The organism is Cryobacterium sp. TMT1-62 (assembly GCF_004403145.1).
GTDB classification, from domain to species: domain Bacteria; phylum Actinomycetota; class Actinomycetes; order Actinomycetales; family Microbacteriaceae; genus Cryobacterium; species Cryobacterium sandaracinum.
Genome location: NZ_SOGZ01000047.1, coordinates 1 through 56,963, shown reverse-complemented (window position 1 = coordinate 56,963; position 56,963 = coordinate 1). Strand labels below are relative to the sequence as shown.

Here is a 56,963-nt window from a genome sequence, read left to right as displayed (position 1 = left end):
GGACACCTCGTAGGCGGACTGGGAGATCCCGACGCTCAGCAGCAGCTGAGCGAGCACGATGGCAGCCACGCCGGTGACGGCCGAGAGTGCGTAGACGATCTTCGGACGCGCGTGACGCTGGCTGCGCGGCGAGACGATCTCGATGTGGCGAGGCTCCGGCACCGAAGCGGTGTCGGGGGTGCTCTCCCAGTTGGGTCGTGGTGCGCGTGCGAGGTTGTCACTCATGCGGCTCTCCTCAGTCGCTCGGCGGCGCGAAGGCGAACCGGCGTTGCGCGCGGGTTTCTCGCCTTTTCTTCGTCCGAGGCCAATTCGGCCCCTCGGATCACAAGCTTGAACAGTGGTTTGTGTTCGGGAAGTTCGATCGGCAATCCGGCAGGGGCGGTGGAGCCGGATGCCTTTGCCAGGGACTTCTTCACGATCCGGTCCTCGAGGGACTGGTAGGCCATGACGACGATGCGCCCACCGACCGCGACCGAATCGAGCGCTGAGGGAATGGCGCGCTCGAGCACGGCGAGTTCCTGGTTGACCTCGATGCGCAGCGCCTGGAAGACCCGCTTCGCGGGGTGTCCGGCGCGCTGAACAACAACCGGTGTGACGGCGGTGATCACGGAGACCAGCTGGGCCGACCGCACGAACGGGGTGGTCTCCCTGGCCTCGACGATGGCCTTGGCGTAGCGTGCCGCCAGCTTCTCCTCGCCGTACTCGTGGAAGATCCGGCGCAGCTCCTGCTCGCTGTACGTGGCCACGATGCGCTCGGCCGTCAGGTCGCTGGTGTTGTCCATGCGCATGTCCAGCGGCGCGTCCTTGGAGTAGGAGAAACCACGCTCGACCCGGTCGAGCTGGAGCGAGGACACGCCGAGGTCGAAGAGCACGCCGGACACCTCGCGGATGCCGAGGCCGGCCAGCGCGTCCTGAATACCGTCGTAGACGGTGTGCACGAGGTGAACCCGGTCGCGGAACGGCTTCAGCCGCTCCTCGGCGATCGCGAGGGCGTCGAGATCCCGGTCGAGTCCGACCAGGACGAGCCCGGGGAACCGCTGCAGGAACGCCTCGGCGTGCCCGCCCATGCCGAGAGTGGCGTCGACGAGCACGGCGCCGGGTCGTTCCAGTGCCGGTGCGAGCAGCTCGACGCAGCGGTCGAGCAGAACTGGGGTGTGGATATCGTTGATGGCCATAGTCCCGGGTGGTTCCTGATTCCTGATCCCCATCCATTCGTCTCTGCCACCGGGGAAGTGTGTCAGGCAGAACGGCTGGGAGTCAGGCGTCAGGAGCTAGATGAGTCCCGGAATCACCTCCTCCGTGATGTTCGCGAATGGTTCTTCCTGTTCGGAGAGGTACGCGTCCCAGGCGGCGGTGTCCCAGATCTCTACCCGGTTGCCGGCGCCGATCACGGTGAGGTCCCGGTCGAGCCCGGCCCAGGCGCGCAGGTTCGCGGGGATGGTCACCCGGTTCTGCTTGTCGGGCTGCTCTGCGCTCGCGCCGGAGAACATCATGCGACTGAAGGAGCGCCCGCTCTGGTCCGTGAGCGGCGCCTGGGAGATCTTCGCGTAGTACGCCTCGAACTCCCGGGTCGTGAACACGTAGAGGCAGTTCTCCTGGCCTCGGGTCATGACGATCCCGGGAGACAGCTCGTCCCGGAATTTTGCGGGAAGGATGATGCGGCCTTTTTCGTCGAGCTTGGGGGCGTACGTGCCAAAGAACATTCATCCCCCCTCTCATCCGGTCACGGTCCAGATCTTGCTCCACTTTACTCCACTTTGATCCACCAAACAGAATAAACGCGCAAATATTGGAGAAATTCACCCTACTGATCCGCATGAAAACGGAGGAAAGCGGAGTGGAGGGAAATTCAAGGCCGGGTTTCATTTCGCGCCGTTTTCGGGCACAAAAAAAGGGCCGATCGGATGATCGGCCCTGTCTGCGAGGTGCGGTGGAGCGGAAGTGCAGTCGAGCGGTGGTGAGAAGGTTACTGCTGGCCGTCCTGGCGACGATCCCAGCGTTCGTTCATGCGATCCATGAAACCGCGCTGAGACGACCGCTGCTGCTGGTTCGGACGGGAGCGCGGAGCGGATGCGGACATCCGCCGGGCGGACTTGCTGGGCGTGGTCGCGAACAACACCCCGGCGAACATGATGATGAAGCCGAGGACACCGAGCCAGAGCTGCTGGATGGCCACGCCGGCGATGAGAGCACCGATGCCGGCAACCGCGGCCAGAACCCCGATGGAAATCGAGCGGTAGTCGGGCCGGAGGCTGCTGCCTCCGACGGTCGCCACGAAATCGGCGTCATTGTGGTAGAGGCCGCGCTCCATTTCTTCGAGGAGTCGCTGCTCTTGTTCCGAAAGCGGCATCTCATTCCTCCTGTTTGGGATCGCGCTGTGCTTCACCGATTCTAACCCCGCCGTGATGGCTAGGCTAGGCAAGTGGCGCAAAGCAATCATCTGATCGATCTGGTTCATTCTCGCATCGACGAATTCCTCGAAACCCGTTTACCAATTGTGACTACCATCAGCTCCGATCTCACGCCGCTGGTGGAGTTCTCACGGCAGTTTCTCAGCGGTGGCAAACGCTTCCGGGCGCTGTTCTGCTACTGGGGCTGGCAGAGCGTCGGCACAGGCGGATCCACTGGTGCGAACGGGGATTCCGACCACGCCCTGACCGCGCTGGTGCCGGTCATCTCCGCGGCGGCGGCCCTGGAAATCTTCCATGCGGCAGCACTCGTCCACGACGACATCATCGATAATTCGGATACCCGACGCGGCGCGGCCTCCGCCCACAAACTCTTCGAGGGCATGCACGGCCAAAGCGGATGGGCAGGCAGCCAGGTCGCGTTCGGCCGGGCCGCCGGAATCCTTCTCGGCGACCTCTTGCTGGGCTGGAGCGATGAGCTGCTCGACGAGGGGCTCGCGGCAGCGGCCGACGCGTCGGCCGCGGCCCGGGCACGGATAGAATTCAACCGGATGCGCACCGAGGTCACTGTGGGCCAGTACCTCGACATCTTCGAAGAACGCGCCTGGTTCTCCCAGCCCGAAACAGAACTCTTCGACCGGGCGCTGCGGGTCATCGTCTTCAAGTCGGCCAAGTACAGCGTGCAGGCGCCGCTCGTGATCGGCGCAGCCCTGGCCGGCGCCGGCCCGGACCACCTCGACGCCCTGCGTGCCTTCGGACTGCCGCTAGGCATCGCATTCCAACTTCGGGACGACCTGCTCGGGGTGTTCGGCGACGCCTCTGTCACCGGCAAACCGAGCGGTGACGACCTCCGCGAGGGCAAACGCACTGTACTGGTCGCTCTGGCGCGCGAGAACCTGACGGACACGGCCCGCGAGAACCTGGACGCGCTCCTCGGCGACCCGCTGCTGACGGAAGCACAGATCGGGATGTTGCAGCGCGCCATCGTCGACAGCGGCGCCGTCGAGCGGATCGAGGCGCTCATCGACTCGAACGTCGCCGAGGCCCTCGCAGCTCTCAAGGGATCACCGATCAGCGGCGCGGTCACGACGCGGCTGATGGAGCTGGCCGAGACGGTGACCCGCCGGGCGTTCTAGGAGCGCGGAAAAGTCAGGCGAGCGCCTGGGCGACCCGGCGCACTTCGGCCTTACGGCCGGCAAGCAGCGCCTGGACCGGGGGAACGCCGAGGCTGCCGTCGACCTCAAGGAGCCAGCGCATCGCCTGCTCGTCACTGAAGCCGTCGTCGGAGAGCACGATCAGCGTGCCGCGCAGCTCGGGCAGCGGGGCGCCGTCCCTGATGAACGCGGCGGGAATCTGCAAGGGGCCGTTGTCACGGCGCATGGCGAGCAGCTGCTTGTCGTCGATCAGCTGACGCACGCGGCTCTGGCTGACGCCGAGCACCCGGACGAGGTCGGCGATGGACAGCCACTCTTGATCTGAGAACGATTCGGTCACTCATCAAGCCTCCCATGATTCGACGGGGCGGACAAACTCTCATGGCGCAAACGCGCGTGTTGATGCCCAGAATGGGGGCCAACCTGATTGACTGGGCAATGCTGTGCCAGCACCGCTGTCGCACGCAATCGACGGGAGCGGAATGTCGGCACCAGCCAGCAGGAACAGTCCAGCCAGCAGCACCAGCGACGCGAATTCTTCGACGCCCGGTGCGGGCCACCACCGGCACGCCACCGAACGACGGGGTCTGGGCATCCTGGTCACCGTCCCGCTCGTGGTGATCAGCACGATCGCGATCAGCCTGAACCTGGCGTCGCCGGCGGATGCCGCCACCATCGCGAAGAAGCCGCTCAAGAGCAAGAGCATCCTGCCGACCGCGGTGCCCGCCGGCGCAGGTCGGCAGAGTATCGCCGCCGTCGCGGCGCCGACCCAGTACCAGGTCGTCGAAGGCGACACCGTGAGCAGCGTGGCCGGACGATTCGGTCTCTCCACCGCATCCGTGCTCGCCCTCAACGGCCTTGGCTGGTCCGCGGTGATCTTCCCGGGCCAGATGCTGACCCTGGCCGGTCTGGCGCAGCCGTCCGCTCCGGCTCCGGCGCCCGTCGCCGCCGAGATCTCGCGGTACCTGATCCAGAGCGGGGACACGCTTTCCGGCGTTGCCGTCGCGCACGGGCTCTCCCTCGAGGCCCTGCTCCGCGTGAACGGGCTCGACGCGGGCAGCATCATCTTCCCCGGGCAGGCCGTCGTGCTGCCGCCGGGCGACGGTGCCGCGCCGGTCTCGGCCGCGCCGGCCGCAGCCTTCGCCCCGCTGAATGCTTCCGGCACGCACACGATCGCCGCCGGCGAGACCATCGGAGCCCTCGCGGCCGCGGCGGGCGTCTCGGTGCAATCCGTTCTCGACGCCAACGGCCTCGGCTGGTCCAGCATCATCTACCCCGGCCAGGTCCTGTCGATCCCGTCCGGCTCCGTTCCCGCGGCGCCGGCGATGGAATCGGCGATCCTCATCGAGGAGGCCGCCCCTGCGCCGTCTGCAGCGCCCGGCGAGGTCACGCCGCTCAGCGAGGACATGCGCCGGTACGCCGAAATCATTATCGCGAGCGGTCGCCGCGCGGGTGCCGGCGACTCCGCAATCGTGATCGCCCTGGCCGCCGCGGCCCAGGAATCCGGGCTGCGCAACGTGCAGTACGGCGACCGCGACTCCCTCGGCCTCTTCCAGCAACGCCCCAGTTTCGGCTGGGGAACCCCCGAGCAGGTGCTCGACCCGGAGCGGGCCAGCCTCGCCTTCTTCGGCGGCCCCGTGAACCCCAACCCCGGCATCACGCGCGGACTGCTCGACATCCCCGGCTGGGAGTCGATGACCGTGACCGAGGCCGCGCAGACCGTGCAGATCTCGGCTCACCCGAACCACTACGCGAAGTGGGAAACATCGGCCCGGGCCTGGCTGGCCGATCTCGGCTGACCTGCAGCTCGCATCCGCTCAGGCTTGAAAACCCTGACTTGCGAGTGTTCCGGCACAGGGAACGGCTTCGCAATCCCTAGACTCGACTAGTGAGCGATACCTCTGCCGATCCCATGGTCGGTCGTCTGATAGACGGCCGCTATCAGGTGCGCTCACGGATCGCCCGCGGTGGCATGGCCACCGTGTACCTCGCGACCGACCTGCGCCTCGAACGCCGGGTCGCCATCAAGATCATGCACGGGCACCTCGCCGACGACAACACGTTCAAGGCCCGGTTCGTGCAGGAGGCCCGCTCGGCCGCCCGGCTCGCGCACCCGAACGTGGTCAACGTCTACGACCAGGGCCAGGATGCCGATATGGCCTATCTGGTCATGGAATACCTGCCCGGCATCACTCTGCGCGACCTGCTCAAGGACTACGGCCGGCTCACCAGTGAGCAGACGATGGACATCCTCGAGGCGGTGCTCTCGGGCCTCGCCGCCGCGCACAAAGCAGGAATCGTGCATCGCGATCTCAAGCCGGAGAACGTTCTCCTGGCCGACGACGGCCGCATCAAGATCGGCGACTTCGGACTCGCCCGGGCCGTCAACAACAACACGGCCACCGGGCAGGCCCTGCTCGGCACGATCGCCTACCTCTCCCCCGAACTCGTCACGCGGGGCATCGCGGATGCCCGCAGCGACATCTACGCGCTCGGCATCATGACCTACGAGATGCTTACCGGCGAGCAGCCCTATGTCGGCGAAGCGCCCATGCAGATCGCCTACCAGCACGCGAACGACAACGTGCCCATGCCTAGCGCGCGGATACCCGCGATTCCGCACGAGCTCGACGAACTGGTGCTCTGGGCCACCGCCCGCGACCCGGAGCAGCGCCCCCGGGACGCACGTGTCATGCTCGATCAACTGCTCGACCTCGACAAGCTCGTGCGCCCGACCTCCCCGGCGACCGGACAATCCGCGACCATGGTGCTGCCCGGCGGCGTGACCGCAGCGGTGGCCGACGCGGACACCCAGATCCTCGGCGGTGCCCCGCTCGCCCCGGCGGTGGCCGGCGTGGCCACGGCGGCTTCTGCCTCGGCACCCGCCACCACCATTCTCCTGGCCGACAAGGCCCGCACACGCAAGTTCCGCGGCTTCTGGCTCTTCGCGCTGGTGCTCATGCTGGCAGCCCTTGCCGGCGGAACCGGCTGGTTCTTCGGCAACGGCCCCGGCTCAGAGGTCCCGATTCCCGCCCTCGTCTCGGTGTCCCCCGACGACGCGACCGCCCAGCTCACCGGGCTCGGGCTGGAGGCGGCGCTCGGCACCGAGTTCAGCGGCACCATCCCCGCCGGCCTCGTCTCCAGCACCAACCCGGATTCGGGCACCCGCGTGGCGAAGGGCAGCACGGTGACGCTGCGTGTATCCCAGGGCCCGCAGCCGATCGTTCTGCCCGTGCTGGCGGGATTGACGGCCGATGCTGCGACCTCCGCCGTCACGGAGCTGAAGGCAGGCATCGGGGCGACCGATTCCCTCTTCGACGACACCGTGGAATCGGGCCTGGTCATCTCCGCGAGCCGCGAATCCGACGCCGGGGACGTCTCCCAGGGTGGGGACTACTTCGTGGGCATGAAAGTCAATCTGGTTCTCTCACTCGGCCCCGTACCGGACGTGTCCGGCGAATCCGTCAAGGACGCCACCGCGATCCTGGCGGAGAAGGGGCTGCTCGTCACCCCCGGCGACGAGATCTACAGTGAGTCGATCGCCGAGGGAGACGTCGTGAGCGCGGCCCCCGTGAACGAAGGTCCCGTGCGCACCGGCGACACGTATGCACTCACTACTTCCCTCGGCCCGGCACCCGTCACGGTGCCCAACATCGTCGGCCTCCCGTGGAACGAGGGCAAGCAGGTGCTCACCGACCTGGGATTCAAGCTGAGCTACAATCTCGGCGCGGATGCCATCGCACCGCTCCTGAGCGTCGCATCGACGAATCCCGAAGCCGGCACCGCCGCGCCCAAGAACAGCACCATCACCCTCAAGCCGACGAACCCGTTCGGCTAGACAGCCACCCCGGCCGGGCCGGCCGTACCCGGCGGTTCCCATGCCGGAGCGGGCACCCGGGGCCGGGTTAGCGAGCGGCAAGCTCCTCGGCAACCAGGAAGGCGAGCTCGAGCGACTGCATGTGATTCAGGCGCGGGTCGCAGAGCGACTCATAGCGGGTCGCCAGCGCGGCCTCGTCGATGTGCTCGGAACCACCCAGGCACTCCGTGACGTCGTCGCCGGTAAGTTCGACGTGAACGCCGCCCGGGTGTGTGCCGACGCTGCGGTGCGCCTCGAAGAAGCCGCGCACCTCGTCGACGACGTCGTCGAAACGACGGGTCTTGTACCCGGTGGGCGTGGTCACACCGTTGCCGTGCATCGGGTCGGTGACCCAGAGCGGCTTGGCCTCACTGGCCTTGATCGCCTCCAGCAGCGGCGGCAGGGCGCTGCGCACCTTGCCCGCACCCATCCGGGTGATGAACGTGAGACGACCGGGTTCGCGGTTCGGGTCGAGCTTGTCGACCAGGCGCAGCATGTCGTCGGTTGACGTGCTCGGGCCGAGCTTGACCCCGATCGGGTTGCGCACCCGGGAGAGGAAGTCGACGTGCGCACCGTCAAGGTCACGGGTGCGCTCCCCGATCCAGATGAAGTGCGCGGAGGTGTTGTACGGCGTGCCCGTGCGGGAATCGATCCGGGTCATCGGACGCTCGTAGTCCATCAGCAGACCCTCGTGGCTGGTGTAGAACTCCGTCCGACGCATGGCTTCAAAGTCGGCGCCGCACGCGATCATGAACTTGATCGCGCGGTCGATCTCCTTGGCCACCTTCTCGTAGCGCTGGTTGGCCGGGTTGGCGGCGAAGCCCTGGTTCCAGCTGTGCACCTGGCGCAGGTCGGCGAAACCGCCCTGCGTGAAGGCACGGATCAGGTTGAGGGTGGAGGCGGCGGTGTGGTAGCCCTTGACCAGGCGGGCCGGGTCGGCCTCGCGCGATTCGGGTGTGAAATCGTAACCGTTGACGATATCGCCGCGGTAAGCCGGCAGGGTGACGCCACCCCGGGTCTCGAAATCGCTGGAGCGTGGCTTGGCGAACTGGCCGGCCATCCGGCCCATCTTGATCACGGGCATCGACGCGCCGTACGTCAACACGACGGCCATCTGCAGCACGGTCTTGACCCGGTTGCGGATCTGCTCCGCGGTGGCGCCGCTGAACGTCTCGGCGCAGTCCCCGCCCTGCAGCAGGAAGGCATGGCCGCCGGCGGCCTCGGCGAGCCGGTTCCGTAGGATGTCGACCTCGCCGGCGAAGACGAGCGGCGGCTGCGTGGAGAGTTCGGCAGATGCCGCGGCAACCGCATCCGCGTCGGGCCAGGTCGGCTGCTGCTTGATCGGGAGGGTGCGCCAATAGTCCAGGCCGGCAACCACAGATCGATCTGCGAGCACGACTGGTTCGGTGGGGTCTACCACGGGACTATTCCTTTTTTGTCTGGTCCGGCAAGAAAAATATTGCGGGCCGGGCTATCGGGTCGGGGTCTGTCGGCCCCTGGGCAACCGTCTGATTCTATCGGGTCAGGCTGGCCCGCTTTTCTTTCACGCTGGTCGCGTAGACGTCCACATACTCCTGCCGGCTGAGGGCTTGCAGCTCGTACATCAGCTCGTCGGTCACGGACCGGAGCACGAACCGGTCGCCCTCCATGCCGTCGAAGCGGCTGAAGTCGAGGGGTTCGCCGATCACGATGCCGATCCGGCGCACCTTCGGGATGCGGGTGCCCGTCGGCATGGCCTTCTCAGTGTCGATCATGGCCACAGGGATGACCGGGACCTCGGCCTCGAGCACCATCCGCGCCACGCCGGTGCGGCCCCGGTACATCTTCGCGTCGGGACTGCGGGTGCCCTCAGGGTAGATGCCGAGCACGCCGCCGGCACCCAGGACGCGCAGGCCGGTGTTGAGGGAATCCTCGGATGCCTTGCCACCCGACCGGTCGATCGGCAGCTGGCCGGTGGCCTTGAAGAACTGGCGTGTCGCCCAGCCCTTGAGCCCCTTGCCCGTGAAGTACTCACTCTTTGCGAGGAAGACGACGCGACGCGGAACGACCAGCGGCAGGAACACCGAGTCGATGAACGACAGGTGATTGCTCGCGAGGATCACACCGCCCTCTTTGGGGATGTTCTCGAGCCCGACCACCCAGGGCCGGAAGATAGCCAGCAGCAGAGGGCCGATGACAATGTTTTTCATGAGCCAGTAGAACATCGTTGCTCCCTCGGTAACCCGGAAAGCCTACTGCGCGAAAACGTGTTTCCGCGCCAGGTCGGCCGCACCGACGACACCGGCGTCGTTGACGAGCTGCGCGATGGCGAATTCGGCCTCCGGGTGGAAGCCCCTGGCCGGCAGATTTTCGAGGTACGCGGCGCGGATGGGCTCGAGCAGCAGTTCACCGGCAGCGGCGACGCCCCCGCCGAAGACGAAGATCTGCGGGTCAAGTACGGCCGCCAGGCTTGCGCAGGCCTGCCCGAGCGAGCCGCCCAACTGCCTCAGGGCGGCCAAGGCGCCGTTGTCACCGTCCTGGATCAGCCGGCCGACCTCTTTGCCGGTCAGCTTGCCCTTGCGCTCACGGGCGGCCGCGAGGCCGAGGCCGATTCCGCCGGCATCCGCCAGCTCGGTGGCAATTCGAAGCAGGGCGCGACCCGAACCGTACTGTTCGATGCAGCCGTGGGCGCCGCAGCCGCAGAGGCGACCGCCGGGCACCACGCGCAGATGCCCGAGCTCGGCGGCACAGCCGAAGCCACCGCGGAAGAGACGGTTGTCGGCGACGATAGCTCCGCCCACTCCGGTGCCGATGGTGAGGGTGACCATGTCGGTGTAGCCCCGGCCGGCGCCGAAGGTGAATTCCGCCCAGCCCGCGGCGTTCGCGTCGTTCTCGATCAGGATGGGCAGGTCGAGCCGCGCCTCGAGAGTGGCCCGAAGTGGCTCGTGGCGCCAGTTGACGTTGGGCCCGTAGTAAACGGTGGACTGGGCGGCGTCGATGAAGCCGGCCGCGGCGATCCCGGCGGCGACGACCTCCTCGCCCTCCGAGAGCTCCGTGATCATGTCGACGACGGCGTCTTCGATCCCGCGAGGATCGCTCGCGGTGGTCGGGCGTCGATCCGAGCGGATGATCGTTCCGGATTCGTCGACCAGGGCCGCGGCGATTTTGGTGCCGCCGATGTCGATACCAATGGCGTGCACAGAGGACTTCTTTCGTCGATGGATAAAGTGGGGCGCTCTGCGGGGCGAGACAACGAAGCCGGTGCGTCCCCCTAGAGTGTAGTGAACCAAGACACGGCCAGGCGAAACGGCTGCTTCCACGAAGTGACGTGGATAGAGTGAGGCAAATCGCCCGCCCGGTACCAGAGGAGCTACCGTGAAACAGTACGATCTGCCCGCCATCGTTCCCGCAGACCCACAAGCCAATGTCACCGATCTCCTGGTCGAACGCCTCAAGGCGACGCCCGACTCCGTGTTGTTCTCACTGCCGAGAAACGGAGCTTGGTCCCCCGTCACCACCACGGAGTTTCATGCCCAGGTCGTCGCGCTGGCCAAGGGGCTCGTCACGGCAGGAATCCAGCCCGGAGACAAAATCGGCTTGATGTGCAAGACCCGGTATGAGTGGACGCTGATCGACTTCGCCACCTGGTTCGCCGGTGCCGTGCTGGTCCCCGTTTACGAGACCAGCTCGCCCATCCAGATCCAGTGGATCCTGGGTGACTCCGACGCCGTGGCGGTGATCGTCGAGACCGCCGAGCACTTTTCCCGCTTCGACGAGGTGCACCCCGAGCTCGGCAGCGTGCAGAAGGTCTGGCAGATCGACCTCGGTGACCTCGACAAGCTCGCGGCCTCCGGGGTCGACGTGCCGGATGCCGAAATCGAGCGGCGTCGCTCGCTGGCCGTGGGTTCGGACATCGCCACCCTGATCTACACCTCGGGTTCCACCGGCCGTCCCAAGGGCTGCGTGCTCACCCACTCCAACTTCGTCGAGACGTCGCGCAACTCGGCGGTGGCGCTGAAAGAGGTGCTCACCGACGCGAACGGCGCTTCCACGCTGCTGTTCATCACCACCGCGCACGTTTTCGCCCGGTTCATCTCGGTTCTCTGCGTGCACGCCGGTGTGCGCGTCGGTCACCAGCCCGATACCCGGAAGCTGCTCGAATCGCTCGGCACCTTCAAACCCACTTTCCTGCTCGCAGTGCCGCGGGTGTTCGAGAAGGTCTACAACTCCGCCGAGCAGAAGGCGCTGGCCGCCGGCCGAGGCAAGATCTTCGAGACGGCCGCCCAGGTTGCCGTTGACCACTCGATGCTGGTCGATCAGGGCAAGAGCGTTCCGCTGATGCTCAAGCTCAAGTTCACGCTCTTCGACCGTCTGGTCTACAGCAAGCTGCGCGCGGCCATGGGTGGCAACGTGAAGTACGCCGTCTCCGGTTCGGCTCCACTCGGCATGCACCTGGGTCACTTCTACCACAGCCTCGGCATCAAGATCCTGGAGGGCTACGGCCTTACCGAGACAACCGCGCCGACCACCGTGGGTCTGGCCACCAAGTTCAAGATCGGCACCGTAGGCCCACCGCTTCCCGGCGTCTCGGTGCGCGTCCTGGACGACGGCGAAATCGAGGTCAAAGGCGTCAACGTCTTCACGGAGTACTGGAAGAATCCCGTGGCCACCGCGGCCACCTTCCACGACGGATGGCTCCGCACCGGTGACATCGGCGCCATGGACAGCGACGGCTTCCTCACCATCACCGGGCGCAAGAAGGAGATCATCGTCACGGCCGGCGGCAAGAACGTCGCCCCGGCGGCGCTGGAAGACCCGATCCGGTCCAACCCGCTGATCGGCCAGGTGGTCGTCGTCGGCGATCGCAAGCCGTTCATCGCCGCCCTGGTCACGCTCGACCCCGACATGCTCGCGGTCTGGTTGAACAACAACGGCGAGGACGCGGGAATGACGCTGGCCGAGGCATCCGTCAACGCGAAGGTTCTCGCCGAGGTGCAGCGCGCCATCGACCACGCCAACGACCACGTATCGCGGGCGGAGTCGATCCGCAAGTTCACGGTGCTGACGACCGAGCTGACCGAAGCCGCCGGGTACCTGACCCCGAAGCTGAGCATCAAACGGGACATCATCCTGCGGGACTACGCCGATCAGATCGAGGCGATGTACCTGGGCGCCCCGGTGACCGGGACGAACCCGGTCAGCAGCTAGCACTCCCCGCGACGACCAAAACAGGTCCCGTCGTCACAGTGGCGACGGGACCTGTTTCGCGTCGTCCGGCCGCCTGGGTCGGAACCAGTAGATAAGGGAGCCCCAGCGCCGTGCCCAGCGTCGAACCAATTCGACGGAGATTCTGCCGTAGAACTGCCGTTTCTGCACGTTGGGGGACGTTTCCGGCAAAATCTCCGTCGAATTCGTGGGGGGGGCGGAGGCCCTTTAGGGCCTCGGACCCGAACGACTGGGGTCAGAACCAGCTCGACGCGCGGACCTCTTTCATGGCGGCCCGCCGGTTCTCCTTGTCGAGGCGGTCCAGGTAGAGCAAACCGTCGAGGTGGTCGGTCTCGTGCTGCAGGGCCTGGGCCATGATCCCGGACCCGGAGAGTTCGACCGCCGTGCCGTCGACGTCGATGCCGGTCACCCGGGCGAACGGGTACCGTTTCGTGGGATACCAGAGGCCCGGCACCGACAGGCAGCCCTCGTCGACGAGCTCGGGCTCCCCCGAGACCTCCACGAGGACCGGGTTGAGGATGTACCCGATCTCGCCATCGACGTTAAAACTGAATGCGCGCAGATTCACGCCGATCTGGGAGGCCGCGACGCCGGCCCGGCCGGGCAGTCGCACACTGTCGACCAAGTCCTCGATCAGGCTCCGCACCCGGGCGTCGATCGTGCCGATCGGGTCGGAGACGGTTTTGAGGACGGGATCTCCGAAGAGACGGATCTGGCGCTCGGGCAAGGGTGACTCCAAGTCATGGATGCGGGGGTACAGGGGTACCGGATCGGTTTAGACGCCGCGGTCGGCCGGAAGACCCTCCACGACGACGGCCGCGAGGGTGCGGGCCGCGAGCCGGGTGATGGGCTTCAGATCGTCGAAGGAGATGATGCTGCCCGCGGCGAGCTGCGGGTCCCAGGGGATGCGCACGATCTCCCGCACCCGAGAGCGGAAATGCGATTCGATCTCTTCCAGCTTCACCAGATTCGTGCCCTGTGTCGCCGTGTTGAGCGCGACGACCGCGTTGCGAACCAGGTCGCCGTAGCCGTTGGCTTCCAACCAGGTCAACGTTTCGGACGCCAGCCGCGCCTCGTCGATGCTGCCCCCGGAGACGATGACGATCGAATCGGCCCGCTGCAGCGTGGCACGCATGACGGAGTGCACGATTCCGGTGCCGCAGTCCGTGAGCATGATCGAGTAGTACCGCGCCGCCAGGTCGGCGACGACGTTGTAGTCGTTCTCGTCGAAGGCCTCGGAGAGGAGCGGGTCGGTGTCGGATGCGAGGATGTCGAGTCGGGTCGCGTCGCGGGAGACCAGCGACGAGAAATCGGTATAGCCGCCGATGGACGCGGCCTTCGTGACCACGTCGCGCACGGTGGACCGGGTCTGTTTCGTGACCCGCTCGGAGAGGGTGCCCCGGTCGGGGTTCGCGTCGACGGCGATGATGCGGTCTTCGCGGGCATCGGCCAGGGCCATGCCGATCAGTGCGGTGACGGTCGTCTTGCCGACCCCGCCCTTGCGGGTGAGGATCGGCACGAAGCGGGTGCCGCCCTCGAAATCCTTGCGGATGCGCGCGTCGAGTTGTTTGGAGGCGCGCACCGTGGCCGAGTCGCCGAGGTTCACCAAATGCAGGGTCGCCGAGTAGACGAAACTGTTCCAGGCTCCGCGGGGCGGCGGTTTGGTGCGACGGTTGACGGCCAGCAGCCGATCGGGCGTGAGCATGGCGGCGGACTCGGGGGCCGGTCCGCCGGCGGGGCGCAGACTCTCCCGGCGGGTGTGCGGAACGGCGTCGCTCACGGCCGGACCGGAGAGGGCGCGGGCCGCCCCCGTGACGGCTGCGGACAACCGATCGGCGCGCGCCACGGCCGGGGTGCTGATCTCGATCGTGTGCGTAGCCGGGCGTTTCAGGTTCTCCGGCAGGGCCGCCGCCAGGTTCACGATCGTGTGCGGCGGTAGTTCGCTATGGTACTCGTCTCCCGGCTCGGCGAGAGGCTCGATGGAGGCGTCCGGACCGGACGCCTCGGCGCCTGTGCGCTTATCTGACAAAAAGATCAGTCCCTTCGTCGATAGATCGCACCAAGCCTAGCGTGGACGCACCACCACCAGCAGATCGCCCGCGTCGACCTGCTGGGTTCGCGGCACGGCCACCCGTTCGATGTTTCCCGCGATGGGCGAGGTGATCGCGGCCTCCATTTTCATGGCCTCGATCGAGGCGACGGCCTGCCCGGCCTCGACGGTGTCGCCCTCCTCGACCTGGAGGGTGACTACCCCGGAGAACGGCGCGGCGATCTGGCCCGGCCGGTTGGCATCCGCTTTTTCGGCGACCTTGATGCTGACCGTGATGTTGCGGTCCCGCACGAACACGGGTCGGAGCTGTCCGTTCAGCGTGGTCATGACGGTGCGCATGCCCTTGTCATCGGCCTCGCCGATGGCCTCAAGCCCGACGTAGAGGCGCACGCCCTTGTCGATCTCGACCGCGTGCTCAATGCCCTGCTGGAGACCGTTGAGGTAGTCCACCGTGTCGAGCACGGACAGGTCACCGAAGAGTTCCCGGATCTGCTCGAATTGGCGCGTGGGCGCCGGGAAGAGCAGCTGGTTCAGCATCATTCGGCAGGTGAGGCCGTCGCTGCCCAAGGCCTCGCGTTCCTCCTGGGTGAGCTCGGTGATTCCGACGCGGACGTTGCGCCCGGCGAGGACCTTGCTGCGGAAGGGCTCGGGCCAGCCGCCGGGCAGGTCGCCCAGCTCCCCCGCCATGAAGCCGATCACGGAGTCGGGCACGTCGTAATTGCCCGGGTTCTCAGCGAAGTCGGCCGGGTCGGCACGCACGGCGGCGAGGTAGAGGGCGAGGTCGCCGACCACCTTGGAGGACGGCGTCACCTTCGGTACCCGGCCGAGGATGTCGTTGGCCGCGGCGTACATGTCCTCGATCAGTTCGAAGTCGTCGGCGAGGCCGAGCGCGACCGCTTGCGTACGCAGGTTGGACAGCTGGCCGCCGGGGATCTCGTGCTTGTAGACGCGGCCGGTGGGCGCGCGTAGACCGGATTCGAAGGGATGGTAGACCCGGCGTACATCTTCCCAGTACGGCTCGAGGTCGCAGACGGCCTGTAAGGATATCCCGGTGTCGCGTTCGGTGTGGACGAGCGCGGCGACGAGGGACGACGCCGACGGCTGGCTGGTGGTGCCGGCCATCGGGGCGCTGGCCACGTCGACCGCGTCGGCGCCGGCGCGGCTGGCCGCGAGCAGCGTGGCGAGCTGGCCGCCCGGAGTGTCGTGCGTGTGCACGTGCACCGGGAGGTCGAAGCGCGACCGCAGGGCGGTGACGAGCTTCTCGGCCGCGGCGGGGCGCAGCAGGCCGGCCATGTCCTTGATCGCGAGGATGTGCGCGCCGGACTCCACGATCTGCTCCGCGAGCCGGAGGTAGTAGTCCAGGGTGTAAAGCTTCTCGGCCGGGTCGAGCAAATCGCCCGTGTAGCAGAGCGCGACCTCGGCGATGGAGGAGCCCGTCGCCAGCACGGCGTCGATGGCCGGGCGCATCTGCGAGACGTCGTTGAGGGCGTCGAAGATGCGGAAGATGTCGACGCCTGTTTTGGCGGCCTCGCGCACGAACGCATCGGTCACCTCGGTCGGGTACGGAGTGTAGCCGACCGTGTTGCGGCCGCGAAGCAGCATCTGCACGTTGATGTTCGGCAGGGCCTCTCGCAGCGACGCCAGTCGTTCCCAGGGGTCTTCGCCGAGGAAGCGCAGCGCCACGTCATAGGTGGCGCCGCCCCAGGCCTCGATCGACAGCAACTCCGGGGTCATCCGGGCCACATACGGGGCCACGGCGACGAGGTCGCGGGTGCGCACCCGGGTTGCCAACAGTGATTGGTGGGCGTCGCGGAAAGTGGTGTCCGTCACGGCCAGGGCGGTCTGCGCGCGCAGGTCCGCGGCGAAGCCGGCCGGGCCGAGCAGCTGGAGCCGTTGGCGGGAGCCGGCCGGAGCCGGTTCGGACAGATCGAGCTTCGGCAGCTTCTCGGCCGGGTTCAGCAGGGTCAGCGGCACCCCGTTGGGCTTGTTGACGGTCACGTCGGCGAGCCAATTCAAGATCTTCGTGCCGCGGTCCTTGGAGGCGCGGCCGCGCAGCAGCTCCGGGCGCTCATCGATGAAGGAGGTGCTCAGGTTGCCGGACGCGAAGTCCGGGTCCTCGAGCACGGCCTGCAGGAACGAGATGTTCGTGGACACGCCACGGATACGGAACTCGGCCAGGGCGCGCTTGGATCGGGTCACGGCGGACGGGAAGTCCCGGCCCCGGCAGGTGAGCTTGGCGAGCATCGAGTCGAAGTGCGGGCTGATCTGGGCACCGGGGTTGATTGTGCCGCCGTCGAGCCGGATGCCGGCGCCGCCGGGCGAGCGGTAGGTGGTGATCTTGCCCGTGTCCGGGCGGAATCCCATGGTCGGGTCCTCGGTGGTGATGCGGCACTGCAGGGCCGCCCCGCGCAACACGATCTTGTCCTGCGTGAGTTCGAGCTCACGGAGCGTCTGGCCCGCGGCGATGCGGATCTGGGACTGCACGAGGTCGACATCCGTCACCTCTTCGGTCACGGTGTGCTCGACCTGGATGCGCGGATTCATCTCGATGAACACGTGCTGGCCGGCGCGTTCGCCGACCGTGTCGAGCAGGAACTCGACCGTGCCCGCGTTCACGTAGCCGATCGAGCGGGCGAAGGCGACCGCATCGGCGTACAGACGCTGGCGGATCTCGTCAGAGAGGTTCGGCGCCGGAGCGATCTCGATGACTTTCTGATGGCGGCGCTGCACGGAGCAGTCGCGTTCGAACAGGTGCACGGTCTCGCCGGACGCATCGGCCAGGATCTGGACCTCGATGTGACGCGGCCGCAGTACGGCCTGCTCGAGGAACATGGTCGCGTCGCCGAACGCGCTGTTGGCCTCGCGCATGGCTTCCTCAAGGGAGCCGCGGAGATCGCTCAGCTGAGCCACCCGGCGCATGCCGCGGCCGCCGCCGCCGGCGACGGCCTTGGCGAAGATCGGGAACCCGATATCGTCGGCCGCGGCGATCAGCTCGTCGACGTCGCGTGAGGGCGCGCTGGACCCCAGCACCGGAACGCCCGCCGCGATGGCGTGCTCCTTCGCGGTGACCTTGTTGCCGGCCATCTCGAGCACGTGCTCGCCCGGGCCGATGAAGGTGATGCCGGCCTGGCGGGCCGCGAGGGCCAGCTCGGGGTTCTCCGAAAGGAAGCCGTAACCGGGGTAGATGGCATCGGCTCCGCTCTCCCTGGCCACCCGGATGATCTCGCTCACCGTGAGATAGGCGCGCACCGGGTGTCCCGGTTCGCCGATCTGGTACGCCTCGTCGGCCTTCAGGCGGTGCAGCGAATTGCGGTCCTCGAAAGGGAACACCGCCACGGTTTTGGCACCCAGCTCATAAGCCGCCCGAAAAGCCCGGATCGCGATTTCCCCGCGGTTGGCAACAAGAATTTTCGTAAACATGCAGACCTTTCAAGCGTGACGTCGCGCACAGCTGACGGTTAGGTTCTCCAAGACTAGTGAAGGTAACGTATCTACTTGTGCACGTACTAAGCGTTAGCTCCCTCAAGGGAGGAGTAGGCAAGACCACGGTAACCCTGGGTCTGGCGTCCGCTGCCTTCGCCCGCGGCGTGCGAACCCTGGTGGTGGACATTGATCCGCAGTCGGATGTGTCAACCGGAATGGACATCGAGGTCACCGGCCACCTCAACATCGCCGATGTGCTCGCCTCTCCCAAGGAGAAGATCGTTCGCGCCGCCATCGTTCCCAGCGGCTGGACGCGCGGCCGCCCCGGCACCATCGACGTGATGATCGGCAGCCCGTCGGCCATTAATTTCGACGGGCCGCACCCGAGCATCCGCGACATCTGGAAGCTCGAAGAGGCACTCTCCACGGTCGAAAAGGACTACGACCTGGTTCTGATCGACTGTGCTCCGTCGCTGAACGCCCTTACCCGCACCGCGTGGGCGGCCAGTGACCGCGTTGCCGTGGTCACCGAACCCGGCCTGTTCTCCGTGGCCGCGGCCGACCGGGCGCTGCGCGCGATCGAAGAGATCCGCCGCGGACTCAGCCCTCGTCTGCAGCCGCTCGGTATCATCGTCAACCGTGCCCGCGTGGCGTCTCTCGAGCACCAGTTCCGGATCAAGGAACTCCGCGACATGTTCGGCCCGCTCGTACTCAGCCCGCAACTGCCGGAACGCACCTCGCTTCAGCAGGCGCAGGGCGCAGCGAAGCCGCTGCACACCTGGCCCGGCGACAGCGCCCAGGAAATGGCGCGCTACTTCGATCAGTTGCTCGAACGCGTGCTGCGCACGGCCCGCATCGGCGAGTACGCGGAACAGCACTAGCCAGGGAGCGTCAGCCGGACAACGTTGACCGGATAGGTTGACCGGATAGTGTCAGCCGCACAGCGTCAGCCGATCGTGTCGACTGCGTGTGAACGCTCCGCTAAGAGACCTTGCGGCTGCCCCGGCGAAGGGACAGCTCGTCCGACGGGTCGATCGGAAGGGTCTCCAGTTCGACCAGGCTCGTTTCGACCTCGCGTAGCACCTTGCCCACGGCGATGCCGAACACGCCCTGACCGCGGCTGACGAGGTCGATGACCTCATCGTCGGAGGTGCACAGGTAGACGCTGGCGCCGTCGCTCATCAAGGTGGTCTGGGCGAGGTCGCTGACCCCCGACTCGCGCAGTTGGTTCACCGCGGTGCGGATCTGCTGCAGGGAGATGCCGGTGTCGAGGAGCCGCTTGACCAGTTTGAGAACCAGGATGTCCCGGAAGCCGTAGAGACGCTGGGAACCCGAGCCGGCAGCACCGCGCACGGTGGGCTGGACCAGGTCGGTGCGGGCCCAGTAGTCGAGCTGACGGTAGCTGATTCCGGCGGCCCGGGCCGCCACGGCGCCACGGTAGCCGAGGTTGTCGTCGAGCTCGGGCATTCCGTCGGTGAAGAGAAGGCCGAGTCCGTAGCGCGAGGCATCGTCACGCTGATTCAGCTCGCTCATACGATGGCCTCTCGGAGGTGGGTCTGCGATACGGATGATCGCTGCATCCACGCTACCGAGGCGGACCGTCCTGATCAACGACATCCGGTCGAGTAAATTGGCGTGTCGGGCTCGACTACTTGGTCAGGCGCCCCAGGGCAGAACGGATTAGACTGCCGCGGATCACTTCGAGCTGGCCGGCGATCTCGACCGCCATTTCGGCGGCCTTAGCCCGGCTCGATGCGTCTTTACGGCGGGAGAGCGGCACGAGGGCACTCTCGATCAGGCCGAGCTCGCGTTCGGCCGCGCCACGGAATCCGCGCAGGTGGCGGGGCTCGATTCCGCTGCGCTGCAGTTCGACCAGGGCCCGCAGCACGCTGAGCGCGTCGTCGCCGTAGAAGTCGGCCGGCAGGATGATCGATGCGGAAACGGCGTCGTGCAGCAGCATCGCGGAGGCCCCTGCTTCGCGCAGCAGTTCGTCGCGGTCCAGCCGGCGGGCGATCGACAGCATCGACGGTCCCGGCGTCACCCCGCCGGGCAGGGTCGGCGAGAGGCCCGCGTCAAGGTCGGCCAGGTAGCCCCGGATGACCTTGAGGGGGAGGTAGTGATCGCGCTGCATGGAGAGGACCAGGCGCAGCCGGTCCAGGTCACCGGCGCAGAATTTGCGGTAGCCAGACTCCGTGCGCGCCGGCGCGACCAGTCTCTGTTCCTCCAGAAACCGAAGTTTGGACGGGGTCAGTTCCGGAAATTCCGGCGTGAGCCGGGCAAGCACCTGTCCGATGCTGAGCAGTGACGTCGCGCCCGGCGCTCTGGCCTGGGCTGCGGACGCGGGCACTACTCGCTCGCCTGAAGCTTGAGGTCGTGCCGCGAGGCGTAGAACGTCAGCCGGAACTTACCGACCTGGACTTCGGCGCCGTCGTGCAACAGCGCGGTGTCGATGCGGACCCCGTCGAAATACGTGCCGTTGAGGGACACCAGGTCTTTCACCTCGAACTTGGATTCGTGGCGCAGGAACTCCGCGTGCTGACGAGATACCGTGACGTCGTCGAGGAAGATGTCCGCATTGGGGTGACGGCCCACAGTGGTCACGTCCGCATCCAACAGGAAACGAGCGCCGGCGTTCGGGCCGCGCCGGACAACGAGCAGCGCCGAGCCGGAGGGCAGAGCCGCGATGGCTTCCTGTTCTTCGGCCGTGACGTCACCGTCGAGTGATGCCAGCTGGGCCGCGAATTCCTGCCCGAACGTCATCGTCGTGTCGGTATTGGAATAGTTATCGGGCGCGGCCTTGCGCTGGGGTTCATTCGTCTTTTTGGAATCGTTCACCGTACACCTCCTGGTCCTCCAGCGTATCGGATGGAACGGGCTGAATTGCCCGCGGAATGCGAATCACCCGGACGGTCTCGACGGCGTAGATTATGCCTGCCCACCAGTAAAGAAACGCTCCCCAGATGCCAAAGGCCCAGCCCACCGGGAGCGACCACCAGGACACCGTGGGGAAGGCCTCTCCCAGCATGATCATCGGCAGGGCGTAGAAGAGGCAGAAGGTCGCGACCTTGCCGAGCTGGTGAACGGGCAGAGGCCCGAATCCGTAATTCGCGAGGATGACGCCGAGTCCGAGCAGGAACACGTCCCGTCCCACGATGACCAGGACGATCCACCAGGGCATCAGGTCGCGCCAGGCCAGTCCGAGGAGGGCGGCGAAGATGTACAGCCGGTCGGCGGCCGGGTCGAGCAGCTGGCCGAGCCGCGTAATCTGGCCGAACCTTCGGGCCAGGTAGCCGTCGAGGAAATCGGTGAGGCTGGCGACCATCAGCACCAGGAGCGCCCAGGCATCCTCTCCCCGCACCAACACGACCAGAAAGACCGGCACCAGCGCAAGGCGCAGCATGCTGAGCAGATTGGGCAGGGTGATCACCTTTGAGCTGACGCCGGTTCCCTCTGCCCCTGTCACAATCATCGAGTCTACCGACGCGGCGGCCGAACCGGAATGCGGCCTCGTCAGTTTCCCGACACCCGTTTATGCCCCTTGTCGGCGCGTTTCTCGGATTTATCCGACGCGCCCGGCTTCGCCTGGCCGCGGCTGCGCTCCACGCTGCGGCGGAGGGCCTCCATCAGGTCGAGCACCTCTCCCCCGCCTTCCTCGCCTTCCCGGGGTTCGCGGCCGAAGGTGAGCTCGGTGTCGAGGGCTTCGCCCGCGGCGAGCTTCGCCTCGAGCAGTTCGCGGAGCTGGTCCTGGTAGTCGTCCCGGAAATCCTGCGGCGAGAACTCGGCGGCGAAGGAGTCAACCAGTGCGGCCGAAAGCTCGAGCTCCTGGGCGGAGATGCGCACCGACTCCTGGAGCATCGGGAATTCAACGGCCCGCACCTCGTCGCCCCACAGCAGCGACTGCAGCAGCAGCACGTCCCCGCGCACCCGGAGGGCACCGAGTCGGGTCTTCTGCCGCAGCGCGAACCGCACGATCGCGGTGCGGTCGGTGGCGTCGAGCGCCGCGCAGTAGAACGTAGGCCTTGGGTGAGCCGGAGGGTTCGAGAAAATAGCTGCGCTCGAACATGATCGGGTCGAGCTGGTCGCTCGGCACGAACTCGACGACCTCGATCTCGCGGCTTCTCCCGGCCGGCAGCGTGCGCAGATCCTCGTCGGTGATGACAACCGTCTTGTCGCCGCTGTCCCAGGCCTTGTCGATGTGCGCATAGTCGACGACCCGTCCGCAGCGCTCGCACCGGCGCTGGTAACGGATGCGCCCGCCATCGGCGTCGTGCACCTGGTGCAGGGCGACGTCGTGGTCTTCGGTGGCGCTGTAGACCTTGACGGGCACATTGACCAGCCCGAAGGTGATCGCGCCCTTCCAGATCGATCTCATCACTTCAGTACACACCCGGTGCGCCGAGAGGGCTAGGCACGCTGTGGCCGCGAGAGCATGCTGGAGCTATGAACGAGCGGCCGCCCTCCCCTGACTCCCGCCAGGTCGTCACCGTCGGCGGACACCGGATCACACTCACGCATCTCGACAAGGTGCTCTACTCGGAGTCGGGGACCACGAAGGCCGACGTTCTCGGCTACTACGCGTTCATCGCCGACGTGATGATCCCGCACACCGCGAACCGCCCGGCGACCCGGAAGAGGTGGGTACACGGTGTGGGCACCCGGGACGCACCCGGACACGTGTTCTTCCAGAAGAACCTGGACCAGGCGACGCCGAGCTGGGTGAAACGCCGGCCGATCCAGCATTCGAACCACGTGAGCGAGTACCCGCTGGTCAACGACCTCGCGACGCTGACCTGGCTCGCCCAGATCTCGGCGCTGGAGATCCACGTTCCACAGTGGCAGTTCGGCCGGGGTGGACGCCCGCGCAACCCGGACCGACTGGTGATCGACCTGGACCCCGGCGACGGGGTCACCCTCGACGAGTGCGCGGAGGTCGCCCGTCTGGCCCGGGCCATCCTGCGGGACATGGGCCTGGACCCGCTGCCGGTCACCAGCGGGTCGAAGGGCATCCACCTCTACGCACCGCTGGACCTCACGCACACCTCGGACCAGGTCTCCCAGGTCGCACACGAGCTGGCCCGCGCGCTCGAAGCCGACCATCCGGACCTCATCGTCAGCGATATGAAGAAGGCTCATCGACCGGGGCGGGTGTTCGTGGACTGGAGCCAGAACAGCGCCCACAAGACGACCATCACCCCGTATTCGTTGCGCGGAACGCTGCATCCGATGGTGGCCATGCCGCGCACCTGGCGGGAACTGGCCTCCCCCGGGCTCGCACAGATCGACTACAAGCAGGCGATGCACCGGGTGCAGCGTAGCGGGGACCCGCTGGCCGCGCTGCTCGAGGCACATTCCGGCCGGGGCACCACGGATGCCGGTGGTGCCGGTGACGAGACCGGTAAAGGCGCCGGGGCGGGAGCCGGTGCGCTGGCCGTCTACCTCGGCAAACGAGACGCTTCCCGCACCTCGGAGCCGATGCCGACCGGTGCGCCGGACGCATCCGGGGGTCGGTCATTCGTCATTCAAGAGCACCACGCCCGCAACCTGCACTACGACTTTCGGCTCGAGCACGACGGGGTGCTGACGTCGTGGGTGTTGCCGCGCGGGGTGCCGACCGATCCGGCGAAGAATCGGCTCGCCGTGCGCACCGAGGACCATCCGCTCGAATACGCCACGTTCGAGGGTGATATCCCGGCCGGCGAATACGGGGCCGGCACCATGAGCATCTGGGACCACGGCAGCTACGAGCTGGAGAAGTGGCGGGATGACGAGGTGATCGCCGTGCTGCACGGCGAACCGGGCGGCAGGCTCGGTGGCACGCGGCGCTTTGCCCTGATCCGCACGAAGGGCACGGACGTGGCCGACCGGAACTGGCTGATCCACCTGATGAAGACACGGCCGGCCCGGCGGGCCGGGGACGTGGGCACCGAGGCGGGCGCGACGGCCAAAACGGGCGGCCGGTCCGCACGCCGCACACAATACGGGCCCATGCTTGCCACGCCCGGTTCCATCGCCGACCTGTCCGAAGACGACGAGTGGACCTACGAAATGAAGTGGGACGGCATCCGCGCGCTCGCCTATCTCGGAGCCGCCGGCCTAGGCCCGGACGTGCGCTTGTTCACCCGGAACGGCAGCGACATCACGCACGCGTATCCCGAGCTGGTGCGCGCGTTGCCGGGAGCGGTTTCGGCCGACTTTGCGGTGCTCGACGGGGAGATCGTCGCGATGGACGCGGGCGGGCGGCCGAACTTCGGGCTGCTGCAGACGCGGCTGGGCCTGACCGGTCGCCGACAGATCGAAGCGGCCGAGGCATCCACCCCGGTGCGGTTTCTGGCTTTCGACGTGCTCGAACGTGACGGGGAGCCGCTGCTCGACCTGACGTACACGGCCCGGCGCCGCGTGCTCGAGGAGATTGTCACCGGGTCCGGTGCGGTGCAGGTGCCGCCGGTCTTCACGGGCGACTCCACCCAGGCCGTGGCGACCAGCAGCGAGCTTGGCTTCGAGGGGATCGTCGCCAAGACCCGGGACGGGCGCTACGAGGCCGGTCGGCGGTCCCGATCGTGGATCAAGATCAAGCACCATCGCACCCAGGAGGCGGTGATCGGCGGGTGGCGACCGGGCAACGGGCGCCGAGCCGACACCGTGGGCTCCCTCCTCCTGGGGATTCCGAACGGAGACACGCTGACCTATATCGGCCGGGTCGGCACCGGGTTCCGGGACGCAGACCTCAAGGACCTGCGGGCGCGACTGGATGCCATCGCTGCGGTGGACAACCCCTTCACCGGCATCCCGCCCGCCGGCGCCCGCGATGCGCGGTGGGTGCGCCCGGTGTTGGTGGGCGAGGTGGAATTCTCCGAATGGACCAGCACGGGGCGAGCGCGCCACCCGGTCTGGCGCGGTTGGCGGCCGGACAAGTCACCGGGCGAGGTGGTGCGGGTTTAATGGCGGTGCGGGTTCAGAGGCGGGCGAGTAGGGCCGGCCAGCTGGTGGCGAAGCCCGGATGCAGCGGCAGCGCGTCGACCTCGTGGCGCGGTACCCAGCGCAACGCGATGCTCTCCTGGTCGCTGATCACGGGTTCGAAGCGCTTCGTGGCGCGCACCACGACCGTCGTGTACGACCAGAAACCGAGGTCGAGCACGGAGCTGAACTGCACGGAGACCAGCTCCGGGGGCACGCCGGCCTCTTCACGGGCCTCCCGCAGAGCCGCTTCGAGCGCACTCTCGTGTTCGTGGCGCGCCCCGCCGGGCAGCCCCCAGGTGTCACCCTGGTGGCTCCAAAGCGCGCGGTGCTGCAGCAGCACCCCCAGCTCCTCGTGGTGCACGAGCAGGCCGGCCGCCCCGAAAAGACCCCAAAACTTGCGGCCGTCGGGCCCGTACACCCACCCGTCACCGTTTGTGCTCATGGCTCAAGCATGCGCCACGGTCCCGTGAATACGCACCGTGTTGAGTTGCGTTCGACTCGCGGCGCAGGCTTTGGATGGTGGCGCACGGTAGGACGTGTGCCGGCTTTCGAAGGGTGCGCCACGACGAGCGAGCCGCGCCGGGTGGGTACCTGGGCGGGCTAGAGGGCGACGATGGCGTGCACAGGAGCGTCGCCGAGGCGCGTTCGGCCGACCAGTTCGGTCAGCTCCAGCACGACGCCGACGCCGGTCAGGCGGTAGCCGGCGCGCTCGATGAGCCGGGCGGTCGCGGCGATCGTGCCGCCGGTGGCCAGCACGTCGTCGACGACCAGCACGCGGGAACCCGGCGCGAGCTGGCCGATCTCGAGCTCGAGGCAGGCCGAGCCGTACTCGAGGTCGTACTCCTCGCTCAGCACCGATCCGGGGAGCTTGCCACCTTTGCGCACGACGAGCACGGCGACATCCGCCGCGTAGCCGATCGCCGCGGCCAGCAGGAAGCCGCGGGCCTCAATGCCGGCCACCGCGTCGAATTCACCCTGGAACCGGCCGGCGAGCTCGTCGATCAGCGCTCGAAAAGCGGCGGCGTCGGCGAACACCGGGTTGAGGTCGCGGAAGAGGATGCCCACTTGCGGAAAATCCTGGTACGAGGCGAGAAGGGCGTTGACATGGTCTGCAGCGGGGGTGGGCACCCCACGAGTTTAAGCGTGCGGCCGACGGATTCCGTGCGGGCCTCCCGACGCCCCTCAATGGACGGTTCGGACAGGGCCCCGTGCTAGCCTCGCATTTGGCTAATCAGATTAGGTATTTTCCGGTATCTTGACTGAATCACCCGAAGGGATGGCTAATGCGGCCGGTCGAAGTGCTCGAAGAACTCGTGGTCCTGCTGGACGAGTCCGGCCGCGAAATCGGCACGGCCCCGAAGCTCAGTGTGCACGACACAGACACCGCGCTCCACCTCGCTTTCTCCTGCCACGTGCTCAATCCGGCCGGCGAGGTTCTCGTCACCCGACGCGCCCTGTCGAAGAGGACCTGGCCGGGCGTCTGGACCAATTCCTTCTGCGGCCATCCGCTCCCGGGCGAGGAATTTCCCGCTGCCATCGAGCGGCGCGCGCTGTTCGAGCTCGGACTCTCGATTGCGAACCTGACGGTCACCCTGCCTGACTTCCGCTACCGCGCCGTCGACAGCAGCGGCATCGTCGAGAACGAGATCTGCCCCGTCTACCTGGCCCGCGCCACCGGCGAACCCGTACCCAACCCGGACGAGGTCATGGAATTTGCCTGGGTGGAGCCGGCCGCCCTGCAGCGCTCGGTGCGGGACGCCCCGTGGGCGTTCAGCCCCTGGTTGGGGCTGCAGCTCCAGGAATTGACCAGTTTCGATGCATGAAATTCAGGCGCTCGGGGTAGGGACGGAGTTGCAGCGTTTTTTCGCCGCCGCCCGCCTGCGTGCCAGCGACTACGGCGAACACTATGTCGCGCTCTGGGACTCTCTCGAGCAGGCCAGCAGCGGCGGCAAGCGTGTGCGCCCCGCACTGGTGCTGGCTGCGTTCACCGGCCTCGGCGGCACCGACCTCACCCTGGCCACTCCGGTCGCGGTCAGCTTCGAACTGTTGCACACGGCCTTCGTGATCCACGACGACGTGATCGACCACGACCTCGCCCGCCGCGGCGTGGCCAACATCGCCGGGCAGTTCACCGAGCGCGCCCTCGCCCACGGAGCCGGCGACCAGGCCGGGGCGTGGGCCGCGACGGCCGCGATCCTGGCCGGCGACCTGGCGCTGAGCGAGGCCCACCGCGCCCTCGCGATGCTGCCGGTCGAGCTCGAACTGCGCGGCCGCCTGCTCGACCTGCTCGATCGAGCGGTGTTCGTCTCCGCTGCCGGGGAACTGGCGGACGTCACCAACGCCGCGTCGAAGCATCCGCTCACGGTGGCCCAGGTCATCTCCACCCTGGAGCAGAAGACGGCGGTCTACTCGTTCGAGGCTCCCCTGCAGGCCGGCGCCATCCTGGCCGGCGGCTCGGCCGAGGCGATCGACGTGCTCGGCGCCTACGGCCGCCTGATCGGCGTGGCCTTCCAGCTGACCGACGACGTTCTCGGGGTCTTCGGCAACCCGGAGAAGACCGGCAAAAGCGTGCTCACCGACCTGCGGGAAGGCAAGCAGACGACCCTGATCGCCCACGCGGGCACCACCCGCGGCTGGCCAGAGATCGCCCCCTTCATCGGCAAGGCCGACCTCACCGAGGCGGAAGCGGACACCGTGCGCGGCCTGCTTCGTGACTGCGGTGCCCTGCAGGCAACGGATGAGCTGGCCACCGACCACTGCACTCGCGCCGTGGCCGCGCTCGACACGGCCGCCGTACCGGCGCCCCTGCGCGCGCTGCTCACCACCCTGGCAGGCACCGCCGTGAATCGCAGCCGATGAAACGTGACAGCCCCGACGACCACACCGGCATCGCGAAGTACAACGCCGCGGCCCGGGCCAGCTCCGCCACGGTCATCGGCCACTATTCCACCTCGTTCGGCCTCGCGGCCCGTCTCCTCGAGCCGCGCGTGCGCAGCCAGGTGCGCACCATCTACGCCCTGGTCCGGGTCGCCGATGAGATCGTGGACGGCGCCGCAAGCCAGGCCGGCGTGAACGTGGACGGCCAGCGCGACCTGCTGGACGCGCTCGAACGGGAGACCAGCCAGGCGATGGGGTCGGGCTACAGCACCAATCTGGTCGTGCACGCCTTCGCGGCGACCGCCCGGGAAGCCGGAATCGACACCAGCCTGACCACACCCTTCTTCGCCTCGATGCGCCGGGACCTCGACCCGTCGCCGTTCGACGCGGCCGGAGTGGCCGAGTACATCTACGGTTCGGCCGAGGTGATCGGGCTGATGTGTCTGCGCTGCTTCGTGCAGGACACGCGGTGCACGACCGATGAGCTCCAGGTTCTCGAGGCCGGTGCCCGGAGCCTCGGCGCGGCCTTCCAGAAGGTCAACTTCCTGCGCGACCTCGCCGCCGACCGGGACGCCCTCGGCCGCAACTACTTTCCCGGTGTGAACCTGCTGACCATGACCGAAACACAGAAGAACGAACTCCTCGACGACATGGACGCCGACCTCGACGCGGCGGCCCGCGTGTTGCCCATGCTCCCGGTGGGGAGCCGCCGCGCGGTCACCGCTGCACACCACCTCTTCGCCCGCTTGTCGGCGAAGCTGCGAGTCACCCCCGCGCGAGAACTGATGAGCGCCCGGGTACGGGTGCCGGATCCGGAGAAAATCATGATTGCACTCACCGCGTCGTTCGGACCGGGAGCGTGGAAGCGATGAGCGCACCGACCAGGCACACCGTTGTCATCGGCGGCGGCATCGCCGGACTGGCCAGCGCCGCGCTGCTGGCCCGGGACGGCCACCAGGTCACCCTGCTCGAGGCGCAGGCCACCCTCGGCGGCCGGGCCGGCTTCTGGGACGTCGACGGCTTCCGGTTCGAGACCGGGCCGTCCTGGTACCTGATGCCGCAGGTGTTCGACCACTTCTACCGGCTGTTCGGCACATCCTCCGCGGAACAGCTCGACCTGACCCGCCTCGACCCGGGCTACCGGGTCTTCTTCGAGGGCACGACGGAGCCGGTGGACATCGCGGCCGAGCGGGCCGACAACATCCGTCTGTTCGAAAGCCTCGAACCCGGTGCGGGCGCGGCCCTCGACCGCTACCTCGTCTCGGCCAAAGAGACGTATGACATGGCAGTCAAACGGTTTCTGTATACAAGCTTCGCCTCCTTCACACCCCTGCTGGTTCCGGATGTCCTGAAGCGGCTCGGTCGGTTGGCCCGACTGCTGCTGCAGCCGCTGGACAAGTTCGTGGCCGGCTATGTGAAGGACCACCGTTTGCGCCAGATCCTCGGCTACCCGGCCGTGTTTCTCGGCTCCTCGCCCGACCAGACCCCGTCGATGTACCACCTGATGAGCCACCTCGACATGGCCGACGGCGTGCTCTACCCGCAGGGTGGGTTCACTCGGCTGATCGACAGCATCGCCGACATCGCGAAAGCTCAGGGCGTGACCGTGATCACCGAGGCGACTGTGACGGCGATCCACACCACCCCGGGCGCCGCAACCGCCGTCGCCGGGGTCAGCTATCGCACGGGCGACGGCACCAGTGTCACCCTCGACGCCGACACGGTCGTCTCGGCCGCCGACCTGCACCACACGGAGACCGAGCTGCTGCCGGCATCCGCGCAGACCTACCCCGAGCGCTGGTGGCAGAAACGCGTCTCCGGTCCGGGCGCCGTGCTCGTGATGCTCGGCATCAGGGGAGACCTGCCCGAGCTGAAACATCACAGCCTGTTCTTCACCAGGGACTGGGCCGAGAACTTCGGCCGTATCTTCGGCAAGAAGACCAGCGTGCCCTCGCCGGCCTCCTTCTACGCCTGTATGCCCAGTGCCACCGACCCGGGAGTCGCCCCTGAGGGCTACACGAACATGTTCCTGCTGGTGCCGATCCCCGCCGACCCGGGCCTCGGCCACGGCGGGATCAACGGCCAAGGCTCGGCCGCGATCGAGAAGATCGCGGATGACACCGTCAAACAGCTCAGCGACTGGGCCGGCATTCCCGACCTGGCGGAGCGGATCGTGGTGCGCCGCACGGTGGGACCCGGCGACTTCGCCGACGACCTCAACTCCTGGCGCGGCGGGGCCCTCGGCCCCGCGCACACCCTGCGGCAGAGCGCATTCCTGCGCGGCTCCAACGCCTCCGCGAAGGTCGACGGTCTGTTCTACGCCGGCGGAACCACCATCCCGGGCATCGGACTTCCGATGTGCTTGATCAGCGCTGAAATTCTCCTCAAGCGGATCAACTCGGACACGAGCACGGGACCGCTCCCGGAACCGCTGCCGAACTCCGTGCGGGCGCCGCTGCCGGAAGCCCAGTGACTTCGGCAGCACAGTGAATCCGGTAGTGCTGTGACCTTCGCGTATCTGCTGACCCTGCTTCTCAGCCTGGGGGCGATGGTGCTGCTCGACCGTCGCTTCCGGCTGTTCTTCTGGCGGAACCCGGTGCGAGCTGCCATCGTGCTCGGCGTCGGGTTGGTGTACTTCCTCGTCTGGGACCTCTTCGGAATCGGCCTGGGCATCTTCTACCGGGGCGAGACGACCCTGATGACCGGTCTGCAGCTGGCCCCGGAGCTGCCCGTGGAGGAGTTCTTCTTCCTCACCTTCCTCTGCTACCTCACCATGAACGCCGTGCAGGGGGCGCGCCTGCTGCTCGGCTCCCGGGCCGAACGGGCCGGCGTCGACGAGGGGAGCGACGGGTGACCTACCTGCTCCTGAACACCGTCTTCCTTCTGCTCGCCACGGCTGTGTTCCTCACGGCCGTGCGCCGCGGCAGGCTCTCCCGGCACAGCATCCGTGCCGCCGGGATCGCCATGGCCGCCGTGCTCGTGCTCACGGCCGTTTTCGACAGCATTATGATCGGGGTCGGACTGGTCGACTACGATCCCAGCCGCATCTTTGGATTGCGGATCGGCCTGGCCCCGATCGAAGACTTCGCCTATCCCGTTGCGGCAGCGCTCCTGCTGCCCGCGCTCTGGGCTCTGCTGGAAAGAAAACCGAATGACTGAGACTCGCACCCCACCGCTCTGGAAGACCCGGCAGGTGCTGCTCTCGTCACGGCCGCTGAGCTGGATCAACACGGCGTTCCCGTTCGCCGCCGCGTATGTGGTGACGACCGGCCGGGTGGACGCCTTGCTGCTGGTGGGCACCCTCTTCTTCCTCATTCCGTACAACCTGCTGATGTACGGAATCAACGACGTCTTCGACTACGAGTCCGACCTGCGCAACCCGCGCAAGGGCGGCGTCGAGGGAGCCATGCTGGACCCGGTCCTTCACCGCACGGTGCTCGTCTCCGGGATCGTGACGGCTGTGCCCATGCTGGTGGTGATGCTCGTCCTGGCCGGCGCGGAGCATCCGTGGTCATGGTTCATTCTGGCCGTGAGCCTGTTCGCGGTGGCCGCGTACTCCGTTCCGGGACTGCGGTTCAAGGAGCGCCCGATGGTGGACTCGATCACCTCGAGCACCCACTTCGTCAGCCCCGCCGTCTACGGTCTCGTGGTGGCCGGCGCCGTCGTGACGCCCGGCCTGGTTGCCCTGCTCGCCGCGTTCTTCCTCTGGGGCATGGCCAGCCACGCGTTCGGCGCCGTGCAGGACGTCGTGCCCGACCGGGAAGGCGGCATCGCCTCGATCGCGACCGCGCTCGGCGCCGCGCGGACCGTGCGCCTCGCGATCGCATTCTGGGCCCTGGCCGGACTGCTCATGCTTGTGACCGGCTGGCCCGGGCTGCTGGCCTCGGTGCTCGCGGTGCCCTACATTCTGGCGGCCTGGCCGTTCCGGTCGGTGTCGGACGAGCGGTCCGAGACCGCGAACGCCGGCTGGACGCGTTTTCTCTGGCTCAACTTCCTGACCGGATTCCTGGTGACCATGCTGCTGATCGCCTGGGGGAAGCTCGGGCCTTTCTAGGGTGCGGGCCGTTCGGGCCTGCGCGCCGTAGAGTCGAGGGATGGAGCCTCTGACCACCGCCCGTGTCGACAGCTGGACCTGGGCCGTGCGGATGTTCAAGACCCGTTCCCAGGCCACGGCCGCCTGCCGAGCCGGTCACGTCAAGGTGAACGGCGAGCGGGCCAAGTCCGCGCAGACCGTGCGGATCGGCGACGAGGTGCGGGTGCGCATCAGCGGTTTCGACCGCATCCTGGTCGTGTCGAAGATCATGGTCAAACGGGTCAGCGCGCCAGTCGCGGCGGAGTGCTTCGTCGACCAGACTCCCCCGCCGCCCCCGCGCGAGGAGGTGGCGCTCCTCCCGATGCGGGACCGCGGCGCCGGCCGTCCCACCAAGCGCGAACGCCGCGAGATCGACAAGCTTCGGGCGCCCGAGGTGCTGCCGCCTGGCCCCGACGACGAGTAGCGGCGTCCCGGCTCAGTCGTGGGTCAGGCCCGGCCGAGCTCGCGTGTCGCCGGATGTGCCAGATCACCGCCCGTGCAGCCGGGCGGTGCGGTTCGGACATTCACCCCTCGTTCTGGCTCTCCGCCGAAACGACGGTGGAATCGCAGCCAGACGGGCGCGACCAGGGTGGCGGCCTACCTGCCGTTCATGCCGCGCACGGCCGGGCCCGGCGGGGTGGAGGCCGAGCAGAGGTAGAGCCAAGGAACCGGCGTCTTCCAAGATGCCGTCGACGATGCTCAGCTTCTCCGTCCGCTGGGCGCCGGCGGGCCGGCTTTCCCGCTCGGTGACGTGCACGCTCAGCCCGGTCCGGGCCAGGACGAGCGCCGCCTCCGGCCCGTGGGCCCGGCTCCAACCACGTCGACGTCAGGCACGGGACCTCCAGGCCAGGGTGATGGGGGCCACGAGCAGGCCGACCTCCGAGCGCACCCACCACTCTCGGGTCTCTCGGCGTTCGTCCGGAGTGGAGTAGCGGTAGCGGTAGACCCGGGCGCGCACGTAGCGGGGCGGGGCCTGCGGGAACGGGTTGACCCGCACCATCCGCAGCGTGGGTCGGTCGCCCTCGAGGAGGCGGGCCAGGAACATCTCGAACCAGCGGGTGCCCGGGTCGCCGAGCGCCAGGAACCACATCAGCCAGTCCAGGCGCAGGTGGTACGGCGCGAACTGGCGGGGCCGGTGCTCGGGGTCGCCGGGCTTGCCGCGGAATTCGTAGGCGCGCCAGCCCGTCTCGTCGGTCGGGTCGGCGGCGTCGCTGCCCTCGACAACCACCTCGTGGCGCTGCCGGGTGACCGTGCCGAACGCACCGTAGGCGTTCACCAGGTGGTACCGGTTGAAGCTCGCATTCATCAGTTGCCGGCGGGCGACCAGGTTGCGAAGCGGCCAGTAGCTGAGCACCAGGAGCAGGGAGGTGACCAGGCTGACCACGATCACGAACCAGAGCGGGCCATCCGGTGCGGCCTCCCCGGCCGGCAGCCACGGCAGCACCGCGCGCAGCGTGGCGTCGTCGACGGCAGAGAAGGCCAGCACGATGGTGATCCAGTTCAGCCAGGCGAAGTTGCCGGTGAGCACCAGCCAGAACTGGCTGAGGATCACGATCAGGGCCGCGACGGATGCGACGGGCTGGGGCGCAAAGAGGAAGAACGGCACGACCAGCTGCGCGAAGTGGTTGCCAATCACCTCCCCGCGGTGGAACCACGGGGGCAGATGGTGTGCGAACCAACTGAGCGGGTTCGGCATCGGCTGCGTTTCATGGTGGTAGTAGAGGGCGGTCAGGTCTCGCCACTCCCGGCCGCCGCGGATCTTAATCAGGCCGGCGCCGAATTCCAGCCGGAAGAGCAGCCAGCGGCAGAACAGGATCACGAAGAGCGGAGGGGCCACCTGCTCGGAGCCGAGGAAGGCCACCACGAAACCGGCCTCCAGCAGCAGACTCTCCCAGCCGAACGAGTAGAAGGATTGGCCGACGTTGACGATCGACAGGTAGCCCACGAAGAGCAGGAGGAAAGCGACCATCGGCAGCCAGGGCGACCCGAGCTGCGGCAGGCCGGCCACGAGCGTGCCCGCCACGGCGGCGCCGGACCAGGCGAGGGAACGCAGCATCCGGTCGGAGTAATGCCAGTGGAAAATACTCGGCGACGCGCTGAACCTCACGCGGGCCACAAAACGGGCCACCGGGAGCAGGCCATGGTCGCCGAGCAGCGCGGGGAATTGGTTGACGGCCGAAACGAAGGCGATCAGGTAGCAGGCAGCCACCCCGCGCTGCAGCACCTGCCGCGCGATCTCGTATTCTCCGGCCCCGAACCAGTCCATTTGCGCACAATCTAGGCCTTCCCCGGCCTGGGTTCAATCGGACCGGCTGTAATCGAAGCCGCCCCCTTGACGGGGGAAACTGAACCGGTATAGCCTGTCTAAATCGGTTCAGGTTGGGTCGGCTGTCAATGAGGAGGCCCAGAAACGTGCCTGCGAACATTCCTGCCACCACCACCGTGAAGCCCACCGCTCAGTCCACCACGAAGTCCACCACGAAGTCCGCCGCGAAGTCCGCCGCGAAGTCGGTCGCGAACCCCCCAAAGGTCACCATCGAGGTGGTCGCCAAGCGGGCCGGCGTCAGCAAGGGCCTCGTCTCCTTCGCCCTCAACAACCGGCCCGGAGTCGCCCCCGAGACCCGGGTGCGCATCCTTCAGGTCGCCAAGGAGCTGGGCTGGAAGCCGTCCCTCCGCGCCCGGTCGCTCTCCACGCAGCGGTCCTACGCGCTCGGCCTCGTGATCGCCCGCAACCCGGACGTGCTTGCCTCCGACCCGTTCTTTCCCTCCTTCATCGCGGGCGTCGAGAGCATTCTTGCCCCGGAAGGTCGCGCCCTCGTGCTCAGCGTCGTTCCCGACGAGGAGACCGAGTTGAAGACCTACCGCTCACTCGTGGCCGACGGGCGCGTCGACGGGGTCTTCCTCAGCGACCTCCGCCACGGCGACCCGCGCATCCCGCTCCTCGCCGAGCTGGGTCTGCCGGCGGTCACGCTCGGACGCCCCGACGGGCCCAGCCCCTTCCCCGCGGTGACCGTGGACGACACACCGGGTGTGATGGCATCCGTCGCTCACCTCGCCACCCTCGGCCACCGCCGCATCGCGCACGTCGCGGGCAGCTCGACGCTGCTGCACGGCAGCCGCCGGCGCGCGGCCTTCGCCGCCGCCCTGCGCGAGGCGGGCCTGCCGGAGGGGCAGACCGTCGAGACCGATTTCTCCGTGGGCGCCGGGTCAGATGCCACTCGGCGCCTCCTGATCCAGGACACGCCCCCGACTGCGATCGTCTACGCCAACGACCCGATGGCCATCGCCGGTCTCGGCATGGCGCACGAGCTGGGCGTGCGGGTCCCCGACGACCTCTCGATCACGGGCTACGACGACATCGACTTCTGCCGTTACGTGTACCCGCCCCTGACCACCGTCAGCGCAGCACCGATGGCGTGGGGGCGCGCGGCGGCGAGCACGCTTTTGGCCCTGATGGAGAACGGCTCGGCGGACGACGTGGACCTCCCGGCGGCCCGGCTCGTGGTGCGCGGGTCGACCGCCCCGCCCCACGGCTGACCCACAGCGCTGACACATGTTTACCGCAGCAAGGCTGCTGCGGGTTTTGAGAAATGGAGCACCACATGCACAGCAATGGAATGGCCAAGCGGATTCTCACCGTTACGGCGGCATCCGCCACAGTGGCCCTGGCACTGAGCGCTTGCGCGTCCGGGGGGACGACGGGTGACGCGGCCACCAACCGCGGGCCGATCACGATCTGGTACTCGAACAACGAAACCGAGATCGCCTGGGGCAAGCAGATGGTGGAGGCCTGGAACGCCGAGAACCCGGATGAAAAGGTGAAGGCGCAGGAAATCCCGGCCGGTAAGAGCAGCGAGGAGGTCATCGGTGCCGCCATCACGGCCGGCAACGCCCCCTGCCTCGTATTCAATACGGCCCCGGTCGCGGTGCCGCAGTTCGAGAAGCAGGGTGGTCTCGTCGACCTCTCCAGCTTTGAGGACGGCGCCGCCTACATCGAGGCACGCAGCGGCGACACGGCCGAGCAGTACCAGGGCGCCGACGCGAAGTACTTCCAGATGCCGTGGAAGTCCAACCCCGTCATGATCTTCTACAACAAGGACATGTTCACCGCCGCCGGACTCGACGCCGAGAACCCCCAGTTGGCCACCTACGACGAATTCCTCGCCACCTCGCGCACCCTCGTCGAGAGCGGCGCCGCGCCGAACGCCATCTACCCGGCCCCGACCAGTCAGTTCTTCCAGAGCTGGTTCGACTTCTACCCGCTCTACGCCGCCGAAACCGGTGGCACGCAGTTGATCGAAGACGGTGAGGCCACCTTCAACGACGAGGACGGCGCGAAGGTCGCGGAGTTCTGGAAGACCCTGTACGCCGAGGGTCTTGCCGGCAAAGAGCAGTACCAGGGCGACTCGTTCGCCGATGGCCAGGCCGCGATGTCCATCGTCGGCCCGTGGGCCGTGTCGGTGTACAAGGACGCCGTGAACTGGGGTGCGGTTCCCGTTCCCACCAGCGAGGGCACTCCGGCCGAGGAAACCTACACGTTCAGTGACGCGAAGAACGTCGGAATGTTCACGGCCTGCGAGAACCAGGCCACCGCCTGGGATGTGCTGAAATTCGCCACCAGCGAGGACCAGGACGGACAGCTTCTCGAGCTGACCGGCCAGATGCCGCTCCGCGAAGACCTCCCAACGGTGTACCCGGAGTACTTCGCGGCCAACCCGGCCTACGAGCAGTTCGGCGACCAGGCATCCCGCATGGTCGAGGTTCCCAACGTCTCCAGCTCGGTCGCCGCCTGGCAGGCCTTCCGCGACGCGTACACGAAGTCGGTCATCACCGGCGAGGGTGAGATCCCCGCCGCCCTCGACTCCGCCGCCGAGAAGATCAAAACCCTGATCTCCAAGCCGTAACGGATGTCCCAGTCAACCGCGAGTCGGACCGTCGCCGGGAGGAGCACAACTCCTCCCGGCGGGGGCCCCCGCCGCCGCAAACACCCCCTTCTGGGCAAGAACCCATTCGGGCTCCTGCTCAGCGCCCCCTACCTCATCTTCGTTCTGGCCGTCTTCGCCTACCCGCTGGTCTTCGCCTTCTGGATGTCGTTCCACGACTACTTCTTCGCTGCACCCGGCGCCGCTGTGGACCGGCCATTCGTCGGCCTGGACAATTTTCGAGAAGTGCTGGCCGACCCGGCCATCATCCGTTCCTTCGGCAACGTGGGAGTCTTCCTGCTGATCAACGTGCCGTTGACGGTCATCCTCTCGCTCATGCTCGCCACCGCCTTGAACAAGGCCGTGCGGTTCCGCACCTTCCTGCGCGTCGCCTACTACGTGCCCTACGTGACCGCGAGCGTCGCCGTCGTCGGCGTCTGGATCTTCCTGTTCAGCGGCAACGGCCTCGTGAACCAGATTCTCGGGCCGCTCGCGCCCGATCCGGCGTGGCTGATCAACGAGGACTGGGCCATGCCCACCATCGCGATCTTCGTGACCTGGAAGGGCCTCGGATTCTTCATTCTGCTCTACCTGGCCGCCCTGCAGAACGTGTCGGAGGAACTGTACGAGGCCGCTTCAACGGATGGCGCGGGCAGGATCCGAAGTTTCTTCTCGGTCACCGTGCCGGGCGTACGCCCGGCGACTGTGCTCGTGCTGCTGCTCTCGACGGTCACCGGCGCCAACCTCTTCACGGAGCCGTACCTGCTCACCGGCGGCGGCGGCCCGAACGGGGCATCCTCGTCACCCGTGCTGATGATGTACCAGCGCGGGATCGAACAGGGGTCGCCCGACACGGCGGCCGCGATCGGCGTCATCCTCGTGATCGGAGTTCTCATCCTCGCGTTCATCCAGCGCAAGCTTGCAGGCGGTGACGAATCATGAGCCGCGGGCAGAACATCCTGCGGGGTGTGGTGCTCACGGTCGGGGCGCTTGTGTTCCTGTTCCCCTTCTACTACATGGTCATCGGCTCGCTCCAGAAGGAACCGGACCCGACTGTCGCCGGCGCGTTCCCGAACCCCGCCAACCTGACGCTCGACAACTACGGTGACATCAACAGCCGGATCAACCTGCTGCAGGGGCTGCTCAACTCGGGGATCTTCACGGGTGGCGTCATTCTCTTCACCGTGGTTTTCGGTGTTCTAGTGGGCTACGCCCTCGCCCAGCTGCAGTGGCGCGGACGCGGTGTCACCTTCGCTCTCGCACTGCTCGTGCAGGTCGTGCCGTTCCAGCTGCTGATGATCCCGCTCTACGTGATGATCGCCCGGGACTACGGACTGGCCGACAACTATCTGGGCATGATCCTGCCGTTCGCCATCAACTCGACTGCCGTGATCATCTTCCGGCAGTACTTCCTGCAGATTCCGAAGGATCTGTTCGATGCCGCCCGCATCGACGGCGCCGGCGAACTGCGGATCCTGCGGCGGATCGCCCTGCCTCTGGTGCGGCCGGCCCTGCTGACCGTCGTGCTGCTGACCTTCATCGGACCGTGGAACGAATTCCTCTGGCCGTTCCTGATCACCAAGGAAGCGTCCCTCCAGCCTCTCGCCGTGTCACTCGCCAACTACCTCAGCAATATCGCCGCCACAGCGGCGAACCCGTTCGGGGCGGTTCTCGCCGGGGCCTGCGTCCTGGCCGCCCCTGCTGTGATCCTGTTCCTCCTCTTCCAACGGCACTTCGTGTCGAACAATATCGGCTCCGGCGTGAAAGGTTAGAAATGCCCAACCCCACTGAATTCCCCTACACCCTGACCCGAATGGGCGTCATCATGACGCCCGAAGCGGGCAACGACCTCGAGGCCGAGGGGGTGCTGAACCCCGGCACAGGGCACTCTGCCGACGGCACTCTGTATCTGCTCCCCCGACTGGTCGCCACCGGAAACGTCTCCCGCGTCGGACTCGCAAAGGTCATCATCACCGACGGCGTACCCACGGGCGTCGAACGCGAGGGTGTCGTTCTTGCACCGGACCGCGGCTGGGAGCGCGGCGCGAACAACGCCGGAGTGGAAGATCCCAGGATCACCTTCGTTCCCCGGCTCGGCCTACACGTGATGACCTACGTCGCCTACGGCCCCCTCGGCCCGCGCACGGCCGTTGCCGTGTCCTCGGACCTGCGCGAGTGGCGCCGGCTCGGTCCGGCGCTGTTCGCCTTCGACGACACGCTGGACATGGACCTGAACCTGTTCCACAACAAAGACACCGTGTTCTTCCCGGAGCCGGTCGCCGGCCCGAATGGAGTCGAGTGCTTCGCCGTGCTGCACCGCCCGATGTGGGATCTGGGCGAGGTCAAGCCGGGTGAGGGCATCCGTGTTCCCGCCGGCGTCACCGACACCCGGCAGAGCATCTGGATCAGCTATCTGCCGGTCGCGGATGTGCTCGCCGACATCTCGAAGCTCACCTTCTGGAGCGGCCACCGTTTCCTGGCCGGGCCGGAGTTCGCGTTCGAAGAGCTGAAGATCGGCGGCGGCCCTGCCCCGTTGCGGGTGCCGGAGGGCTGGCTGCTGATGCACCACGGCGTCACCGGAACCATCGACGGCGCGTTCTCGCAGCAGCAGAAGGTGAACTACTCGGCCGGAGCGATGATTCTCGACGCGGACGACCCGACCATCGTGCTGAAGCGCACGTCGGAGCCGCTGCTCAAGGCGGAGACGCCCGATGAGATCAGCGGCATCGTGCCGAACGTGGTGTTTCCGACCGCGATCGAGGAGATCGCGGGGCAGCTGTTCGTGTTCTACGGCATGGCCGACTCGAAGATCGGCGTGGCGCGCCTGGATCGCGTGGGCTCGTAGGGGCTCAGGTGCTGGCGCTGGCGTGTTGAGCGCTTGAGCGCTTGTCCGTTGATGGCGGTCTCGGCGGGGCTCATCCCCGGGAGGCCGCCTTCGGCTTTCGTGGCGCAGGGTGTGGAAGCAGGCTCACCGCTGACGCTGCAAACGATCATCGGTGGCGCCGCGCGGCCAAACAGCCGGGCGGTTGAACAAAGATACGAAACTTTTATCCACAAAAGGTGAGTGACACTCGACTACGTGTGCTCCTTAAAGTATCCTCATAACATGACGAACCTCGCGGATGACCTCAGGCAGGCGGCCGACGCCGTCGCCCTGCTGGGCTCCTCGAGCGCCGACCTCGCGACTCTTCCCGACGCCGAGGCTTTGGCCGGCCAGAAGCGGATGGCCGGCGCGCGCCGTCTGCTCGACACCTATGCCGCGTTGATGGCCGCAACCATCGTCCGCCGGTCCCGCCCGGAACTTGGCCACTCGGGGCTGGCCGCGCAGCAGGGGTTCCTCTCGCCCGAGGCCCTGATCCAGAACTGGACCGGCTCATCCAAGGGCGACGCCTACAAGCTCGTCGCGGTCGGCACGATGATGGCCGACACCGAGGCGGCCGACAAGCTGGTCGAAGAGGCACTCTCGACGCTCTCGACGCCCGACGCCCGACGCCCGACGCCGACGCCGACGCTGTCGACGTCGCGGCGTTCGCCGCGAGGGTGCCCTGGCAGGCGCCGGTTGCCCGGGGCGTCACCGCCGGCACGCTCTCGGTTGACGCGGCCGAGGCTATCCGGGCCGGCTCGGCCAGATCGACGCGGCAGTTACCGCGGAGAAGCTCCGGGTGGCCCTCGCGGCGCTCCTCACCGAGGCACCGTCACTGAATGCCGACGAGGTCTTCAAACGGGCCCGCCGGATGCGCGACCGGCTCGATCAGGCCGGCATCGCCGCCCGGGAGAAGCAGGCCCACGACGACCGCTACCTGAAGGTCTACCGGCTGAGCAACGGCAACGTGCGCCTGAACGGGCTCTTCGCCCCCGAAGACGGCGAGTTCGTGCTCTCCACCTTCGACTCCATCACCAGCCCCCGCCGCGGCGGAGTGCGCTTCGTCGACCCGGAACGCGCCGCCTGGGCCCAAAAAATGCAGGACGACCCGCGCAGCACCGAGCAGATCAACGCGGACTCCCTCGTGCAACTGCTCACAATCGCCGGCGAAGCCGACCCCGGCCCGGTCTTCGGCGGACGCCGCCAGGCGGCGCGTGATCGTGACCGAGAAAGCCCTCACAGCCGAACCCGCCGAGCCGGGTGCCGCCGAACCCGCCGCTCACGGGCAGATCGAAGGCAACCCGGTCCCCATCTCCCAGGAAACCATCGACCGGTTGCTCTGCGACACCGGCACCCGCGGCATCAAATTCGACGACAACGGCCAAATCATCAACGTCGGCCGTGACGAACGACTCTTCACCGAGAAACAACGCGCCGCGATGGGAGTGCGCGACGGCGGATGCCGGTGGATCGACTGCGACAGATCACCAGCCTCGAGCGAAGCCCACCACATCAACGACTGGCTCACCGACACCGGAGACACCAACCTCGCCGACGGAGTACTGCTCTGCCACCCGCACCACCTACTGCTACACAACCAGCACTGAAAGATCACCCGCACCGGAACGCAACACTGGCTGCGGCCACCGGTGGAGAACGACCCGGAACAGACACTGATCGCACTGCCGAGCAAGCGGGTGGGGCTGTAGGCGTGGCTCTCGTCCCGGGTCTTGACAGGCTCGACCACCGGCGGGCGGCGGCGGGGCGCGGCGGGGCGGGGCGCGGCGCGGCGTGCTATTCGGCGGGCGGCGCGGTGGGAAGGAGGGCGAGGGTGGCCTTGAGGCGGGCCTCGGCGTCGTCGTCACCCTGACCCGCGAGACTCGCCGCGATGTTCGCCTCGGTCACGGCGCGGAGCACCTCGTCCCGCTGGATGCGCACGCCCCGGGGAGCGTCGACGCCGATCCGGATGCTGTCACCGCGCACGTCGAGAACGGTGATGACGATGTCGTCACCGATGAGGATCTTCTCCCCCTGTTTGCGTGTTAGAACCAGCACTCGTCCAGCCTAGCTTGACCGGTCGGGCCGGCCCGCGAGCCGTCGCCGCATTCCGGCCACGGTGCTGGCCTCGGCGGGGGCGCCGTCGACCCAACCGATGGGGATCTGCAGCTCATCGACGGTCTCAGGCGAGACGGTGTCGCCATAGCCCGTCACCGCGATCGCGTCGACGTGCACGCTCTGGGCAACCTCAGCCGCCCACCGGGCGGTGTCTGCGGGCTTGCGGCCGGCATCGACGACCAGCCAGACCTGCTCGGCACCGAGCGCGGCCACCAATGCGGCGTAGATGTCCGCCGTGGCCGGGTCGGCACCCAGACCGAAGGCCAGAATTCCGGTCTGTCCGAGCTTGACTCCCCTGGCCCGTGCCTCCAGCGCCGTGCGCCGGTCGAGGATGCGCGCGAGCCCGGTCGCGGCAGGCGCTCCGTCGTCGATCGCGCCGGCCACGAGGACCTCAGCCGAACCATGCGCCACGGCCAGCTCCCGCGCAATCCGCACCGCGGCATCCTGCCACCCGACGACGAGAACGAGGTTTCCGACACCCGGGAGCGGCCGCGGCACCGCCGCTTCGGCGGCCGCCTGCTCACTCTCTCTCAGCCGGGCGTCCCTGCGCCTGCCGCCCCCCTGGGCGGCCGCCGGGGCGGGGGCGGGCGGCGCGGGCGTGGGCAGCACCGGCGGGATGGGTTCCTGGGTGGCGAAGGTGAGTTCGTCCATCAGGCGGGCGAAGCCGTCCGTCGCGGTCGACAGGGGCGGGGAGGAGACGGGTGCCGCGGCCCGGGGAAAACCCGCTTCCGCCGCGTCGGCATCGTCGAGAAGCGCGGCGATGCCGAGCCGGGCCTGCACGTCGAGTCGGGAGTGGGCCGCGCGCCGCCGCCGCTCCGGCACCTCGACCGTGACCTCGATGTGCCGGCGGGCGAAGAAGCCCTTGATGCCGCCGACGGTGACCCGTTCGGCGGCCACGATGCGCGCATCCGCACCGTGCTCGGCGAGGATGCGTGCCTTCAGCTCCTGGAGGGATGAACCCTCAAGCTGAAATCGACTCGGTTCCACGTACCACTCCCACCGTTTCGATGGCCACGTTCGCCGAGGTGACCTCCTGATAGGACAGCACGGAGATACCGCCGGACTGCGCCGACACTAGTCGACGGATGGCCGGGCGCAGCGCCGGCGCGCAGACCAGCACCGCGGAGAGTCCGGCCGCTTCCACGTTGCCCAGCGCCTCCTTCAGCGACCCGAGAATGGCGTCGACCCGGTTCGGCTCCAACATGATCTGGGTGCCCTGGTCGGAGGGACGCATCCCCTCGAGCATGGACTGCTCCAAGGCAGGCTCGATCATGATCACCCGGAGCAGCCCGTCGTCGAGATACTGCGCTGTGAGAGCCGGGCCCAGCGCCTGACGGGCCGTCTCGATCAGGCCCTCCGGGTCATTCGACACCTTGGCGCGCAGGGAGAGGGACTCGTAGATGCGGGGCAGGTCGTTGATCGGGATCTGCTCCGCGAGCAGACCCTGCAGCACGCGCTGCACCTCGGCGAGGGAGAGCAGTCCGGGGATCAGATCCTCCACGGCGGACGGATTGACCAGCCGCACCCCCTCGGTGAGCACCCGCACGTCCTCGCGGGTGAGGAGCCTCGCCGCGTTGCCGGTGATGATCGAGGACAGGTGGGTGATGAGCACCGACACCCGGTCGATGACCGTGGCCCCGGTCATCTCCGCGCTGTGCCGCATCTCGCTGGGCACCCACTTGCCGGTGAGGCCGAACACGGGCTCCACCGTGGCCTGGCCCGGCAACGAGTCGAGGGCGTCGCCGAGGGCGAGCACCTTGCCGGCCGGGGCGACCCCGCGGCCGGCCTCCACGCCGGCGATCCGGATCGAATAGGTGGAGGAGGGCAGGTCCATGCTGTCGCGGGTGCGCACGGGCGGCACCACCACGCCGAGGTCGATGGCAACCTTGCGGCGCAGGGCACGCACGCGAGCCAGGAGGTCGTCCTGGGCTCCGGAGACAAGGTCGACGAGGTCAGGGGCCAGCAGGATCTCCAGGGCGTGCACCCGCATGGTTTCGATCAGGTCTTCTGGTGTGTCGGAGCGGGGCGCCATCGCCTCGGCGGCGACACCGGCATCCCGGCCCGCCTGGTCGCGGCTCTCCCCTGCCTTGATCCGGCGGGCGAAGAGGATCAGACCCAGCCCGATCACCACGAACGGGATGATCGGCATGCCCGGGATCAGGGCCATCAGGAGTGCCGCGCAGCCCGCGATCATCAGTGCGTTGCGGGACTGGGTGAGCTGGCCGGAGGCTGCCTCGCCGATGTCGGACTCCGCGTTGGAGCGGGTCACGATCATGCCGGTCGAGACCGCCATCAGCAGGGCCGGGATCTGCGTCACGAGGCCGTCGCCGATGGTGAGCAGGGAGTAGGTGCTCATGGCCTCGGTGACGGACAGTCCGATCGAAATCATGCCGATCGCGATGCCGCCGACCAGGTTGATGATGATGATGACGATGCCGGCGATCGCGTCACCCTTGACGAATTTCGACGCGCCGTCCATGGCACCGTAAAAGTCCGCCTCGGCGGAGACCTCGGCCCGGCGTTCCCTGGCCTGCACGTCGGTGATCAGGCCGGCATTCAGGTCGGCGTCGATGGCCATCTGTTTGCCGGGCATGGCGTCGAGGGTGAACCGCGCACCGACTTCGGCGACGCGTTCGGCACCCTTGGTGACCACCACGAATTGGATCACGACGAGGATCAGGAAGATCACAGCGCCGATGATGAGCGACCCGCCCACGGCGACGTCGCCGAACGCGGCAATCACCTGCCCGGCGTAGCCGTCGCTGAGCACGAGCCGGGTCGAGGCCACGTTCAGGCCCAGCCGGAACAGGGTGGCGACGAGCAACAGCGACGGGAAAACGGAGAAATCGAGGGGCTTTTTGACAAACATCGTGGTCAGCAGTGTGACCAGCGCCAGGAGGATGTTGACGATGATCAGCACGTCGAGCAGCACGGCGGGCACCGGCACGACGAGCAGCAGGATGATACCGACAACCCCGACCGGAACCGCGAGTTTGGCGAGATTGCTGTTCATCGGTGGCCTCCGGCCGTCAGGACACGATCGTTGAGGGTGTGCACGCGGGAACCGCGGCCGGTGCGTTCGCCGGCTCCAGAGCCGCGAGACTTCAGCGCGAGCACGAAGGCGAGCACCTGCGCGACGGCGTTGTAGAGCTCCACCGGGATCTCGTCACCCAGCTGGCAGGCGCTGTGCAGGGCACGGGTGAGCGGGATGTCCCGCACGATGGGGACCCGGTCGGTCTCCGCCTGTTCCCGGATGCGCGCCGCGATCACTCCCGCTCCCGTAGCCACGACCCGGGGGGCGGACTTGCCCGGCTCGTAGCGGAGGGCGACGGCGAAGTGGGTGGGGTTGACCAGCACGACGTCGGACGTGGCGACGGCGGCGATCATGCGGTTGCGACTCATGGCGAGCTGCCGGGCCCGGCGCTGCGACTTCACCATCGGGTCACCCTCGGAACTCTTGTTCTCATCAGTGACTTCCTTCTTCGTCATGCGGGTGCGCTTGCGGTTGCGCTTCATCACGACGAACACATCCGCGGCGGCGAGTACCAGGCCGGCGATGACAGCCGACTGCACAAGAGCGGTCGCGCCGTCACTGGCCGCTCCGATCAGCACGGAGACGGGCAGTCCCCCGGCCGTCATCAGGATGGGAGCGAGCCCCTGCACCACGAGCACCAGCACGAGACCCACGGCGATTGTCTTGAGCAGCGCCGTGACGCCCTGCCAGACGGCCTGGCCGCCGAAGGTGCGACCGAGGCCGGTCACCAGGTTGAACTGCTCGTATTTTCCGGCGACCTTCTTGAAGTGCACGCCGCCCTGCGCCACAGCGCCCACGAGGACGACCACGAAGACCGTCGCGAGCATCGGGGTGAGGATGGTTCCCATCGAGGCCAGCGAGTCCACCAGCATCTGCACGGCGAGGTCCGGCTGCGGGTTGGCGACCAGGCTGCGAATACGGATCATCTGGTCGGTTCCGGCGTCCGCGGCCAGACCGGTGGTGACGGGGGTCATGGCGGCGGCCGCGCCGATGCCGATCCACGCGGTCAGGTCCTGGGACTTGGAGAGCTGGCCCTTGGACCGCACCTCGCGCATCCGTTTGTCGGTGGCTTGTTCGGTCTTCTCACCGGAGTCGGACAGCTATCTCACCCCCAGCATGGTGGCGACGGCGTCGTCGGTCAGCGACGCGACGATGCGCGGCAGGGCCACGAACCCGGCGGCGCCCAGCGTGAACGTGATCAAAATCTTGAGCGGGAACCCGAGCGCGAACGCGTTGAGGGCCGGGGCCACCCGGGTGAGCAGGCCGAGGCCGACGTCGGCGAGGAACAGGACGACGATCAGCGGTCCGGCGATCTGCACGGCGGAGAGCAGCATTTGGCCGACCGCGACTGTGATGGTCTGCATCGGCACCGCGAGGTCGATGCCGCCCCCGATCGGCAGGGCCGCGAACGTACGCGTGATGCCGCCAAGGATCAGCTGATAGCCGCCCGAGGCGAATAGGAGCGCCAGCGCGGTCATCTGGTACAGCCGCGTGAACTGGGCACCGTTGACCATGGCCTGCGGGTCGAAGCCCTGAGCGAGCTGGAAGCCGCCGAACATGTCGATCAGGTTGCCGGCGGACTGGATGGCGGAGAAGACCGCGAGCACGAGGAAGCCGAGCAGGCCGCCGACCACGATCTCGAGGAGCAGGGCGGCGAAGAAACCGCCGGTGTCGGGCGAGACCCAGCCCGGCGTGACCCGAGGCGAAACCGCCAGGGCCAGGCCGAGGGCGAGCATGCCCTTGATCCGCAGGGGGAACGCGTTGTAGGAGAACGGCGGCGCCACGATGAGGAACGCCACCATCCGCACGCCCGCGAGCATGGTGGCTTCGATCCAGGCGAAGTCAAGGGTGATGTTCATCAGCCGCCACCGATGAGGCCGGGGATCTTGGCGAAGAGCATCTCCGTGAAGGACACCATCTCGGAGATCATCCAGTGCCCGGAGATGATCAGCGCCACAGCCACGGCGATGGCCTTGGGCACGAACGACAGCGTCACCTCCTGGATCTGGGTGATCGACTGCAGCAGGGAAATGGCGAAACCAACGACCAGGGCGGTGATCAGGATCGGCGCGGACAGTTTGCCGGCGATCAGGATGCCCTGCAGTCCGATGTCGAGGACGGCGTTGGTATCCATCAGCCACCCCGGTAACTGGAGACGAGGGTCGTGATGATCAGACCCCAGCCGTCGACGAGTACGAACAGGAGGATCTTGAACGGCAGCGAGATCATCACCGGCGGCAGCATCATCATGCCCATCGACATCAGCGCCGCGGACACGACGAGGTCGATCACCAGAAACGGCACGAAGATGACGAACCCGATGATGAACGCGGCACGCAGCTCGGAGATCATGAACGCCGGGATCAGCGTGAGCAGCGACACGGCCTCGCGGGTCTCCGGGTTCGGCTGATCGGCGGCCCGGGTCATCAGGGCGAGGTCCTCCTCCCGGGTGTGCGCGAGCATGAACGTGCGTAGCGGCTTCGAGCCGAGTGTGACGGCGTCGTCGAAGGACATGGTGCCGTTCAGGTACGGCTGCAGGGCGCTGTCGTTGATGTCGGTGAGGATGGGCGACATGATGAACAGCGACAGGAACAGGGCCAGGCCGGCCAGCACCTGGTTCGGCGGGATCGACGGCAGCGCGAGCGCGTTGCGGGTCATCGCGAGCACAACGAAGATCTTCGTGAAGCTGGTCATCATCAGCAGCAGGGCCGGCGCGACCGACAGCAGGGTGATCCCGATCAGGGTCACGATCGCCGAGGACGGTTCGCCGTTCGGGCCGTTGATCTGCACGTTGAGCCCGCCGCCGCCCGGTTCCGTGGGGGTGACCGGGTCGGTCGGCGTGACCGGATCGGTCGGGGCGGCATGGCCCGCCGGCGCCACGAGCAGCACGAACGCCACGACGATCACGAGCACGAGGGCCGCCATCATCAGGTACCGGGCGATGTCCCGGCTTCGATCCGGGCGCACGGCCGCGAGTGTCACCGGCCCTGCCGGAGGGCGGCAGCGGTCTGCTGCCAGGTGGCGGGAGACAGGATCGACCCGCCGATCCGGCCCGGAATGGCGCGGTCCCGGCGCGGCCGGAGGATGAGCGGCGGCGTGAGTTCCTCGCCGTCGTGAGTGGCGCCGGCGTGCGCGGCGTGCGTTGCCTGGTCGAGCTCGCGGGCGAAGTCGGCCGCGGCGTGGTGCGCGCGGCGTCCGGGAAGGGTAGCGGTGAGGGGCGCCGGGAGGGGCGCCGCGGCATCCGTCGGCGCCTGACCGTCGTGCAGCACGCTGACCGACTGCTCGGTCACGCCGAGCACGAACCGGCGGCCCTCGATGTCGACGACGACGACGGATGCCTTCTGGCCGACGCCCTGCCGGCCCACCACGGTGACCAGGTTCGGGGTGCGGCCACCGAGGGAGCCCTTCGTCAGCTTGCGCTGGAGCACCCAGAGCAGCCCCAGCACGGCGGCCAGGGACAGCGCCACCCGGAGCGCGACCAGGGTGGTTTCCACCTAGGTCAGGCTCTCGGCCACATCGAGGATCTGGGTGATCCGCACCGCGTAGTCCTGGTCGACGACCACAATCTCGCCGTGCGCGATCAGCCGGCCGTTGAGCAGGATGTCCGCGGGAGCCCCGGCGGACCGGTCGAGTTCGATGACGGCACCCGGTTCGAGTGAGAGCACGTCGCGCACCGACATGCGGGTACGCCCGATTTCCACGGTCAACGACATCTGCACGCTGTTGATCCGGCCGAGCTTGCCGGACACGGACTGGTTGGACCTGGCCGCACCGTTGGAGACGCCGTTGTCACGCAGCCGCACGGCGAACCAGCCGGTGATCTGGCCGTCGCCGGACAGCTCGAAGACGCTGGTGGCGGGATCCGCGAACAGGGCCGTGGCGTCGTCGGACCGGGTGTCCCCCAGGACCCCGATCCCGAAGACGCCGGACGCGCTCTCCAACGCCGGGCGCAGCACGTCCTGACGGGAGATCAGCGAGGAATCGAGGCCGGACGCGGAGTCGAGGGCGGCCGGGTCCGCAAGCACGACGGCGAGATCCGCGGAGGTGACGCCGACGAAGGAGGCGACCGCGGCGGTGCCGAGCCGGCCGGCGAGGGCGGCACCGGAGCAGGACTCGGCCCGGAGCCGCGTCACGGTGGGGAGCACGTCCAGCAGGGCCTCGACGGCCGCCTTCTGCACGGCGATGGGGATGACGGTCATGGGGTGGACTCCTCGGTGTCGATGACGATGCAGGCCAGTCGGGAGCCGTTGGAACCGACGGCGGCGCGGGCGAGCGTGTGGCCGTCGACGACCACGTCGAGCGGGCGGTGCTGGGGGTGCGGAAGGGGCAGCACATCATTCACGGCAAGACCCAGCACGATGCTGGGCAGAACCAGCGCGGGCGTCAGCTGCAAGGAGACATCCACCGGAACCTGGGCCAGCTGGCCGCGCAGCAGCTCGGCCGGGTCAGCACTTCCGGTCTCCGGAGCCGACTCGACGAGTTGAGGCAACAGTGCCTCCGCCGGAAGGGCGACCGTGGCGGCGCAGGATGCGTCGCCGATGCGCATCGTGAAGCTGGCGACGATCATCAGGTCGGCGGTGGCCGCGGCCTGGGCGAACTGGGAGTTGTACTGGATGCCGCCGACGGTGATCGTGTGCACGAGCAGGGAACCCAGCGAGTAACGCAGGTCCTCGAGGGCGTCGTCCATGAGCCGGCGCACCAGGGCCAGCTCGATCTGGGTGAACGCCCGTTCCGGCGGCATGGTGACCGCGGTTCCGCCCAGCATGTGGCTCACCCAGGACAGGGCCGCGGAGGTCGGGAACTGCACGACGGCTTTCGCGGGGATGCCACTCACCGGGCAGAGCACCATGGCGGTCGTGGCAGGCAGCGACGACGCGTATTCGTCGTAGGTGCGCATGAGCACGTGGTCGCATTTCACCTGGGACATGACGCGCACCTTGGCGGTGAGCTGGGTGCCCCACTGGCGCGCGAAGGTTTCGAAGGCGAGTTCGAGCACCCGGGAGTGCTCGCGGGCGAGCGTTGTCGGGCGACGAAAGTCGTACACCTCGACCGTGCGCTTCGCCGAAGCGGGCACACCAATCACTGCTTGTTCCTGGACCGTCACGGTGAGGACTATCGGTCAGGGCAAACGGATGGTTAGCAGCTCAGTGTGCTTTTTCCGCGTCTTTGTCGACGTCGGTTCCCGCGGTCTTCGTGGTTTTCGTCTTTTCCGTGGTATCCACGGTTTCCGTGGTTCCCGTGTCTTCAGCAGGTTCCGTGCCGGCGGCGGTGAAACCCGAGACGATGTCGGGGATCAGCGTGCGCACCGCCTCCGGCTGGCTGGAGAGGAGCACCACGTCGACCCGTCGGTTCTGCGCCTGGGCCGCCAGATCGGCTCCCTCCGCGACCGGCCGGGCCGAGCCGTAGCCGACGGCGGAGACCCGTTCCTGACCCACGCCGCCGAACTCGACCAGGCGGCGGAGTACGGCGGTCGCCCGGCCGGCGGATAGCTCCCAGTCGGTGGGGTAGTTGGTGGTGACGCCGTGCCGGTCGGCGTGGCCCTCCACTTTCACCTCGCGGGTGTTGGCGGAGAGGATCGGCGCCACGGCGTCGAGGACCTGCACGGCCTGGCGGCTCAGGTTGGCGAGGTTGGGTTCGAAAAACGCCTCGGAGCCGATCAGCCCGATGACCAGGCCGCGGTCGTCAATGGTGAACTGCACCTCCTGGGCCACGCCCTGGGCATCCACTGCGGCCTGCAGGGCATCCCTCACCGCGGTGAGGTCCGTGACCTCTGCCGCCGCGAGGTCGATGTCGGTGAACCCGGTCACCTCGGACTGGGCGACCTTGTCCTTGGTCACGACCACGCCCTTGGCCGTGTCGACCTTACCGACGTCGGTGGCCCCGAACCCGGTCGCGAGCGAGTTCTTCAGCTGCAGAAACTTCTCCTGGTCGACGGAAGACATCGCGAACAGCACGATGAACATGCACATCAGCACGGTGACCATATCCATGTACGACGCCATCCACCGCTCGTCGACGTGCTCGACGTGCTCCTCCTCGAGGCCCCGCCTGCGGCCGTGCCCGCGTCCGTGCCCGCTCATGCGGCCTTCGGCAGGGACGTGTCCGCCTTGTCCGCCTTGGGGCCCTTGCCGGGTTTGCCCGGTTTGCCTGGTTTGCCTGCCCTGGCGGAGGCCGGCGCGGGCACCATGGCGCGCAGTCTCTCGCCGAGGAGCCGAGGCTGGCTGCCTGCCTGCACGGCCAGCGCACCCTCCAGGAGCAGGGTCATCCGTTCGACTTCGATGTCGCTGAGGCGCTTGAGCCGGCTGCCGATCGGCAGCCAGAGGAAGTTGGCCGTGAGCAGGCCCCACAGGGTCGCGACGAACGCGGCCGCGATCATCGGGCCGAGGGTGGACGGGGTGTCGAGGTTCTCAAGCACGTGCGTGAGCGAGACGACGGTTCCGATGATGCCGACCGTGGGCGCGTAGCCGCCGAGGCTGGTGAAGAACTTGGCAGCGTTGCGGCTCTCCTTGGTGGCGGTCGCGAGCTCGTCTTCCAGCAGGATGCGCAGTTCATCGCCGTCGGTGCCGTCGGCGATGTTTTGCAGGGCGCCACGCAGGAACGGGTCGGCGACGTTGTCAGCCTCCTGCTCGAGGGCGAGCAGACCGGAACTGCGCGCCTTCTCGGCCAAGCCGACGACCTGGTCGATGACCTGCTGCGGCGGGGTGGTCTTGCCGATGAAGGCGGCGGGCACGGCTTTGAACGCGGAGATCGCGTCCCTGATCGTGCCGCCGGCGATGCCGACCGCGATGGTGGCGCCGAACACGAGAATCATCGGTGCCGGCAGAAGGATCGAGTGCAGGCTGCTGCCTTCGAGGGTGATCATGGCGAAAAGTGAGCCGAAGGCGATGGCGATTCCGACCAGGGTTGCCGGATCCATCAGAGCCTCCGCGGGCGGGCGGGAACAGTGCTGCCCGGTTCGATGATTTCCTCGATCGCGTGCGGCCCCTCGACGATTTCGAGCGAACGGATGCCCGGCCGGTAGTCGGCATCCGGCGTCAGGTAGGCCAGCGAGATCACATGGGCCCGGAACCGGGCGATCTTCTCGATGACGTCGTCGAGGGTCTCCGTGACGATGAACTTGGCGCCGTCGACCATGACCAGGGTCGTGTCAGGGCTCGCGTGGATGCGCTCGATCAGGTCCGGGTTGATCGCGAACTGGCTGTTGTTCAGCCGCGTCACAACGATCATGATGTCCACCCCGGGTTCAGAACGGTTCCAGCAACCGTTACGCCTCACTGTCGGCCGCCCGGCCGGGCGCGTTAGCTGCCGGCCGCATCGAGCCCGTGACCCGACCTGGAAAGCCGCACGACCACATCCGTCGCCGATTGTGGCCAACTCAGGAGATCCGTCTGGCCGAGCCGGAAATCCGGTCTGCTTCCGCACAGGTCCGCGGCGGACGGTCAACCCGGCCGCCGGATGTCCTGAGTTGGCCGCACACACGGGCTCCGCCGGGGCGGCACACACAGAAGAGTGTGGGGAGCCAGAATCTCCATCGAACTGATTCGACGGAGATTCTGCCCAAAACGCACTCAAAGACGAGAAAACCGCGCTCTGTCGCGAAAAACTCCGTCGAATTGGTTACGCCGCGCGCACCAGGATCTCGCCGGGCGCGGCCGCATCGCTGCCGAAGATCAGGTGTCGGGTGGCGATCTTGTCGGTGAAGAACCGGTCGTGGCTGACCACCACCACAGCCCCCGGAAAGTGCATGAGGGCGCGCTCCATCACCTGGGTGCTGGCCAGGTCGAGGTGGTTCGTCGGTTCGTCGAGCAGGAGCACAGCGGCCCCCGACAGCAAGCACTGTGCCATGGCGACGCGGGCCCGCTGCCCACCGGAGAGGTTGCCGATCTTCTGCTTGAGGTCGGCCTCGGAGAATTGAAACATCGCGAGGAACCGGTTGACCGACTTGCGGGTCGCTGTGAAGGCGAGACTGCCCGGCATCGCGTTCACGGAGTGGCTGACGGTGTCATCGTCGTCAAGGCCGTCGAGCACCTGGTTGTAGGAGACCACGGCGGCGCCGGAGGCCCAGGCCACCTCGCCGAAATCGGCCTTCTCCTCCCCCGCCAGAACCCGTAGCAGGGTGGTCTTGCCGCTGCCGTTGGAGCCCAGGACCACGATGCGGTTGCCGCGCCGGATCTCGAAGGTGAGGTCGGTGAACAGCGCCTTCTCGCCGTAGGACTTGCTGAGCGACTCGATGCGGCAGAGCGAGTCCTTCACGTGCAGCCCGCCGTAGATCTCGGTGATGATCGTGTCGATGGGCCGCGGGCTGCGGGTCTTCTTGATGTGCGCGAGTTGGCTGTCGAGGGTGCGGCTGGCAGCCTTTGCGGCCTCGCGGCGGTCGCTGATCCCCTCCGCCTCGAAAGCGAGCAGTTCCGACTCGTGCAGGAACTGCAGCTCGAGGGTTTTCAGGCGAAACTGCTTCTGCACCACGTAGTCGCCGAAGTTGCCGGGGTACTCGTGCAGGTGGTAGTTCTCGACCTCAATGATGCGGGTGACGACCCCGTCAAGGAACCGGCGATCGTGCGAGACGATGATGGCCGCACCGCGGAATGAGCGGAACCAGGCCTCGAGCCACTCGACGCCGGCGACGTCCAGGTAGTTGGTTGGTTCGTCCAGGAGCAGCACGTCGGGCCGCTCGAGCAGGATCTTCGCCAGCGCCGCCCGGTTGCGCCAACCGCCGGAAAGCAAATCGATGGCGCAGACGCGGTGGGCCTCGTCGAACCCGAGGGTGGTCAGCGCGGCGTCGATACGCCGCGGGTAGTCCCAACCATCGAGGCGGTCCATGTCTTCGAACAGCTCGGCCTGGCGGTGGATCAGCCGGTCGAGTTCGGCGCTCTGCGCAGAATCCGCCGCGATCCGGGCGTCGATCGACGCGAGCTCGGCCTCGAGGGCCTTGATCGGGGCGAACAGGCCGTCGAGCACCTCGGTGATCGTGGATTCGCCGTTCAGTTCGGAGAACTGGGAGAAGTAGCCCACCCGGGTGCCGGCCTCAAGGGTGACGGTGCCGGCATCCGCGCTCACCTGGCCGAGGACCAGCTTGAGAATCGTCGACTTACCTGACCCGTTGCGGCCGATCAGTCCAACCCGGTCGCCTGGTTCCAGTCGGAAGAAGGCCTCACGCAGAATCTGGGTGTTCTCGAAACGGATGCTGACGTCGTTCAGCCTGATCAGGCTCACTGTGGCCGTCCTCTCGGGTTCGGTTCAGCCCCCGGGCGAGGCGGACGGCCAACTTTACCGTGTCAGGCAGGCGGTTCAGGGCGTGTGGTCGTCACCCATGGCGGATGCGCCCTTGTGGTCGTCCATGCGACCGAACGTGGTCTCGAGCACGCTGGCCAGCTTGTGCAGCGCACCGCTGACGGCCCCGGTCATCGTGGAGGAATGGTCGGTTGCCGCGAGGGGGTTGCCCCCGGCGGGACGCACCTCGAGCAGGCAACGGATGTCCTCGCTCGTCGCCCTGCCTGCGCTCTCGTCGCTGAGGTGGACCTCGACCCGCGTCAACCGGGAGCTGAACCGGGCCAGAACAGTTTCGACCGAGGACTCCACCTCCGCCACGACTGCGTCCGTACCCGCGATGTTGTTGTCGGTGTTGACCAGGATTTGCATCTTTGCTCCTCAGTTGAAACGTCGGTCATTCCAGTATGGCGCGCAAAAATGTGCGGCCTGACGACCCGCCGACGCCGGTTATCGGCGTAGGCGCTACCGCTTCAGGTTGGTGAGCTCCTGAAGCACCTCGTCGGAGGTGGTGATGATGCGCGCATTCGCCTGGAAGCCGCGCTGGGCGACGATCAGGTTGGTGAACTCCTGCGAGAGGTCGACGTTGGACATTTCGAGGGTGCCGCCGCTGAGCGAGCCGAGGCCGCCGTCACCGGGGGCGCCGAGAGCCGCCTGGCCCGAGTTGAAGGTGGCGCGGTAGGCCGAGGAACCGGACTTCTCGAGGCCGCTCGGGTTGGTGAAGGTGGCCAGGGCGATGCGGGCGATGGCTGTCTGGCTGCCGTTGCTGAACAGGCCCACCAGGGTTCCGTCCTTGCCGAGGGTGAAGGACTGGAGGGAACCCGCCGTGGAACCGTCCTGGCTGCTGATCGTGGCCGTGCTCAGGCCAGCCTGCCCGGTCAGGGCGGTCAGATTCACCTTGACGTCGTTCACGATGAACGGACCGGTTGCCGTGAGCACACCTTCTGCGTCGAGGGTCAAGGCCGTGGAGCCGGTACCCACTGCGTCGGTGCCGCTCGCGGTCCAGCCGGTGGTCGTACGCGCGAAGGTGACCGACAGGGTACGGGCGGCACCCAGCGCGTCGTAGACCTTGACGTCGCGCACGATGGCGGAGCCTGCCGCCGCATCCGCCGGCAGGTTTCCGACCATGGTGACGCCGCCGGTTGCCTTCGCCGGGATCATGGCCTGCAGCGGCAGGGTGATGTTGCCCACCGGGCCACCCTCGTTGATCTGCCCGTTGGCGCCGTTCCAGCCTTGCACGATCGCACCGTCCGGGGAGACCAGGCGACCCTCGGCGTCAAAGTCGAAGGCACCGGCACGGCTATAGAGCGTCTCGCCGGCCAGTTGGGTGACGAAGAACCCGTCGCCGGAGATCGCCATGTCGGTGGCCCGCCCGGTGGACTGCGCGGAGCCCTGGGAGAAGTTCGTGGCGATCCCGGCCACCTGCACGCCGAGCCCGACCTGGGCCGGGTTCGTGCCGCCCACCTGCTCCTGGGGGCCACCCGCACCCTGCTTCAGCTGCGAAAGGGTGTCCTGGAACTGTACGGCCGACGCCTTGAACGCGGTGGTGTTGACGTTGGCGATGTTGTTGCCGGTGACGTCGAGCATGGTCTGGTGCGAGCGAAGGCCGGAGATGCCGGAGTACAGGGAGCGAAGCATGGGGTGCTGCCTTTCGGTGGGAAACGAGAACGAGAACGGATGTGAGGTGTGGGTCAGGCGGAGAGGCCGGGAGTGGTGCCGGCGGCGGCGCTCGCGCCCGAGGTGACGCCGGTCACCAGGTCGAGGGCGACGAGGGTCCCGTCGACGGTGACCTGGGGAACGGCCCCGGCGTAGGAGACGCTCGAGGCGGTACCGGTGCCCACGGTGCCGTCGGCCCGCGTGAAGGTGACGTCCTGTCCGACCAGGGCCGCTGCGGCGACGCGCATCTGCAGGGAGAAGTTCTCGTCGGCGGTCGTTGAGAGCGCCGCGAGCTTCTCCATCATGGCCAGCTGCGTGGTCTGAGAGATCATCTGGTTGGTGTCCATGGGCGAACTGGGATCCTGGTTGCGCAGCTGAGTGACCAGCAACGACATGAACGCCTCGGAATCCAGGGTCTGTTTCGGGGCGCGCACGGGGGCGGTCGAGTACATCCCGGCCGGGGCGGCTGCTGCCACTGCGTCGATGGTCAAAGGGTCTCTTTTCTGGGATGGTGGGGTCTGTGTCGGTGGGGTCTGAGGTGGCAGCAGGTCAGGCGAGAACGTCGATGGTGGTGTGTGAGCCGGCGGCGCGCAGGGAAGACAGTCTGAGGTCGGCGGCACGGTCGGCGGCACGGTCAGCGGCACGGTCGGCGGCAGGGCCGGCCGCACGGTCGCCTCGGGTCGCCCTGTCGTCTTCGGCCGGCCACTCCTGGCGGGCGTCGGGTCCGCCCTGTCGGGAGGCCGAGGGGTCCGAGGCGCGGGCGTCGGCCGACAGGGTGAGCTGCGCGTTCAGCCCGCCGCCCGACAGGTCCCGGCGCAGGTCGGGCAGGATGGCCCGAAGCGCCTCTCGGGCCAGGTCCGTGGGCGCGAACAGCTCGACCCGAATGTGCTCCCCGCGCACGTGAGCCCGCACGGTGACCGGGCCCAGATTGTCGGGACTCACGCTGATGGTCAGCACGTGGTCGCCGTTGGCGGCGCCCACCAGGGTGAACAGGGGTCGGGACACCTGGCCGGCCAGTGGCGCGGGCGGTGCTGCCGGGGCCGAGGCCGGGGCGCCGGACGGCACAAGGGGGGCGGTGGCCGGGGTGGCCGCCGTGGCCGGCGT

56 protein-coding genes and 2 pseudogenes (1 of these 58 running past the window's edge) are annotated in these 56,963 nt (G+C 67.7%); 21 read left to right on the top strand and 37 right to left on the bottom strand.

The window, feature by feature from the left end:
• The 4 genes from E3T34_RS14065 to E3T34_RS14050 all read right to left on the bottom strand — a co-directional run.
• Positions 1-225 carry the 5' portion of a hypothetical protein gene (locus tag E3T34_RS14065; protein ID WP_134343345.1) on the bottom strand. It extends 378 nt beyond the left edge of the window, so the window shows 225 of its 603 coding nt (coding positions 1-225); its start codon is at positions 223-225; its stop codon lies beyond the left edge, outside the window.
• Complete coding sequence (rsmH, locus tag E3T34_RS14060; protein ID WP_104099527.1) at positions 222-1,175, bottom strand: 16S rRNA (cytosine(1402)-N(4))-methyltransferase RsmH; 954 nt, start codon at positions 1,173-1,175, stop codon at positions 222-224. The genes E3T34_RS14065 and rsmH overlap by 4 nt, the downstream gene beginning before the upstream one ends.
• Positions 1,176-1,271: 96 nt before the next feature.
• A complete protein-coding gene (mraZ, locus tag E3T34_RS14055; RefSeq protein WP_104099528.1) occupies positions 1,272-1,703 on the bottom strand; it encodes a division/cell wall cluster transcriptional repressor MraZ in 432 nt (143 codons plus the stop codon).
• Positions 1,704-1,966: 263 nt separating this feature from the next.
• Positions 1,967-2,458, bottom strand: a complete 492-nt coding sequence (locus E3T34_RS14050) for a DUF3040 domain-containing protein (protein ID WP_338145468.1) — start codon at positions 2,456-2,458, stop codon at positions 1,967-1,969.
• Here E3T34_RS14050 and E3T34_RS14045 point away from each other — a divergent pair.
• On the top strand, positions 2,423-3,544 hold the full coding sequence (locus E3T34_RS14045; RefSeq protein ID WP_134343344.1) for a polyprenyl synthetase family protein: 1,122 nt from the start codon (positions 2,423-2,425) through the stop codon (positions 3,542-3,544). The genes E3T34_RS14050 and E3T34_RS14045 overlap by 36 nt on opposite strands.
• Positions 3,545-3,557: 13 nt before the next feature.
• Here the strand turns inward: E3T34_RS14045 and E3T34_RS14040 are convergent, their stop codons facing one another.
• Positions 3,558-3,902, bottom strand: coding sequence for an Rv2175c family DNA-binding protein (locus E3T34_RS14040; RefSeq protein WP_104099531.1), 345 nt, complete (start codon positions 3,900-3,902; stop codon positions 3,558-3,560).
• Positions 3,903-4,044: 142 nt separating this feature from the next.
• Between E3T34_RS14040 and E3T34_RS14035 the strand changes: the two genes are divergently transcribed.
• Together E3T34_RS14035 and pknB are read left to right on the top strand one after the other, a co-directional pair.
• Positions 4,045-5,361 carry a LysM peptidoglycan-binding domain-containing protein gene (locus tag E3T34_RS14035; RefSeq protein WP_134343343.1) on the top strand — a complete coding sequence of 439 codons (1,317 nt, stop codon included), beginning with the start codon at positions 4,045-4,047 and terminating at the stop codon, positions 5,359-5,361.
• Positions 5,362-5,474: 113 nt separating this feature from the next.
• Positions 5,475-7,400, top strand: a complete 1,926-nt coding sequence (gene pknB, locus E3T34_RS14030; RefSeq protein WP_370327695.1) for a Stk1 family PASTA domain-containing Ser/Thr kinase — start codon at positions 5,475-5,477, stop codon at positions 7,398-7,400.
• 67 nt (positions 7,401-7,467) lie between these two features.
• Here the strand turns inward: pknB and E3T34_RS14025 are convergent, their stop codons facing one another.
• From E3T34_RS14025 to E3T34_RS14015, 3 genes are all read right to left on the bottom strand, one after another.
• The gene (locus tag E3T34_RS14025) at positions 7,468-8,838 is read right to left on the bottom strand and encodes a class II 3-deoxy-7-phosphoheptulonate synthase (protein WP_369827920.1); all 1,371 of its coding nucleotides are present in this window, start codon (positions 8,836-8,838) and stop codon (positions 7,468-7,470) included.
• Positions 8,839-8,932: 94 nt separating this feature from the next.
• A complete protein-coding gene (locus E3T34_RS14020) occupies positions 8,933-9,622 on the bottom strand; it encodes a 1-acyl-sn-glycerol-3-phosphate acyltransferase (RefSeq protein WP_104099533.1) in 690 nt (229 codons plus the stop codon).
• A gap of 27 nt (positions 9,623-9,649) precedes the next feature.
• A complete protein-coding gene (locus tag E3T34_RS14015) occupies positions 9,650-10,597 on the bottom strand; it encodes an ROK family glucokinase (RefSeq protein WP_104099534.1) in 948 nt (315 codons plus the stop codon).
• Positions 10,598-10,772: 175 nt separating this feature from the next.
• Between E3T34_RS14015 and E3T34_RS14010 the strand changes: the two genes are divergently transcribed.
• Positions 10,773-12,605 (top strand): long-chain fatty acid--CoA ligase, encoded by a 1,833-nt coding sequence (locus E3T34_RS14010; RefSeq protein ID WP_134343342.1) that lies wholly within the window; start codon positions 10,773-10,775, stop codon positions 12,603-12,605.
• Between the two features lie 253 nt (positions 12,606-12,858).
• Here the strand turns inward: E3T34_RS14010 and def are convergent, their stop codons facing one another.
• From def to E3T34_RS13995, 3 genes are read right to left on the bottom strand one after another with little or no spacing between them, the layout of a single operon-like run.
• A complete protein-coding gene (def, locus tag E3T34_RS14005; RefSeq protein WP_134343341.1) occupies positions 12,859-13,350 on the bottom strand; it encodes a peptide deformylase in 492 nt (163 codons plus the stop codon).
• Between the two features lie 48 nt (positions 13,351-13,398).
• The gene (locus E3T34_RS14000) at positions 13,399-14,652 is read right to left on the bottom strand and encodes an AAA family ATPase (protein WP_241977419.1); all 1,254 of its coding nucleotides are present in this window, start codon (positions 14,650-14,652) and stop codon (positions 13,399-13,401) included.
• 36 nt (positions 14,653-14,688) lie between these two features.
• Positions 14,689-18,093, bottom strand: a complete 3,405-nt coding sequence (locus tag E3T34_RS13995; RefSeq protein ID WP_134343340.1) for a pyruvate carboxylase — start codon at positions 18,091-18,093, stop codon at positions 14,689-14,691.
• 77 nt (positions 18,094-18,170) lie between these two features.
• Between E3T34_RS13995 and E3T34_RS13990 the strand changes: the two genes are divergently transcribed.
• A complete protein-coding gene (locus E3T34_RS13990) occupies positions 18,171-18,977 on the top strand; it encodes a ParA family protein (RefSeq protein WP_104099538.1) in 807 nt (268 codons plus the stop codon).
• Between the two features lie 100 nt (positions 18,978-19,077).
• Here the strand turns inward: E3T34_RS13990 and E3T34_RS13985 are convergent, their stop codons facing one another.
• The 5 genes and pseudogenes from E3T34_RS13985 to E3T34_RS13965 form a co-directional block, all read right to left on the bottom strand.
• The gene (locus tag E3T34_RS13985) at positions 19,078-19,629 is read right to left on the bottom strand and encodes a MerR family transcriptional regulator (RefSeq protein WP_104099539.1); all 552 of its coding nucleotides are present in this window, start codon (positions 19,627-19,629) and stop codon (positions 19,078-19,080) included.
• Positions 19,630-19,744: 115 nt separating this feature from the next.
• Positions 19,745-20,443 (bottom strand): MerR family transcriptional regulator, encoded by a 699-nt coding sequence (locus E3T34_RS13980; RefSeq protein ID WP_104099540.1) that lies wholly within the window; start codon positions 20,441-20,443, stop codon positions 19,745-19,747.
• Complete coding sequence (locus E3T34_RS13975) at positions 20,443-20,856, bottom strand: FHA domain-containing protein (protein WP_134343398.1); 414 nt, start codon at positions 20,854-20,856, stop codon at positions 20,443-20,445. Before E3T34_RS13975 ends, E3T34_RS13980 begins: the two co-directional genes overlap by 1 nt.
• Positions 20,857-20,905: 49 nt before the next feature.
• Positions 20,906-21,559 (bottom strand): CDP-alcohol phosphatidyltransferase family protein, encoded by a 654-nt coding sequence (locus tag E3T34_RS13970; RefSeq protein WP_255409007.1) that lies wholly within the window; start codon positions 21,557-21,559, stop codon positions 20,906-20,908.
• A 47-nt stretch (positions 21,560-21,606) separates the two neighbouring features.
• Positions 21,607-22,468 (bottom strand): annotated as a pseudogene (locus tag E3T34_RS13965) (Ku protein).
• Between the two features lie 68 nt (positions 22,469-22,536).
• Between E3T34_RS13965 and E3T34_RS13960 the strand changes: the two are divergent.
• Positions 22,537-25,035 (top strand): ATP-dependent DNA ligase, encoded by a 2,499-nt coding sequence (locus tag E3T34_RS13960; protein ID WP_134343339.1) that lies wholly within the window; start codon positions 22,537-22,539, stop codon positions 25,033-25,035.
• 13 nt (positions 25,036-25,048) lie between these two features.
• On the opposite strand, the gene E3T34_RS13955 is transcribed toward E3T34_RS13960, so the two are convergent.
• Entirely contained in the window at positions 25,049-25,495 is a 447-nt protein-coding gene (locus E3T34_RS13955; protein ID WP_104099545.1) for an NUDIX hydrolase, read from the bottom strand.
• 158 nt (positions 25,496-25,653) lie between these two features.
• On the bottom strand, positions 25,654-26,181 hold the full coding sequence (locus E3T34_RS13950) for an adenine phosphoribosyltransferase (RefSeq protein WP_104099329.1): 528 nt from the start codon (positions 26,179-26,181) through the stop codon (positions 25,654-25,656).
• Positions 26,182-26,336: 155 nt separating this feature from the next.
• On the opposite strand from E3T34_RS13950, the gene idi reads away from it, so the two are divergent.
• The 8 genes from idi to E3T34_RS13910 are packed head-to-tail and all read left to right on the top strand — an operon-like array spanning position 26,337 to position 32,426.
• Positions 26,337-26,876: an isopentenyl-diphosphate Delta-isomerase gene (gene idi / locus E3T34_RS13945; RefSeq protein WP_104099328.1), complete on the top strand. Its 540-nt coding sequence runs from the start codon at positions 26,337-26,339 to the stop codon at positions 26,874-26,876.
• Positions 26,869-27,912, top strand: a complete 1,044-nt coding sequence (locus tag E3T34_RS13940) for a polyprenyl synthetase family protein (protein ID WP_104099327.1) — start codon at positions 26,869-26,871, stop codon at positions 27,910-27,912. The genes idi and E3T34_RS13940 overlap by 8 nt, the downstream gene beginning before the upstream one ends.
• Positions 27,909-28,802: a squalene/phytoene synthase family protein gene (locus tag E3T34_RS13935; RefSeq protein WP_134343338.1), complete on the top strand. Its 894-nt coding sequence runs from the start codon at positions 27,909-27,911 to the stop codon at positions 28,800-28,802. Before E3T34_RS13940 ends, E3T34_RS13935 begins: the two co-directional genes overlap by 4 nt.
• Complete coding sequence (gene crtI / locus E3T34_RS13930) at positions 28,799-30,403, top strand: phytoene desaturase family protein (RefSeq protein ID WP_134343337.1); 1,605 nt, start codon at positions 28,799-28,801, stop codon at positions 30,401-30,403. The genes E3T34_RS13935 and crtI overlap by 4 nt, the downstream gene beginning before the upstream one ends.
• Positions 30,404-30,433: 30 nt before the next feature.
• A complete protein-coding gene (locus tag E3T34_RS13925; protein WP_104099324.1) occupies positions 30,434-30,784 on the top strand; it encodes a lycopene cyclase domain-containing protein in 351 nt (116 codons plus the stop codon).
• On the top strand, positions 30,781-31,089 hold the full coding sequence (locus E3T34_RS13920; protein WP_104099323.1) for a lycopene cyclase domain-containing protein: 309 nt from the start codon (positions 30,781-30,783) through the stop codon (positions 31,087-31,089). The genes E3T34_RS13925 and E3T34_RS13920 overlap by 4 nt, the downstream gene beginning before the upstream one ends.
• Entirely contained in the window at positions 31,082-31,984 is a 903-nt protein-coding gene (locus tag E3T34_RS13915; RefSeq protein WP_104099322.1) for a prenyltransferase, read from the top strand. The genes E3T34_RS13920 and E3T34_RS13915 overlap by 8 nt, the downstream gene beginning before the upstream one ends.
• Before the next feature lie 40 nt (positions 31,985-32,024).
• A complete protein-coding gene (locus E3T34_RS13910; RefSeq protein ID WP_104099321.1) occupies positions 32,025-32,426 on the top strand; it encodes an RNA-binding S4 domain-containing protein in 402 nt (133 codons plus the stop codon).
• Positions 32,427-32,828: 402 nt separating this feature from the next.
• Here E3T34_RS13910 and E3T34_RS13905 read toward each other — a convergent pair whose 3' ends face one another.
• Positions 32,829-34,268 carry a lipase maturation factor family protein gene (locus E3T34_RS13905; protein WP_134343336.1) on the bottom strand — a complete coding sequence of 480 codons (1,440 nt, stop codon included), beginning with the start codon at positions 34,266-34,268 and terminating at the stop codon, positions 32,829-32,831.
• A 146-nt stretch (positions 34,269-34,414) separates the two neighbouring features.
• Between E3T34_RS13905 and E3T34_RS13900 the strand changes: the two genes are divergently transcribed.
• From E3T34_RS13900 to E3T34_RS16595, 7 genes and pseudogenes are all read left to right on the top strand, one after another.
• Positions 34,415-35,539: a LacI family DNA-binding transcriptional regulator gene (locus E3T34_RS13900; RefSeq protein ID WP_241977418.1), complete on the top strand. Its 1,125-nt coding sequence runs from the start codon at positions 34,415-34,417 to the stop codon at positions 35,537-35,539.
• Positions 35,540-35,619: 80 nt separating this feature from the next.
• Positions 35,620-36,906: an extracellular solute-binding protein gene (locus E3T34_RS13895; RefSeq protein ID WP_104099318.1), complete on the top strand. Its 1,287-nt coding sequence runs from the start codon at positions 35,620-35,622 to the stop codon at positions 36,904-36,906.
• A gap of 3 nt (positions 36,907-36,909) precedes the next feature.
• Entirely contained in the window at positions 36,910-37,866 is a 957-nt protein-coding gene (locus E3T34_RS13890) for a carbohydrate ABC transporter permease (RefSeq protein WP_104099317.1), read from the top strand.
• Complete coding sequence (locus E3T34_RS13885; RefSeq protein ID WP_104099316.1) at positions 37,863-38,696, top strand: carbohydrate ABC transporter permease; 834 nt, start codon at positions 37,863-37,865, stop codon at positions 38,694-38,696. The genes E3T34_RS13890 and E3T34_RS13885 overlap by 4 nt, the downstream gene beginning before the upstream one ends.
• A 2-nt stretch (positions 38,697-38,698) precedes the next feature.
• Positions 38,699-39,769: a glycosidase gene (locus E3T34_RS13880; RefSeq protein WP_104099315.1), complete on the top strand. Its 1,071-nt coding sequence runs from the start codon at positions 38,699-38,701 to the stop codon at positions 39,767-39,769.
• Between the two features lie 817 nt (positions 39,770-40,586).
• A pseudogene (locus E3T34_RS17000) lies at positions 40,587-40,892 on the top strand (DUF222 domain-containing protein); the annotation flags it as partial.
• Positions 40,893-41,007: 115 nt separating this feature from the next.
• Positions 41,008-41,394 (top strand): hypothetical protein, encoded by a 387-nt coding sequence (locus E3T34_RS16595; RefSeq protein WP_241977416.1) that lies wholly within the window; start codon positions 41,008-41,010, stop codon positions 41,392-41,394.
• A gap of 187 nt (positions 41,395-41,581) precedes the next feature.
• On the opposite strand, the gene csrA is transcribed toward E3T34_RS16595, so the two are convergent.
• From csrA to E3T34_RS13785, 18 genes are all read right to left on the bottom strand, one after another.
• Complete coding sequence (gene csrA / locus E3T34_RS13870; protein ID WP_104099312.1) at positions 41,582-41,842, bottom strand: carbon storage regulator CsrA; 261 nt, start codon at positions 41,840-41,842, stop codon at positions 41,582-41,584.
• A 9-nt stretch (positions 41,843-41,851) separates the two neighbouring features.
• Positions 41,852-42,889 (bottom strand): hypothetical protein, encoded by a 1,038-nt coding sequence (locus E3T34_RS13865; protein ID WP_134343334.1) that lies wholly within the window; start codon positions 42,887-42,889, stop codon positions 41,852-41,854.
• Positions 42,864-44,915, bottom strand: coding sequence for a flagellar biosynthesis protein FlhA (locus tag E3T34_RS13860; RefSeq protein ID WP_134343333.1), 2,052 nt, complete (start codon positions 44,913-44,915; stop codon positions 42,864-42,866). The genes E3T34_RS13865 and E3T34_RS13860 overlap by 26 nt, the downstream gene beginning before the upstream one ends.
• Entirely contained in the window at positions 44,912-46,036 is a 1,125-nt protein-coding gene (locus E3T34_RS13855) for a flagellar biosynthesis protein FlhB (protein WP_134343332.1), read from the bottom strand. The genes E3T34_RS13860 and E3T34_RS13855 overlap by 4 nt, the downstream gene beginning before the upstream one ends.
• The gene (locus tag E3T34_RS13850) at positions 46,037-46,795 is read right to left on the bottom strand and encodes a flagellar biosynthetic protein FliR (protein WP_134343331.1); all 759 of its coding nucleotides are present in this window, start codon (positions 46,793-46,795) and stop codon (positions 46,037-46,039) included.
• Entirely contained in the window at positions 46,795-47,070 is a 276-nt protein-coding gene (gene fliQ, locus E3T34_RS13845; protein ID WP_104099307.1) for a flagellar biosynthesis protein FliQ, read from the bottom strand. The genes E3T34_RS13850 and fliQ overlap by 1 nt, the downstream gene beginning before the upstream one ends.
• A complete protein-coding gene (fliP, locus tag E3T34_RS13840) occupies positions 47,070-47,864 on the bottom strand; it encodes a flagellar type III secretion system pore protein FliP (RefSeq protein WP_174843145.1) in 795 nt (264 codons plus the stop codon). Before fliP ends, fliQ begins: the two co-directional genes overlap by 1 nt.
• Before the next feature lie 50 nt (positions 47,865-47,914).
• Positions 47,915-48,430 carry a flagellar biosynthetic protein FliO gene (locus E3T34_RS13835; protein ID WP_134343329.1) on the bottom strand — a complete coding sequence of 172 codons (516 nt, stop codon included), beginning with the start codon at positions 48,428-48,430 and terminating at the stop codon, positions 47,915-47,917.
• Positions 48,431-49,135 (bottom strand): flagellar motor switch protein FliN, encoded by a 705-nt coding sequence (gene fliN, locus E3T34_RS13830; RefSeq protein WP_134343328.1) that lies wholly within the window; start codon positions 49,133-49,135, stop codon positions 48,431-48,433.
• Complete coding sequence (locus tag E3T34_RS13825) at positions 49,132-50,019, bottom strand: flagellar motor switch protein FliM (protein ID WP_104099303.1); 888 nt, start codon at positions 50,017-50,019, stop codon at positions 49,132-49,134. Before E3T34_RS13825 ends, fliN begins: the two co-directional genes overlap by 4 nt.
• A gap of 61 nt (positions 50,020-50,080) precedes the next feature.
• Entirely contained in the window at positions 50,081-51,016 is a 936-nt protein-coding gene (locus E3T34_RS13820) for a flagellar motor protein MotB (RefSeq protein WP_134343327.1), read from the bottom strand.
• Entirely contained in the window at positions 51,013-51,852 is an 840-nt protein-coding gene (locus E3T34_RS13815) for a motility protein A (protein ID WP_134343326.1), read from the bottom strand. The genes E3T34_RS13820 and E3T34_RS13815 overlap by 4 nt, the downstream gene beginning before the upstream one ends.
• On the bottom strand, positions 51,852-52,163 hold the full coding sequence (locus E3T34_RS13810; RefSeq protein ID WP_104171347.1) for a flagellar FlbD family protein: 312 nt from the start codon (positions 52,161-52,163) through the stop codon (positions 51,852-51,854). Before E3T34_RS13810 ends, E3T34_RS13815 begins: the two co-directional genes overlap by 1 nt.
• Positions 52,164-52,553: 390 nt before the next feature.
• On the bottom strand, positions 52,554-54,149 hold the full coding sequence (locus E3T34_RS13805; protein WP_134343325.1) for an ABC-F family ATP-binding cassette domain-containing protein: 1,596 nt from the start codon (positions 54,147-54,149) through the stop codon (positions 52,554-52,556).
• A gap of 75 nt (positions 54,150-54,224) precedes the next feature.
• A complete protein-coding gene (locus E3T34_RS13800) occupies positions 54,225-54,575 on the bottom strand; it encodes an HPF/RaiA family ribosome-associated protein (RefSeq protein ID WP_134343324.1) in 351 nt (116 codons plus the stop codon).
• Between the two features lie 93 nt (positions 54,576-54,668).
• The gene (locus E3T34_RS13795; protein WP_104099148.1) at positions 54,669-55,841 is read right to left on the bottom strand and encodes a flagellar hook protein FlgE; all 1,173 of its coding nucleotides are present in this window, start codon (positions 55,839-55,841) and stop codon (positions 54,669-54,671) included.
• Between the two features lie 53 nt (positions 55,842-55,894).
• On the bottom strand, positions 55,895-56,350 hold the full coding sequence (locus tag E3T34_RS13790; protein WP_369827908.1) for a flagellar hook capping FlgD N-terminal domain-containing protein: 456 nt from the start codon (positions 56,348-56,350) through the stop codon (positions 55,895-55,897).
• Positions 56,351-56,408: 58 nt separating this feature from the next.
• The coding region (locus tag E3T34_RS13785) for a flagellar hook-length control protein FliK (protein ID WP_166785908.1) at positions 56,409-56,963 on the bottom strand (555 nt) is incomplete at its 5' end.

What these genes read in the sequence shown, in the direction of transcription:
- rsmH (WP_104099527.1), bottom strand. Translation starts at nt 1,175, where the DNA reads ATGGCCATCAACGATATCCACACCCCAGTTCTGCTCGACCGCTGCGTC.
- mraZ (WP_104099528.1), bottom strand. Translation starts at nt 1,703, where the DNA reads ATGTTCTTTGGCACGTACGCCCCCAAGCTCGACGAAAAAGGCCGCATC.
- E3T34_RS14050 (WP_338145468.1), bottom strand. Translation starts at nt 2,458, where the DNA reads ATGAACCAGATCGATCAGATGATTGCTTTGCGCCACTTGCCTAGCCTA.
- E3T34_RS14035 (WP_134343343.1), top strand. Translation starts at nt 4,045, where the DNA reads ATGTCGGCACCAGCCAGCAGGAACAGTCCAGCCAGCAGCACCAGCGAC.
- pknB (WP_370327695.1), top strand. Translation starts at nt 5,475, where the DNA reads ATGGTCGGTCGTCTGATAGACGGCCGCTATCAGGTGCGCTCACGGATC.
- E3T34_RS14020 (WP_104099533.1), bottom strand. Translation starts at nt 9,622, where the DNA reads ATGTTCTACTGGCTCATGAAAAACATTGTCATCGGCCCTCTGCTGCTG.
- E3T34_RS13995 (WP_134343340.1), bottom strand. Translation starts at nt 18,093, where the DNA reads ATGTTTACGAAAATTCTTGTTGCCAACCGCGGGGAAATCGCGATCCGG.
- E3T34_RS13985 (WP_104099539.1), bottom strand. Translation starts at nt 19,629, where the DNA reads ATGAGCGAGCTGAATCAGCGTGACGATGCCTCGCGCTACGGACTCGGC.
- E3T34_RS13975 (WP_134343398.1), bottom strand. Translation starts at nt 20,856, where the DNA reads ATGACGTTCGGGCAGGAATTCGCGGCCCAGCTGGCATCACTCGACGGT.
- E3T34_RS13960 (WP_134343339.1), top strand. Translation starts at nt 22,537, where the DNA reads ATGAACGAGCGGCCGCCCTCCCCTGACTCCCGCCAGGTCGTCACCGTC.
- E3T34_RS13955 (WP_104099545.1), bottom strand. Translation starts at nt 25,495, where the DNA reads ATGAGCACAAACGGTGACGGGTGGGTGTACGGGCCCGACGGCCGCAAG.
- idi (WP_104099328.1), top strand. Translation starts at nt 26,337, where the DNA reads ATGCGGCCGGTCGAAGTGCTCGAAGAACTCGTGGTCCTGCTGGACGAG.
- E3T34_RS13940 (WP_104099327.1), top strand. Translation starts at nt 26,869, where the DNA reads ATGCATGAAATTCAGGCGCTCGGGGTAGGGACGGAGTTGCAGCGTTTT.
- E3T34_RS13935 (WP_134343338.1), top strand. Translation starts at nt 27,909, where the DNA reads ATGAAACGTGACAGCCCCGACGACCACACCGGCATCGCGAAGTACAAC.
- crtI (WP_134343337.1), top strand. Translation starts at nt 28,799, where the DNA reads ATGAGCGCACCGACCAGGCACACCGTTGTCATCGGCGGCGGCATCGCC.
- E3T34_RS13915 (WP_104099322.1), top strand. Translation starts at nt 31,082, where the DNA reads ATGACTGAGACTCGCACCCCACCGCTCTGGAAGACCCGGCAGGTGCTG.
- E3T34_RS13910 (WP_104099321.1), top strand. Translation starts at nt 32,025, where the DNA reads ATGGAGCCTCTGACCACCGCCCGTGTCGACAGCTGGACCTGGGCCGTG.
- E3T34_RS13905 (WP_134343336.1), bottom strand. Translation starts at nt 34,268, where the DNA reads ATGGACTGGTTCGGGGCCGGAGAATACGAGATCGCGCGGCAGGTGCTG.
- E3T34_RS13895 (WP_104099318.1), top strand. Translation starts at nt 35,620, where the DNA reads ATGGCCAAGCGGATTCTCACCGTTACGGCGGCATCCGCCACAGTGGCC.
- E3T34_RS13890 (WP_104099317.1), top strand. Translation starts at nt 36,910, where the DNA reads ATGTCCCAGTCAACCGCGAGTCGGACCGTCGCCGGGAGGAGCACAACT.
- E3T34_RS13885 (WP_104099316.1), top strand. Translation starts at nt 37,863, where the DNA reads ATGAGCCGCGGGCAGAACATCCTGCGGGGTGTGGTGCTCACGGTCGGG.
- E3T34_RS13880 (WP_104099315.1), top strand. Translation starts at nt 38,699, where the DNA reads ATGCCCAACCCCACTGAATTCCCCTACACCCTGACCCGAATGGGCGTC.
- E3T34_RS13860 (WP_134343333.1), bottom strand. Translation starts at nt 44,915, where the DNA reads ATGAACAGCAATCTCGCCAAACTCGCGGTTCCGGTCGGGGTTGTCGGT.
- E3T34_RS13850 (WP_134343331.1), bottom strand. Translation starts at nt 46,795, where the DNA reads ATGAACATCACCCTTGACTTCGCCTGGATCGAAGCCACCATGCTCGCG.
- fliQ (WP_104099307.1), bottom strand. Translation starts at nt 47,070, where the DNA reads ATGGATACCAACGCCGTCCTCGACATCGGACTGCAGGGCATCCTGATC.
- fliP (WP_174843145.1), bottom strand. Translation starts at nt 47,864, where the DNA reads ATGATGGCGGCCCTCGTGCTCGTGATCGTCGTGGCGTTCGTGCTGCTC.
- fliN (WP_134343328.1), bottom strand. Translation starts at nt 49,135, where the DNA reads ATGACCGTCATCCCCATCGCCGTGCAGAAGGCGGCCGTCGAGGCCCTG.
- E3T34_RS13820 (WP_134343327.1), bottom strand. Translation starts at nt 51,016, where the DNA reads ATGAGCGGGCACGGACGCGGGCACGGCCGCAGGCGGGGCCTCGAGGAG.
- E3T34_RS13815 (WP_134343326.1), bottom strand. Translation starts at nt 51,852, where the DNA reads ATGGATCCGGCAACCCTGGTCGGAATCGCCATCGCCTTCGGCTCACTT.
- E3T34_RS13810 (WP_104171347.1), bottom strand. Translation starts at nt 52,163, where the DNA reads ATGATCGTTGTGACGCGGCTGAACAACAGCCAGTTCGCGATCAACCCG.
- E3T34_RS13800 (WP_134343324.1), bottom strand. Translation starts at nt 54,575, where the DNA reads ATGCAAATCCTGGTCAACACCGACAACAACATCGCGGGTACGGACGCA.
- E3T34_RS13795 (WP_104099148.1), bottom strand. Translation starts at nt 55,841, where the DNA reads ATGCTTCGCTCCCTGTACTCCGGCATCTCCGGCCTTCGCTCGCACCAG.